55 protein-coding genes (1 of these 55 running past the window's edge) are annotated in these 56,162 nt (G+C 71.7%); 21 read left to right on the top strand and 34 right to left on the bottom strand.

The genetic code is table 11. From position 1 onward, the window contains the following. Positions 1–148: 148 nt before the first annotated feature. The 3 genes from JKV81_RS21735 to JKV81_RS21745 all read right to left on the bottom strand — a co-directional run bounded on the left by JKV81_RS21735 (position 149) and on the right by JKV81_RS21745 (position 3,779). Positions 149–1,408: an NAD(P)/FAD-dependent oxidoreductase gene (locus JKV81_RS21735; protein WP_202077333.1), complete on the bottom strand. Its 1,260-nt coding sequence runs from the start codon at positions 1,406–1,408 to the stop codon at positions 149–151. A gap of 118 nt (positions 1,409–1,526) precedes the next feature. Then, entirely contained in the window at positions 1,527–2,837 is a 1,311-nt protein-coding gene (locus tag JKV81_RS21740; RefSeq protein WP_202077337.1) for a deoxyguanosinetriphosphate triphosphohydrolase, read from the bottom strand. 36 nt (positions 2,838–2,873) lie between these two features. After that, positions 2,874–3,779 (bottom strand): sirohydrochlorin chelatase, encoded by a 906-nt coding sequence (locus JKV81_RS21745; RefSeq protein WP_202077340.1) that lies wholly within the window; start codon positions 3,777–3,779, stop codon positions 2,874–2,876. A 205-nt stretch (positions 3,780–3,984) separates the two neighbouring features. Here JKV81_RS21745 and JKV81_RS21750 point away from each other — a divergent pair, with 205 nt between their 5' ends. Continuing rightward, positions 3,985–4,692: a SanA/YdcF family protein gene (locus JKV81_RS21750; RefSeq protein WP_202077342.1), complete on the top strand. Its 708-nt coding sequence runs from the start codon at positions 3,985–3,987 to the stop codon at positions 4,690–4,692. Between the two features lie 9 nt (positions 4,693–4,701). On the opposite strand, the gene JKV81_RS21755 is transcribed toward JKV81_RS21750, so the two are convergent. From JKV81_RS21755 to JKV81_RS21765, 3 genes are read right to left on the bottom strand one after another with little or no spacing between them, the layout of a single operon-like run. Beyond that, positions 4,702–5,205: a gamma-glutamylcyclotransferase family protein gene (locus tag JKV81_RS21755; RefSeq protein WP_202077345.1), complete on the bottom strand. Its 504-nt coding sequence runs from the start codon at positions 5,203–5,205 to the stop codon at positions 4,702–4,704. Beyond that, the gene (gene cutA, locus JKV81_RS21760; protein ID WP_124276582.1) at positions 5,202–5,540 is read right to left on the bottom strand and encodes a divalent-cation tolerance protein CutA; all 339 of its coding nucleotides are present in this window, start codon (positions 5,538–5,540) and stop codon (positions 5,202–5,204) included. Before cutA ends, JKV81_RS21755 begins: the two co-directional genes overlap by 4 nt. Before the next feature lie 59 nt (positions 5,541–5,599). Next, positions 5,600–6,226, bottom strand: coding sequence for an NADPH-dependent FMN reductase (locus JKV81_RS21765; RefSeq protein ID WP_129262790.1), 627 nt, complete (start codon positions 6,224–6,226; stop codon positions 5,600–5,602). A 69-nt stretch (positions 6,227–6,295) separates the two neighbouring features. Here JKV81_RS21765 and JKV81_RS21770 point away from each other — a divergent pair, with 69 nt between their 5' ends. From JKV81_RS21770 to JKV81_RS21785, 4 genes are all read left to right on the top strand, one after another. Next, a complete protein-coding gene (locus JKV81_RS21770) occupies positions 6,296–7,096 on the top strand; it encodes an aminotransferase class IV (RefSeq protein ID WP_202077348.1) in 801 nt (266 codons plus the stop codon). A gap of 67 nt (positions 7,097–7,163) precedes the next feature. Continuing rightward, the gene (locus JKV81_RS21775; protein ID WP_129262801.1) at positions 7,164–7,643 is read left to right on the top strand and encodes a DUF5990 family protein; all 480 of its coding nucleotides are present in this window, start codon (positions 7,164–7,166) and stop codon (positions 7,641–7,643) included. Between the two features lie 389 nt (positions 7,644–8,032). Beyond that, positions 8,033–8,701, top strand: a complete 669-nt coding sequence (locus tag JKV81_RS21780) for a GVDTG sorting domain-containing protein (protein ID WP_202077350.1) — start codon at positions 8,033–8,035, stop codon at positions 8,699–8,701. Positions 8,702–8,724: 23 nt separating this feature from the next. Next, complete coding sequence (locus JKV81_RS21785; RefSeq protein ID WP_202077353.1) at positions 8,725–9,357, top strand: class F sortase; 633 nt, start codon at positions 8,725–8,727, stop codon at positions 9,355–9,357. Positions 9,358–9,405: 48 nt separating this feature from the next. Here the strand turns inward: JKV81_RS21785 and JKV81_RS21790 are convergent, their stop codons facing one another. Continuing rightward, a complete protein-coding gene (locus JKV81_RS21790) occupies positions 9,406–10,197 on the bottom strand; it encodes a sulfite exporter TauE/SafE family protein (protein ID WP_202077356.1) in 792 nt (263 codons plus the stop codon). Between the two features lie 148 nt (positions 10,198–10,345). Here JKV81_RS21790 and JKV81_RS21795 point away from each other — a divergent pair, with 148 nt between their 5' ends. The 4 genes from JKV81_RS21795 to JKV81_RS21810 all read left to right on the top strand — a co-directional run bounded on the left by JKV81_RS21795 (position 10,346) and on the right by JKV81_RS21810 (position 14,752). Further along, on the top strand, positions 10,346–10,525 hold the full coding sequence (locus tag JKV81_RS21795) for a hypothetical protein (RefSeq protein WP_202077357.1): 180 nt from the start codon (positions 10,346–10,348) through the stop codon (positions 10,523–10,525). After that, positions 10,525–13,113 carry a nitrite reductase large subunit NirB gene (gene nirB / locus JKV81_RS21800; RefSeq protein ID WP_202077359.1) on the top strand — a complete coding sequence of 863 codons (2,589 nt, stop codon included), beginning with the start codon at positions 10,525–10,527 and terminating at the stop codon, positions 13,111–13,113. The genes JKV81_RS21795 and nirB overlap by 1 nt, the downstream gene beginning before the upstream one ends. Continuing rightward, a complete protein-coding gene (gene nirD / locus JKV81_RS21805; RefSeq protein ID WP_124276573.1) occupies positions 13,110–13,469 on the top strand; it encodes a nitrite reductase small subunit NirD in 360 nt (119 codons plus the stop codon). The genes nirB and nirD overlap by 4 nt, the downstream gene beginning before the upstream one ends. A gap of 116 nt (positions 13,470–13,585) precedes the next feature. Next, complete coding sequence (locus tag JKV81_RS21810) at positions 13,586–14,752, top strand: alkaline phosphatase PhoX (protein ID WP_202077361.1); 1,167 nt, start codon at positions 13,586–13,588, stop codon at positions 14,750–14,752. Between the two features lie 99 nt (positions 14,753–14,851). Here the strand turns inward: JKV81_RS21810 and JKV81_RS21815 are convergent, their stop codons facing one another. The 5 genes from JKV81_RS21815 to JKV81_RS21835 form a co-directional block, all read right to left on the bottom strand. Continuing rightward, positions 14,852–15,268 carry a VOC family protein gene (locus JKV81_RS21815; RefSeq protein ID WP_129262815.1) on the bottom strand — a complete coding sequence of 139 codons (417 nt, stop codon included), beginning with the start codon at positions 15,266–15,268 and terminating at the stop codon, positions 14,852–14,854. 118 nt (positions 15,269–15,386) lie between these two features. Further along, positions 15,387–16,388: an ArsR/SmtB family transcription factor gene (locus tag JKV81_RS21820; RefSeq protein WP_129266934.1), complete on the bottom strand. Its 1,002-nt coding sequence runs from the start codon at positions 16,386–16,388 to the stop codon at positions 15,387–15,389. Between the two features lie 542 nt (positions 16,389–16,930). After that, on the bottom strand, positions 16,931–19,642 hold the full coding sequence (gene ppdK / locus JKV81_RS21825; protein WP_129262817.1) for a pyruvate, phosphate dikinase: 2,712 nt from the start codon (positions 19,640–19,642) through the stop codon (positions 16,931–16,933). 575 nt (positions 19,643–20,217) lie between these two features. Beyond that, complete coding sequence (dusB, locus tag JKV81_RS21830; RefSeq protein WP_129262819.1) at positions 20,218–21,366, bottom strand: tRNA dihydrouridine synthase DusB; 1,149 nt, start codon at positions 21,364–21,366, stop codon at positions 20,218–20,220. A 45-nt stretch (positions 21,367–21,411) separates the two neighbouring features. Next, complete coding sequence (locus JKV81_RS21835) at positions 21,412–22,422, bottom strand: helix-turn-helix transcriptional regulator (protein WP_236057378.1); 1,011 nt, start codon at positions 22,420–22,422, stop codon at positions 21,412–21,414. Positions 22,423–22,571: 149 nt separating this feature from the next. On the opposite strand from JKV81_RS21835, the gene JKV81_RS21840 reads away from it, so the two are divergent. Beyond that, positions 22,572–23,993 (top strand): MFS transporter, encoded by a 1,422-nt coding sequence (locus JKV81_RS21840; RefSeq protein ID WP_129262821.1) that lies wholly within the window; start codon positions 22,572–22,574, stop codon positions 23,991–23,993. Between the two features lie 91 nt (positions 23,994–24,084). Here JKV81_RS21840 and JKV81_RS21845 read toward each other — a convergent pair whose 3' ends face one another. From JKV81_RS21845 to JKV81_RS21855, 3 genes are all read right to left on the bottom strand, one after another. Beyond that, positions 24,085–24,291, bottom strand: a complete 207-nt coding sequence (locus tag JKV81_RS21845; RefSeq protein ID WP_124276566.1) for a DUF6243 family protein — start codon at positions 24,289–24,291, stop codon at positions 24,085–24,087. A 187-nt stretch (positions 24,292–24,478) separates the two neighbouring features. Next, complete coding sequence (locus tag JKV81_RS21850; RefSeq protein ID WP_124276565.1) at positions 24,479–24,682, bottom strand: hypothetical protein; 204 nt, start codon at positions 24,680–24,682, stop codon at positions 24,479–24,481. 94 nt (positions 24,683–24,776) lie between these two features. Beyond that, positions 24,777–26,159, bottom strand: coding sequence for a glycine--tRNA ligase (locus JKV81_RS21855; RefSeq protein ID WP_099172485.1), 1,383 nt, complete (start codon positions 26,157–26,159; stop codon positions 24,777–24,779). Positions 26,160–26,368: 209 nt separating this feature from the next. Here JKV81_RS21855 and JKV81_RS21860 point away from each other — a divergent pair, with 209 nt between their 5' ends. The 4 genes from JKV81_RS21860 to JKV81_RS21875 all read left to right on the top strand — a co-directional run bounded on the left by JKV81_RS21860 (position 26,369) and on the right by JKV81_RS21875 (position 29,602). Then, positions 26,369–27,349, top strand: a complete 981-nt coding sequence (locus JKV81_RS21860) for a metal ABC transporter substrate-binding protein (RefSeq protein ID WP_129262825.1) — start codon at positions 26,369–26,371, stop codon at positions 27,347–27,349. Between the two features lie 41 nt (positions 27,350–27,390). Next, the gene (locus tag JKV81_RS21865; RefSeq protein WP_099172487.1) at positions 27,391–28,167 is read left to right on the top strand and encodes a metal ABC transporter ATP-binding protein; all 777 of its coding nucleotides are present in this window, start codon (positions 27,391–27,393) and stop codon (positions 28,165–28,167) included. Beyond that, positions 28,167–29,066 carry a metal ABC transporter permease gene (locus JKV81_RS21870; protein ID WP_187282013.1) on the top strand — a complete coding sequence of 300 codons (900 nt, stop codon included), beginning with the start codon at positions 28,167–28,169 and terminating at the stop codon, positions 29,064–29,066. Before JKV81_RS21865 ends, JKV81_RS21870 begins: the two co-directional genes overlap by 1 nt. 65 nt (positions 29,067–29,131) lie before the next feature. Beyond that, positions 29,132–29,602 carry a Fur family transcriptional regulator gene (locus tag JKV81_RS21875; protein ID WP_129262827.1) on the top strand — a complete coding sequence of 157 codons (471 nt, stop codon included), beginning with the start codon at positions 29,132–29,134 and terminating at the stop codon, positions 29,600–29,602. Positions 29,603–29,666: 64 nt separating this feature from the next. Here JKV81_RS21875 and JKV81_RS21880 read toward each other — a convergent pair whose 3' ends face one another. From JKV81_RS21880 to leuA, 4 genes are all read right to left on the bottom strand, one after another. Next, positions 29,667–30,479 (bottom strand): isoprenyl transferase, encoded by an 813-nt coding sequence (locus JKV81_RS21880; RefSeq protein ID WP_129262829.1) that lies wholly within the window; start codon positions 30,477–30,479, stop codon positions 29,667–29,669. 22 nt (positions 30,480–30,501) lie between these two features. Then, entirely contained in the window at positions 30,502–31,248 is a 747-nt protein-coding gene (gene recO, locus JKV81_RS21885) for a DNA repair protein RecO (protein ID WP_014156371.1), read from the bottom strand. A 57-nt stretch (positions 31,249–31,305) separates the two neighbouring features. Further along, entirely contained in the window at positions 31,306–32,007 is a 702-nt protein-coding gene (locus JKV81_RS21890) for a TerB family tellurite resistance protein (protein WP_129262831.1), read from the bottom strand. Positions 32,008–32,209: 202 nt separating this feature from the next. Next, entirely contained in the window at positions 32,210–34,003 is a 1,794-nt protein-coding gene (leuA, locus tag JKV81_RS21895) for a 2-isopropylmalate synthase (RefSeq protein WP_124276561.1), read from the bottom strand. A 292-nt stretch (positions 34,004–34,295) separates the two neighbouring features. On the opposite strand from leuA, the gene JKV81_RS21900 reads away from it, so the two are divergent. Both JKV81_RS21900 and JKV81_RS21905 read left to right on the top strand, forming a co-directional pair. Then, entirely contained in the window at positions 34,296–35,372 is a 1,077-nt protein-coding gene (locus JKV81_RS21900) for a M4 family metallopeptidase (protein WP_129262833.1), read from the top strand. Between the two features lie 62 nt (positions 35,373–35,434). Next, on the top strand, positions 35,435–35,701 hold the full coding sequence (locus tag JKV81_RS21905; RefSeq protein WP_124276559.1) for a protealysin inhibitor emfourin: 267 nt from the start codon (positions 35,435–35,437) through the stop codon (positions 35,699–35,701). Positions 35,702–35,901: 200 nt separating this feature from the next. On the opposite strand, the gene era is transcribed toward JKV81_RS21905, so the two are convergent. From era to JKV81_RS21920, 3 genes are all read right to left on the bottom strand, one after another. Further along, on the bottom strand, positions 35,902–36,876 hold the full coding sequence (gene era / locus JKV81_RS21910) for a GTPase Era (protein WP_202077363.1): 975 nt from the start codon (positions 36,874–36,876) through the stop codon (positions 35,902–35,904). Between the two features lie 52 nt (positions 36,877–36,928). Then, the gene (locus tag JKV81_RS21915; protein ID WP_129262837.1) at positions 36,929–37,282 is read right to left on the bottom strand and encodes a cytidine deaminase-like protein; all 354 of its coding nucleotides are present in this window, start codon (positions 37,280–37,282) and stop codon (positions 36,929–36,931) included. A 74-nt stretch (positions 37,283–37,356) separates the two neighbouring features. After that, the gene (locus JKV81_RS21920) at positions 37,357–38,286 is read right to left on the bottom strand and encodes a helix-turn-helix transcriptional regulator (RefSeq protein WP_129262839.1); all 930 of its coding nucleotides are present in this window, start codon (positions 38,284–38,286) and stop codon (positions 37,357–37,359) included. A gap of 100 nt (positions 38,287–38,386) precedes the next feature. Here JKV81_RS21920 and JKV81_RS21925 point away from each other — a divergent pair, with 100 nt between their 5' ends. Then, a complete protein-coding gene (locus tag JKV81_RS21925; RefSeq protein WP_129262841.1) occupies positions 38,387–39,805 on the top strand; it encodes an MFS transporter in 1,419 nt (472 codons plus the stop codon). A 13-nt stretch (positions 39,806–39,818) separates the two neighbouring features. Here JKV81_RS21925 and JKV81_RS21930 read toward each other — a convergent pair whose 3' ends face one another. The 5 genes from JKV81_RS21930 to JKV81_RS21950 all read right to left on the bottom strand — a co-directional run bounded on the left by JKV81_RS21930 (position 39,819) and on the right by JKV81_RS21950 (position 44,244). After that, the gene (locus JKV81_RS21930) at positions 39,819–40,172 is read right to left on the bottom strand and encodes an MmcQ/YjbR family DNA-binding protein (RefSeq protein ID WP_099172497.1); all 354 of its coding nucleotides are present in this window, start codon (positions 40,170–40,172) and stop codon (positions 39,819–39,821) included. Further along, entirely contained in the window at positions 40,169–41,452 is a 1,284-nt protein-coding gene (locus tag JKV81_RS21935) for a hemolysin family protein (RefSeq protein WP_129262843.1), read from the bottom strand. Before JKV81_RS21935 ends, JKV81_RS21930 begins: the two co-directional genes overlap by 4 nt. Next, positions 41,449–41,946: an rRNA maturation RNase YbeY gene (gene ybeY, locus JKV81_RS21940; RefSeq protein WP_099172499.1), complete on the bottom strand. Its 498-nt coding sequence runs from the start codon at positions 41,944–41,946 to the stop codon at positions 41,449–41,451. Before ybeY ends, JKV81_RS21935 begins: the two co-directional genes overlap by 4 nt. Before the next feature lie 12 nt (positions 41,947–41,958). After that, positions 41,959–42,987 carry a PhoH family protein gene (locus JKV81_RS21945; protein ID WP_129262845.1) on the bottom strand — a complete coding sequence of 343 codons (1,029 nt, stop codon included), beginning with the start codon at positions 42,985–42,987 and terminating at the stop codon, positions 41,959–41,961. A 159-nt stretch (positions 42,988–43,146) separates the two neighbouring features. Beyond that, a complete protein-coding gene (locus JKV81_RS21950) occupies positions 43,147–44,244 on the bottom strand; it encodes a carbohydrate kinase family protein (protein WP_129262847.1) in 1,098 nt (365 codons plus the stop codon). A gap of 379 nt (positions 44,245–44,623) precedes the next feature. Here JKV81_RS21950 and JKV81_RS21955 point away from each other — a divergent pair, with 379 nt between their 5' ends. Continuing rightward, positions 44,624–45,982, top strand: a complete 1,359-nt coding sequence (locus tag JKV81_RS21955; protein ID WP_202077367.1) for an MFS transporter — start codon at positions 44,624–44,626, stop codon at positions 45,980–45,982. Here JKV81_RS21955 and JKV81_RS21960 read toward each other — a convergent pair. The 7 genes from JKV81_RS21960 to hrcA all read right to left on the bottom strand — a co-directional run bounded on the left by JKV81_RS21960 (position 45,946) and on the right by hrcA (position 52,420). Further along, positions 45,946–46,938 carry an adenosine deaminase gene (locus JKV81_RS21960; RefSeq protein WP_129262851.1) on the bottom strand — a complete coding sequence of 331 codons (993 nt, stop codon included), beginning with the start codon at positions 46,936–46,938 and terminating at the stop codon, positions 45,946–45,948. The two genes, JKV81_RS21955 and JKV81_RS21960, sit on opposite strands and share 37 nt — an antisense overlap. A gap of 10 nt (positions 46,939–46,948) precedes the next feature. Continuing rightward, the gene (locus JKV81_RS21965) at positions 46,949–47,857 is read right to left on the bottom strand and encodes a ribonuclease Z (protein ID WP_129262853.1); all 909 of its coding nucleotides are present in this window, start codon (positions 47,855–47,857) and stop codon (positions 46,949–46,951) included. A 15-nt stretch (positions 47,858–47,872) separates the two neighbouring features. Then, positions 47,873–48,232, bottom strand: coding sequence for a histidine triad nucleotide-binding protein (locus tag JKV81_RS21970; RefSeq protein ID WP_099172505.1), 360 nt, complete (start codon positions 48,230–48,232; stop codon positions 47,873–47,875). An 82-nt stretch (positions 48,233–48,314) separates the two neighbouring features. Next, the gene (locus JKV81_RS21975) at positions 48,315–49,058 is read right to left on the bottom strand and encodes a 16S rRNA (uracil(1498)-N(3))-methyltransferase (RefSeq protein ID WP_129262856.1); all 744 of its coding nucleotides are present in this window, start codon (positions 49,056–49,058) and stop codon (positions 48,315–48,317) included. Next, the gene (locus tag JKV81_RS21980; protein ID WP_129262858.1) at positions 49,055–50,128 is read right to left on the bottom strand and encodes a nitronate monooxygenase; all 1,074 of its coding nucleotides are present in this window, start codon (positions 50,126–50,128) and stop codon (positions 49,055–49,057) included. The genes JKV81_RS21975 and JKV81_RS21980 overlap by 4 nt, the downstream gene beginning before the upstream one ends. A gap of 135 nt (positions 50,129–50,263) precedes the next feature. Further along, the gene (dnaJ, locus tag JKV81_RS21985; RefSeq protein ID WP_099172508.1) at positions 50,264–51,403 is read right to left on the bottom strand and encodes a molecular chaperone DnaJ; all 1,140 of its coding nucleotides are present in this window, start codon (positions 51,401–51,403) and stop codon (positions 50,264–50,266) included. Beyond that, positions 51,404–52,420: a heat-inducible transcriptional repressor HrcA gene (gene hrcA, locus JKV81_RS21990; RefSeq protein ID WP_099172509.1), complete on the bottom strand. Its 1,017-nt coding sequence runs from the start codon at positions 52,418–52,420 to the stop codon at positions 51,404–51,406. It lies immediately after the preceding gene. Positions 52,421–52,585: 165 nt separating this feature from the next. On the opposite strand from hrcA, the gene JKV81_RS21995 reads away from it, so the two are divergent. The 3 genes from JKV81_RS21995 to JKV81_RS22005 form a co-directional block, all read left to right on the top strand. Beyond that, the gene (locus JKV81_RS21995) at positions 52,586–53,308 is read left to right on the top strand and encodes an MBL fold metallo-hydrolase (protein WP_202077369.1); all 723 of its coding nucleotides are present in this window, start codon (positions 52,586–52,588) and stop codon (positions 53,306–53,308) included. 25 nt (positions 53,309–53,333) lie between these two features. Further along, the gene (locus JKV81_RS22000) at positions 53,334–54,152 is read left to right on the top strand and encodes a DUF3097 domain-containing protein (RefSeq protein WP_202077371.1); all 819 of its coding nucleotides are present in this window, start codon (positions 53,334–53,336) and stop codon (positions 54,150–54,152) included. 120 nt (positions 54,153–54,272) lie between these two features. Beyond that, positions 54,273–56,162 carry the 5' portion of an ABC transporter substrate-binding protein gene (locus JKV81_RS22005; protein WP_202077373.1) on the top strand. 996 nt of this gene lie beyond the right edge of the window, so the window shows 1,890 of its 2,886 coding nt (coding positions 1–1,890); it begins with the start codon at positions 54,273–54,275; the stop codon falls past the right edge of the window.

Below are 56,162 nucleotides of genomic sequence, written 5' to 3' on the forward strand. Positions count from 1 at the left end.
CGACAACGCCGCGAGGTGCGGTGCCAGGGCACGCGAGCCCGGCCTGATCCAAACGAAAGGCCCTGCGGGTGGGGCCGGATGTCCGGGACCGGCCGGTGGCGGGGTGCACCCACCGGCGCCGGCCGGTCCCGGAGGTCCGGGCCGCCGCTCAGAGCAGGGAGTCCAGGGGCACCGAGGGGTCGCCCAGGGCGTCCGGGTCGACGGGCCGGGCGGCCCTGATCAGCTTCTGGATGCTCTCGGTGACGTCCCACACATTGACGTTCATCCCGGCGAGGACCCGGCGGTCCTTCAGCCAGAAGGCGATGAACTCGCGCTTGCCCGCGTCGCCCCGGATGACGACCTGGTCGTACGAACCGGGCGGCGCCCAGCCGGAGTACTCCAGGCCGAGGTCGTACTGGTCGGAGAAGAAGTACGGGATCCGGTCGTACGTCACGTCCTGGCCGAGCATCGCCTTGGCGGCGGCCGGGCCGCTGTTCAGGGCGTTCGCCCAGTGCTCCACGCGCAGCCGGCCGCCGAAGAGCGGGCGGTCCACGGACGCGATGTCCCCGGCGGCGTAGATGTGCGGGTCGGAGGTGCGCAGGGAGGCGTCGACGAGGACACCGCCGCCCTCGGCCCGGCCGGCCATGTCGAGCCCGGCGGCCTCGGCGAGCGAGGTGCGCGGGGCCGCGCCGATCGCGGCGAGCACGTCGTGGGCGGGGTGCTCCTCACCGTCGTCGGTACGGGCGGCGAGGACCAGGCCGTCCTGTCCGGTGATCTCGGTGAGGCGGGCGCCGAAGTGGAAACGGACGCCGTGCTCGGCGTGCAGCTCGGTGAAGATCTGGCCGACCTCGGGGCCGACGACGTGGTGCAGCGGGGTCGCCGAGGGGGCGACGACCGTGACCTCGGCGCCGTACCCACGGGCCGCCGCGGCGATCTCCAGGCCGATCCAGCCGGCTCCGGCGATCACCAGGTGGCCGTTGTCGCGGCCGAGTGCGGCGAGGACGTTGCGCAGGCGGTCGGAGTGGGCGAGGCGGCGCAGGTGGTGGACGCCGACGAGGTCGGTGCCCGGGATGTCGAGCCGGCGGGGTTCGGCGCCGGTGGCGAGCAGCAGCTTGTCGTAGTGGACGACCGTGTTGTCGCCGAGCTGCACGGACCGGCCGTCCCGGTCGATGGAGGTGACCACCTGGCCGAGGTGGAGCTCGATGTCGGCGCCCGCGTACCACGCCGTCCTGTGGACGAAGACGGAGTCCCGCTCGTCCTTGCCCAGCAGGTATCCCTTGGACAGCGGTGGCCGTTCGTACGGATGGTCGCGCTCGTCGCCGATGAGGATCACCCGGCCGCTGAAGCCCTCCGCCCGGAGTGTCTCGGCCGCCTTCGCTCCGGCGAGCCCTCCGCCGATGATGACGAACGTCCGATGTGCGTCGACCACTTGATGCCTCCTCGGTACTGTGCTGCGCGGCGCCGCCACCTGCGAGCGTCCCGCACGCAGCGTGATGGCGAAAGAGGGTGTGCCCCGATCAGGTCACCGCCAATGGCATGTGGCCCGGTCATGCTCCAGTCTGCCGGGCGCCGGTGAGACTTCCGTGAAGGGACCGCGCGGAGGCGTCCGTCAGTGCGGCGATCTGGTCGACGAGGACCCTCTTACGGGCCCGGTCGTCGGGGGCCGCCGTGTACAGGGCGTGGAACTGCGGCTCCAGTCCTTCGGGCGCGCGGGCGGTGAGCGCGGCGGCCAGCTCGGCGATGACGATCCGCTGGTTGGCGCGGATGGCCTCCTGCTCGGCACGCTGCATGACGTAACGGTCGGCGACGGCCTTGAGCACGGCGCACTCGTTGCGCACCTCGCGCGGGACGATCAGCTCGGCGCCGTACCTCCCGAGCCGGCCGGGGCCGTACGCGGCGTGGGTCGCGGACTCGGCGGCGAGGCAGAACCGGCCGATGAGCTGGCTCGTGGCGTCCTTGAGCCGGGCCTGGGCGACCGCGGTGCCGTCGTAGCCGTGCGGCCACCACTCCTCGGCGGTGAGGCGGTCGAGGGCGTCGGCGAGCTCCTGGGGGTCGGTGTCCGCCGGGACGTACCGTCCGATGGCGACGCCCCAGATCTCCGCACGCTCCTGCTCGGAGAAGAGGCAGCCGGGGTCGATGTGCCCGGCGTGCAGTCCGTCCTCGAAGTCGTGCACCGAGTAGGCGACGTCGTCGGACCAGTCCATCACCTGGGCCTCGAAGCATTTGCGGTCCTGCGGCGCGCCCTTGCGGGCCCACTCGAAGACCGGGAGGTCGTCCTCGTACACCCCGAACTTCGGCGATCCGGGGTCGGTGGGATGGGCCCCCCGCGCCCAGGGGTATTTGGTGGCGGCGTCCAGGGCGGCCCTGGTGAGGTTCAGCCCGACGCTGGCGAGCTCACCGCTGCGGGGGTCGCGGACGAAGCGCTTGGGTTCGAGGCGGGTGAGCAGCCGCAGCGACTGGGCGTTGCCCTCGAAGCCGCCGCAGTCGGAGGCGAAGTCGTTGAGCGCCTGTTCGCCGTTGTGGCCGAAGGGCGGGTGGCCCATGTCGTGGGAGAGGCAGGCCGCTTCCACGAGGTCGGGGTCGCAGCCGAGGGCGGCGCCGAGCTCCCGGCCGACCTGCGCGCACTCCAGGGAGTGGGTGAGCCGGGTGCGGGGGCTGGCGTCCCAGGCCCGGCTGCGGGTGCCGGGGGTGACGACCTGGGTCTTGCCGGCGAGCCGGCGCAGGGCGGCGGAGTGCAGCACCCGGGCGCGGTCGCGCTGGAACGCGGTGCGGCCGGGCCGTTTGTCGGGCTCGGTGTCCCAGCGCTCGGTGTCAGCGGCGCCGTAGGGCGTGTCCCGGGGGTCGTGCGTACCGTCCATGTCTCCGACAGTAGACGGACGCGCTGACAGCAGGGGTCAGGCGGTGGCCAGGAGGTGCGGGTGCGTCAGCGGGGCCTGGCCGGGCGCGGTGGTGGCCAGGGCCTGGTCGTAGCGGTGCAGCAGGAGGCGTGCCATCGCCGGGTGCGCGCCGAGCGGGGCGGCGGCGATGCCCGGGGCGGCGGCCGCCGAGACGGTGGCGAAGCGGCCGGGGGCGGTGAAGTACGAGGCGAGGGCCACCCGGTGGCGGCCCCGGGCGGCGAGTGCGCGCAGGGCGGCCGGCACATCGGGGGTGGCCGCCGAGGCGTACGCGGGCACGACGGGCACCCCGCCGAGGCGGTCGCTGAGCAGGGCGGCGGTGCGCCGCGCGTCGACGTCGGAACGGGGGTCGCGCGACCCGGCGGCGGCGAGCACGACGGCGGCGTTGCGGTCCGTGCCGTTCGCGTCCCGCCAGCCGGCCTCCAGGAGGCGCTCGTAGAGGGCCTCGACGAGCAGCGGGTGCGGTCCGAGCGGCGCGGCGACCCTGGTCCGGAGGTGGGTCGCGGCCGCCGCGGCGAGGGGCAGGTCGTGCCGGACGTGGTGGCCTCGGCCGAGGAGCAGCGGTACGAGCACGGCGTCGCCCGGCCCGACGGCGTCCAGGGTGTCCGGCAGCAGGGGCTCGTTCAGCTCGATGTGGCCGAGCCGGACGTCGAGGGCGGGCCGCAGCTCCCGTACCCGGTCCAGGAGCTCCAGGACGGTGTGCAGGGCCCGCGGGTCCCTGCTGCCGTGTGCGACGGCGACCAGGGTGGGGGCGGATCTCCGGGTGCGGTGCATGGGCCTGCGGGTTCCGTTCAGGGAGACGAGGCTGAGCTGGTTGCCGAGCTGTGAGGTGATGCGGGTCAGGAGTTGCGCCGTGCTGTCGAGGGGCAGGGGCTCACGGGCGTGTTCCGGTGCCGTCTCCGTCATGGACCGATCGTGCCGGGCGGACGTTGCCGGGCCGTTTCGCACCGGTCACGGGTGTTTGCCTCCGCCTCACAGGGCTCGGGCGCCGGGTGTCAGCGCCTGTTCACACCGGATGGGTCAGCGCGCGTTCAGGCCGGGCGCGAACCTTTCGGCCTCGTCGTTCGTCCCTGTCCGTGAGGGGATCCTGTACGAGCGCGGGGGGCGCCGCATGCGGCTGTGGAAACCGAGGGTGAGGGTGCTGCCGCGCACCCGGCGGGGGCAGCGGCGGCTGGTGCAGGCGCTGATGGTCGCCTGCGCCGTGGCGCTGGTGCCCGCGGCCTGGCTGCACACCACGGCCGACGCCCGGGTGCGGACGACGGCCGACGCCCCGGCGCGGGAGGTCGCCGTGGTGTTCGGGGCGGGGCTGTGGGAGGGCCGCCCCTCGCCGTATCTCGCGCACCGGCTGGACACCGCCGCCGAGCTGTACCGCACGGGCAAGGTCCGGGTCGTGCTGGTCACCGGGGACAACAGCCGCGTGGAGTACGACGAGCCGGACGCCATGCGCACGTACCTCACGGAGCGGGGAGTGCCGGACGGGCGGATCGTCAGCGACTACGCGGGTTTCGACACCTGGGACTCCTGTGTCCGGGCGAAGAGGATATTCGGGGTCGACCGGGCGGTCCTGGTGAGCCAGGGCTTCCACATACGCCGGGCCATCGCCCTGTGCCGCTCCGCCGGGATCGACGCTTACGGGGTGGGGGCCGACGACGTACACGATGTGACCTGGTACTACGGCGGCACACGGGAGGTGTTCGCGGCAGGCAAGGCGCTCCTGGACGCCGTGTTCGAGCCCGACCCGCACTTCCTCGGCCCGCGGGAGCCGGGGGTGGCGGAGGCGCTCGCGGCTGACCTCACGACGGCGGGCGGGGCGGGCTGAGGCCGGAGTTCAAGGGGTGCGCCGTGCCGGTGGAGGCCGCCGGCTGAGCCAGTCACCGCCCGGCACGAGGGTGCCGCCGGTGCGCAGGGAGCGGGCGACGGCGCCGGCGGCGAGGTAGACCCAGGCGCGGACGGGGCCGGGCTGTCCCGCGCCGGGCTCCTTTGCGCCGGGACCCCCCGGGCCGGGCTCGTGGGGGACGCCCGGTGCGGGCACGGCCTCGCGGGCCACCCGCTCGTACAGGTTGCGTGGGTGCCCCGGCCCCAGGAACTCCTCCAGGTCGTCCAGGAGCCCCAGCAGTTCGGCGTACGCCCCGGGGGCGGCGGTGACCAGGGCGCCGTGGACGGTGCCGTGGCCTTCGACCGCGTACGGATAGCCAGGGCCCTCGTAGAGGAGGGCGCCCGGCAGCACGGCCGGCTGTTCCCGGCATGTGCGGCCCCGGAGGAAGCGGTCGTGGTTGGGCTCTCCGGGGAGCAGCGTGCCGTACACGAAGAAGGGCAGCCCGGTGTCGCTCACAGTGCCGCGGTGGGAGCCGTCTCCGCGGACACCCAGGCGAGGTAGCGGTCGCTGCCGCGCACGACGGGCGTCGCGATGATCTCGGGCGTCTCGTAGTCGTGCGCGGCGAGGAGGTGGGCCTCCAGCGCGTCGTACCGCCCGGCCGTCGTCTTGAGCAGCACCTGCCATTCCTGACCGGTCTCGACGGCCCCCTGCCACCGGTAGACGGAGGTGACGGGGGCCGAGATCTGGGCACAGGCGGCGAGCCGCGCCTCCACCGCGCCCCGGGCCAGGGTGTGGGCCTTCTCCTCGCTGTCCGTCGTGGTCAGGACGGTCAGCCATGCGGGCTCGGTCATCCCGGGGTCTCTCCTCGTGCTCGGCGTCCGTGGCCCCTCGATTGTCGGGCCTCGCGGTGTCAGCCGCCGTACGGGTGCCGGGTCCTGGCCTCGCGCAGGGCGCGGCCCCACCAGACCAGCTGGTCGAGCATCTTCTTGGCCGCCCCGTCGACCTGGGCCGGGTCCTTGGGCACGCCCAGGTCGTCGAAGAGCGCCCCGGCGTTGTGGAAGGAGACGGTGTCGCGGATGGAGACGGCGTGCAGTTCGGCGAAGACCTGGCGCAGGTGCTCGACGGCCCGCAGACCGCCGGAGATCCCGCCGTACGACACGAACGCGACGGGCTTGGCCTGCCATTCGGCGAAGTGCCGGTCGATCAGGTTCTTCAGCGGTGCCGGGTAGGAGTGGTTGTACTCGGGGGTCAGGACGACGAAGGCGTCGGCGCGTGCCAGCCGGGGGGCCACGAGCGCGGCTCCGGTGGCGGGCGGCTCGGTCTCGGCGACATCGATCAGCTCGGTCTCGACGTCCGGGTGGCCGGCCGCCCGCCCGAGGAACCATGAGGCGACGACGGGGCCGAAGCGGCCTTCGCGGTTGCTGCCGAGGATGACGGCCACCTTCAGCGGGGCGCCGGAAGAGGCGCTGGACGCGGCGTCGGAAGGGGCTTCGGAGGGTGGGGAAACAGGTGTGTTGAGGTCTGTGTTGAGGTCCATACACCGCAGCCTCACACCTCAACCATGATTGAGGTCAAGCGCCGACTCGCGGCATCTACGCTGGACGCCATGACTCCTTCCGTACCGGACCTCCACGTCGAGTTCGACGGCCGCCCCGCCACCGCGGAGGATCTGCTGATCCCGGCCTTCGCCGGCTACGGCCACTTCACCGCGATGCAGGTCAGGGACCGCACGGTGCGCGGCCTCGATCTGCACCTGGAACGGCTGGACTCCGCGAACCGGGAACTGTTCGGGCTGCCCCTGGCCGGTGACCGCGTGCGCGAGCTGATCGGCCACGCGCTCGACGGCGCCGGGGCGTGGACCCGGGACGCGTCGGTCCGGGTCCACGGATACCTGCCGCAGGACAGCGCGGAGACGGTGGTGGCGGTGACGGTGCGGGCGCCGGTCGAGCCGGACGGTTCGCCCCGGAGCCTGATGTCGGTCCCGTACGCGCGGGCCGTGGCACACATCAAGCGCCCCGGCGAGTTCAGCCAGATCCACTACGGGCAGCAGGCCCGGCGGGCGGGCTTCGACGAGGCGCTGCTGACGTCGCCCGGCGGCATGGTGACCGAGGGCGCCATCACCAACATCGGCTTCTGGGACGGCACTTCGGTCGTCTGGCCGGACGCCCCCGCGCTGACCGGCATCACCATGGCGCTGCTGGAGAGCGGCCTCGCGCGGGCGGGCCGGCCCTCGGTACGGCGCGGGGTGAGGCTGGACGGCCTGGGTGCGTACCGGGCGGCGTTCGTCAGCAACTCGCAGGGCATCGCACCGGTCCACCGGATCGACGACACCGTCCTCGCCGTCGACGAGGACCTGATGAAGCTGCTCGGCGAGGTGTACGAGGACGCCCCGCGCGGCACCGTCTGATCCGGGCCCCATGGTCCCGCACCCCGGTGCGCCTCCCGGCCCCTCCGGGGTGCGGGACCATGGGGCCATGCAGATCCATATCGAAGCATCGGAACTCCCGGGCCGCACCTGCGGTCCCGACACCGACTTCGCCGGCTTCGACAACATCCACGTCGGCGTGCAGCGCAAGGACCGGCCCGGCGAACTGCTCGGCCTGCACCCCGGTGACGCGGCGCACGCCTCCTGGACCCTGGACTGCGCCGCCGCCCCCACCGCGGAGGGCGTCGAGGTGTCGGGGCCGTACGTCCAGAACCGGCTCGGAGGGCGCTTCGTCTACCTCTCCTGGGGCACCGTGGACGACTCCGGGACCTTCACCATGTTCCGCCGGGCCAAGCTGATGATGAGCGACATCGACCCGGAGGTCCTGGAGGCCGCCTCCCGCACGGGGCACCTCACCGCACGCCTGCGGCTGACCGACGACAAAGGGCAGCCTCGATGTGCCCGCGTACGCCCTCCGGACATCATCTGGTCCGCGACGGAGACCGGACCCGGCACACCTGAGGAGTGATCGCGAGGAGAGCAGGAGGGTCGGGAGGAGCGGGAGGGGTGGGAGTACGACACCGCCCCCACCGGTCCCTGGGGGGGATGGGCCGGTGAGGGCGGTTGCCGGGGGGCCGGCGGGGGGGCTGCCGTCCCGTGGGGGGTAAAGGTCGTGTGCCCGCCCGATGGAGACACATTCATGTGACCTGCGTCACATCCCATTCGATGCCGGGCTCACCCGATCGGCACCGGAGGGGGCGAGCGAATCCTGGCACCGCCGCGACCTGCACCGGCCGTGCGTACGGGCGCGCTCCCCGGGTCCGTACGGGTGAAAGCTGACCCTGCGTCAGCATGCGGCCGTGGGGCAGGGCCTCTTACCTCGGAGGCAGGACACATCCGTCTGCCCGGAGGATTCCCATGCGCAGCCCCGCCCGCCTCGTGACCGGTACCGCCGCCGCGGCCCTCACCGCCGCCGCGCTCGGCCTCGCCATCCCGTCCGCGCACGCGGACAGCCTCGGCAGACCTGAGCTCACCGCCACGGCGGAGTGCGGGGCCGACGGCACGGCGGGCGGTGACGCGGCGGCCTTCTGCGACAGTGCCGGCACGGCGGCCGGTGACCTCGGCACGGCCGACGAGCTGGAGACCGGTGATCCGGGACCGGCCGACGGCACGCAATCGCTCGGCGGCCTGGATCTCGCCGAGGACCCGGCAGCGGTGACGGAGCCCGCCTGGCCGGACTCGGAGGCGCCGGAGGACGAGGCCGGGGCAGACACCGGGGACGAGGCCGGAACGCTCCGTCAGCCCGGCACCGGCACCGGTACGGACCCCGGCGCCCGCCCCGAGCCCCCGGGCGGGACCGCCCCCGGCACGGACCCCGGATCCGCGAAACCGCCCGTCCCCCCGGGGCACCGGCCCACGGCCTCCCCCAGCCCCAGCCGGCCCTCCGGGCACGTCGGGACGGGTGTGGGCGGCAGTGCCGCCCCGGACACCGCACAACTCGCCGCCGGCGCCGGCCTCGTCGCCGCGGCAGCACTCAGCGGCGCCCTGCTCCTGCGCCGGCGCCGCACCGACGGCCCGCGTCACTGAGGACGGCCGGCAAAGGACAGGACGTGGACAGGACGGCACTGAGGGCCAGGGTCTGGCTGGTGGGCATCGCCGCCCTGTGCGGCGTGTGGCTGGTCCACAACGGGGCGGCCCCCCGGACCGCCGCCCCCCAGCCGTCCACCGCCGAGGCCTTCGCGGCGGGCTCCGAGCCCCGGCCGGGCACCCGGGTCGCCGAGCCCCTGCGCCCCTCCGCACCGGTCAGGATCCGCATCCCCGGCATCGGCGTGGACGCGCCCATGACGGGTCTCGGGCTGGGCGCGGACGGCAGCCTCGACGCGCCGCCCGCGGAGAAGCCCAACCTCGCCGGCTGGTACGAGGACGGCACACCGCCGGGCGCCAAGGGCACCGCGATAGTGGCGGGCCACGTCGACAACGCGGAGGGGCCGGCCGTCTTCTACTCCCTCGGTTCGCTGAAGAAGGGGGCCGAGGTCGAGATCGACCGCGGGGACCGCACGACCGCCGTCTTCACGGTCGACGCGGTCGAGGTGTACGAGAACGACGACTTCCCGGACAAGCGGGTCTACGGCGCCACCGCGCACGCCTCGCTGCGGCTGATCACCTGCGGGGGCGGTTTCACCCGCGAGACGGGCTACCAGGGCAACGTGGTGGCGTACGCCCACCTCGCCGAGGTGCGCTGACCGGGCGGCCCCGGCCTGAGCGGGACATCCCTGAGCCGCTCGCCCCGCTCAGGCCGTCCACTGGTCGAAGCCGAGCTTGGCCACCAGGGAGAACACCACGACCAGCAGCACCCCGCGGACGAAGTCGCTGCCCTTCCTGAGGGCCATCCGCGCCCCGAACATCCCGCCCGCCAGATTGAATACGGCCATCAGCGCGGCCAGCTGCCACAGGACGGTGCCCTGGTAGGCGAACATCGCCAGCGCCCCGCCGTTGGTGCAGACGTTCACGATCTTGGCGGTGGCGGAGGCGGTGACCAGGTCGAGGTGGAGCACGGCGGTCAGCGCCAGCACCAGGAAGGTGCCGGTGCCGGGCCCGAACAGCCCGTCGTAGAAGCCGATACCGCCACCGACCAGCACGATCGCGGTGACCGTACGGGCCCGGGTGACCTTCCGGTCCGTGCCGTCGCCGGCCGCCGCCGTCCCGAAGGACGGGCGCAGCATCACGAACGCGGCGACGGCCAGCAGCACCGCCATGATCACCGGGCGCAGGACGTCGCTGCTGATGCCCGCGGCGAAGAAGGCCCCGGTCATCGATCCCGCGAGCGCCATGAGCCCGATCCGTACGGCGGTGCCCACCTGAACCGGCGCCTTGCGCACATAGGTGACGGCGGCGCCCGAGGTGCCGACGATCGCGACGGCCTTGTTGGTCCCCAGGATGTGCGCGGCCGGGACGTGCGGGAGCCCGAGCAGCAGGGCGGGCAGGAGGAGCAGCCCGCCACCGCCCACCACGGCGTCGATCCAGCCGGCCGCGACGGCGGCCAGACAGAGCAGGACGAGGGTGGTCAGCGTGATCTCGGGCATGTCCGCGACCTTAGGCAAGCAATAGGTGCCCAGTCCAACCAGTTGCCCGGGCCCTCACAGAGGGCGCCCGCGCGTGCTGAGCGCAAGGTTCCTCCCGGGAAACAGGAGGGATCCGGTCGGGTAACACCCGCCGCGCACGCTCAAGGACATGAGGACACGGACGGAGAACGCGGCACGGGTGGTGGTGACCGGCGCCGGGACGGCGGGCGGGGTGCCGTCCGGCGGTCCTGCCGCCGTCGCCACCCTCGCCCGGACCCGGCAGGACGACGACGCCCTCCCCGCCGGTACGTCCCCGCTCCATCTGCTCACCAACGACGGAGGCTTCTGATGCCGGTGTCCACTCCCCCGACCGCCCCCACCGCAGGCGTGCCGACGATCGTGGTCGTCGGGCACGGCATGGTCGGACAGCGTTTCCTGGAAGCGCTCGCCGACCGCGGGCTGACCGCCGCCGCGGGCACCGCCAGGGTCGTCGTGCTCTGCGAGGAGCCCCGCCCCGCCTACGACCGGGTGCAGCTGACCTCGTACTTCTCCGGGAGGACGCCCGAGGACCTCTCGCTCGTCGAGCCGGACTTCATGGAGCGCCACGGCATCGAGCTGCGCGTCGGCGACCCGGCGGAGAGCGTCGACCGTGAGGCGCGCACCGTCACCGCGCGCTCCGGGGAGACCTTCACCTACGACACGCTGGTGCTGGCCACCGGCTCGTACCCGTTCGTCCCGCCCGTCCCCGGCAAGGACGCCGAGGGCTGCTTCGTCTACCGCACCATCGAGGACCTCCTCGCGATCGAGGAGTACGCGAGGACCGCGACGACCGGTGCGGTCGTCGGCGGCGGGCTCCTCGGCCTGGAGGCGGCGGGCGCGCTGAAGGGCCTCGGGCTCGACACGCACGTCGTGGAGTTCGCGCCCCGGCTGATGCCCGTCCAGGTCGACGAGGGCGGCGGCGCGGCGCTGCTGCGCACCATCGAGAACATGGGCCTCACCGTCCACACGGGTGTCGGCACCCAGGAGGTCACGGCGGGCGAGGACGGCCGGGTCGACGGCATGGCCCTGTCCGACGGTTCCTCGCTGGAGACCGATCTCGTGGTCTTCTCCGCCGGCGTACGCCCCCGGGACCAGCTGGCCCGCGACTGCGGTCTGGCGGTCGGCCCGCGCGGCGGCATCATCGTCGACGAGGAGTGCCGCACCTCCGACAGCGCCGTCTTCGCGATCGGCGAGTGCGCGCTGGCCTCGGACGGCCGGGTCTACGGGCTGGTGGCGCCGGGGTACGAGATGGCGCTGGCGGTCGCCGAGGTGATCGCGGGCAACGCGGCCTCCTTCACCGGCGCCGACCTCTCGACGAAGCTGAAGCTGCTCGGGGTGGACGTCGCCTCCTTCGGTGACGCGCACGGCGCGGCCGAGGGCTGCCTCGACGTCGTCTACGCGGACTCCCGCTCCGGCGTCTACAAGAAGCTGGTGATCGGCCGGGACGGCACCCTGCTCGGCGGGGTCCTGGTCGGTGACGCCGACCAGTACGGCACGCTGCGGCCGATGACCGGCACGGTGCTCCCCGTCGCCCCGGAGCAGCTGGTGCTGCCGGCCGGCGCGGGCGGCCCGGTCACCCTCGGTCCGTCCTCCCTGCCCGACGAGGCCGTGATCTGCTCCTGCCACAACGTCACCAAGGGCGCGATCTGCGAGCACACCACGCTCCCCGAGGTGAAGAAGTGCACCAAGGCCGGTACGGGCTGCGGGAGTTGCGTCAAGGTCATCGGCCAGCTGCTGCCGCAGCCCGAGGACCAGGGGCTGTGCGGCTGCTTCGCGTACACCCGCAGCGAGCTGTACGAGATCGTCCGCACCCTGGGGATCACCTCGTACGCGGAGCTGCTGGACTCGCACGGCCGTGAGGCGGCGCGCGGCGGCGACGGCTGCGAGGTCTGCAAGCCGACGGTCGGCTCGGTCATCGCCTCGCTGGCCCCGACGGTCGGCGCGAGCGGTTACGTCCTGGACGGCGAGCAGGCGGCCCTCCAGGACACCAACGACCACTTCCTGGCCAACCTCCAGCGCAACGGCTCGTACTCGATCGTGCCGCGCATCCCCGGCGGTGAGATCACCCCGGAGAAGCTGATCGTGATCGGCGAGGTGGCCCGGGACTTCGGTCTCTACACGAAGATCACCGGCGGTCAGCGCATCGACCTGTTCGGCGCCCGCGTCGACCAGCTGCCGCTGATCTGGACGCGCCTGGTGGACGCCGGCTTCGAGTCCGGTCACGCGTACGGGAAGTCGCTGCGCACGGTCAAGTCCTGTGTGGGGCAGACCTGGTGCCGCTACGGCGTGCAGGACTCGGTGAGGATGGCGATCGACCTGGAGCTGCGCTACCGGGGGCTGCGTTCGCCGCACAAGCTGAAGTCGGCGGTCTCGGGCTGCGCCCGGGAGTGCGCCGAGGCCCGCGGCAAGGACTTCGGGATCATCGCCACGGCGCAGGGCTGGAACCTCTACGTCGGCGGCAACGGCGGCGCCACCCCGCGCCACGCGGACCTGCTGGCGCAGGACCTCTCCGACGCCGAACTGGTCCGGCTCATCGACCGGTTCCTGATGTTCTACATCCGCACCGCGGACCGTCTGGAGCGCACCTCGACCTGGCTGGACCGGATCGAGGGCGGCCTGGACCACGTACGCGACGTGGTCGTCCACGACTCGCTGGGCCTCTGCGACGAGCTGGAGCGGCTGATGGCCGACCATGTCGCGGGCTACCGCGACGAGTGGGCCGAGACCATCAACGACCCGGAGCGGCTGCGGCGCTTCGTCACCTTCGTCAACGCCCCCGACGCACCCGACCCGTCCGTCAAGTTCGTCCCCGAGCGCGACCAGGTCAAGCCCGACCTCGACATCCTCGCGGGCCCGGTGCTCGCCGTCCGTACTCTCGAAGGGACCTCTTCCCGATGACGACCCAGACCGTGGAAACGGCACAGGACACCCGGACGATCCAGCTCGCGGACGGGGACGGCTGGCTCACCGTCTGCGACCGTGCGCTGCTGACCCCCGGGCGCGGTGTGGCGGCGCTCCTCCCGGACGGCCGGCAGGTCGCGCTCTTCGTGGACCGGGCGGGGCGGGCGTACGCGATCGACAACCGCGACCCGTTCACCGGGGCGTACGTCCTCTCCCGGGGCCTGGTCGGTTCCGCCGGGGGACGGCCGTTCGTCGCGTCGCCGCTGCTGAAGCAGCGCTTCGACCTGGAGACGGGCGCCTGCCTGGACGACGACGACGTCACCGTGCCGGTCTTCCGGGTCCGCGGGGACTGACTCCGGTCCGTTCACCGGCTGTTGCCGCTCCGTCAACCGCCCGCCTCTACTGTCCTGACGTTCGACCCGCCGGGCCGACCGGACCGGCGGGCCCTCACGTCACCCGTGGAGTGATCGTGGAACGTCGGACCTTCTTGCGCACAGCGGTGATCGGCAGCTCGGCGGCGGCCTTCGGCGGCACCCTGTGGCGGGGTGCCGCCCTCGCCGACCCGGCCCAGCCGGCCGCGGGCCCCTACGGTGCGCTGCAGGCGGCGAACAGCAACGGCATCCTGCTGCCGAGCGGCTTCACCAGCAGGATCATCGCCCGCTCCGGGCAGACCGTCCCGGGCACCTCGTACACCTGGCACAGCGCCCCGGACGGCGGTGCCACCTTCACCGACGGCGGCGGCTGGATCTACGTCTCCAACGCGGAGGTGTCGGCGAGCAGCGGCGGCGGGGCGAGCGCGGTGCGCTTCAACTCCTCGGGGACCGTCACCTCGGCGTACCGGATCCTGTCCGGCACGAACACCAACTGCGCGGGCGGGCGGACCCCGTGGAACACCTGGCTGTCCTGCGAGGAGGTCACCCGGGGCTTCGTGTACGAGACCGACCCGTGGGGGGTGAACGCCGCCGTGCAGCGCCCCGCGATGGGCCGGTTCAAGCACGAGGCGGCGGCCGCGGATCCCGACCACGGCTACGTCTATCTGACCGAGGACGAGACGGACGGCCGCTTCTACCGCTTCCGCCCCACCACCTGGGGCAATCTGTCGTCCGGCACGCTCCAGGTGCTGGTGGCGGGCACCGGCACCTCGGGCCCGGTGACCTGGACGACCGTCCCCGACCCGGACGGATCGCCCACCCAGACCCGCTACCAGGTCTCCGGCGCCAAGGTGTTCAACGGCGGCGAGGGCTGCTTCTACGCGGCGGGGACCTGCTGGTTCACCACCAAGGGCGACAACCGGGTGTGGGCGTACGACGCGAACGCCTCGTCCCTCTCGCTGGTCTACGACGACTCGCTCGTCACCGGCGGCGCCGCCCCGCTCACCGGCGTCGACAACGTCACCCGCGCCGCCTCCGGTGACCTGTACGTCGCGGAGGACGGCGGGAACATGGAGATCTGCCTGATCACTCCGGACGACACCGTCGCCCCGTTCCTGCGGATCAGCGGACAGTCCGGCTCGGAGATCACCGGTCCGGCGTTCTCCCCGGACGGCAGGCGGCTCTACTTCTCCTCGCAGCGCGGGACGAGCGGCAGCTCGTCCGGCGGCATCACCTACGAGGTCACGGGGCCCTTCCGCTCCTGACCCGCCCCCGCAGGTCAGCGGTCGCGGGGGCTTTTGCCCCTGACCACCCCGCACGGCAGTGGTCGCGGCGCCGGCTCCGCGACCACTGCCCGCCGGGTGTCAGGCCTGGCCCTCGACGGCAGCCGGGTCCATCCAGACGACCTCCCAGATGTGGCCGTCCGGGTCCTGGAACGAGCGGCCGTACATGAAGCCCTCGTCCATCGGGTCGTTGGCGGGCGAGCCGCCGTTGGCGAGCGCGGCGTCGGCCATCTCGTCGACCTTCTCGCGGCTCTCCGCGCTCAGGGCGATGAGGACCTCGGTCGTCGCCGAGGCGTCCGCGATCTCCTTCTTGGTGAAGTCCTTGAAGCGCGGCTCGCTGATCAGCATGGCGAAGATCGTGTCGCTGATGACCAGACAGGCCGTCGAGTCGTCGCTGAACTGCGGGTTGAAGCCGTAGCCGAGCTTCGCGAAGAAGTTCTTCGTCGTGCCGAGGTCCTTGACCGGCAGGTTCACGAAGATCATCTGGGGCTGGGTCATGATGGTTCCCACTCTTCCGTCCGGCACTCTGCGGTGCTCCCGCGCGCTCCGTACGAGCGCTTACAAGAGGTAGACCCGGGCGGCGCGGAGAACTCATCGCTCCGGCGGCAGCGGCTTCTCACGGCACGGCGAGCGGGGCTCCGCCCCTGAGCAGCGCGGCGCCCAGCGGGGTGAGGGTGTGCAGGACCGAGCTGCCGTGGCGCAGGGTGCGGACCAGGCCGGCCTCGCGGAGCACACAGGCGTGCTGGCTCGCCGAGGCCAGCGAGACCCCGGTCCTGCGGGCCAGTTCGCTCGTCGTACAGCCGTTGCCTATGGACCGCAGCACCGCCGAGCGGGTGTGGCCCACGAGCCGGCCGAGCCAGGGGCCGGGCTCGGCGGAGGCCGGGGCGCCGGGGTGGGTGACCGGGTAGACCAGGACCGGCGGCAGGCCGGGGTCGCGGTAGACGACGGGGGTGCCCCGGCAGAAGAACGACGGCTGGAGCAGCAGCCCCCGCCCGTCCAGGCGCAGCTCACGGTCGACGGGGTAGTCCGCCTCCAGGACGGGGGCCCGCCAGCGGATCATCGGCGGCAGGGTCGCCAGGAGTTCGTCCGCGCCGCCGTCCAGCAGGGCGCGGCCCCGGAGCGCCCGGTCGGCCTCGACGCTCGCCCGGATGTGCGGCCAGTACGGCTCGACCGCGGCGCGGTGGTAGGCGCGCAGGGTGGAGATGAGCCGGCCCAACGGCTCCGTACGTCCCTCGGCCAGCACCTCGGGCAGGGAACCCGGCGTGTGGCGCCGCCCGGCGGCGCCCTGTCCCGTCAGCAGCGCGAGCTCACCCCGGATGCGGTCCGTGGGGGTGTCGCGCAGCACCTCGATCCCGGCGTCCAGCCCGAGCGGCTCGGCGCCTTCCCCCGCGGGCGTCAGGAAGTCGGGGAAATAGCCGCGGGGCGGAACGACCGCGGACAGCAGACGCGCTTCACCATTCAGGCGCGTACGGGATTCCTTCCGCCATTTACCGAACACCGTGGAACCACGCCGGTCTCTCAACCGGTGAAAACTGAGAATGGTCTCCCACATCGCGTCCGGCCTCGTGGCCATCCGCACGCGCGAAAGGTCCACCCCGGACACATGGATACGCAGCACTGCCGAAACCCCCACCTGTTGCACCCGCAATTCCCCCCGCCGAAGCGTATGCACAGCGTCACAGGAGGTCACCACGGGGTTTCGGCCACAGTTGAAATGTCTCGCCCGAAACGCCGCCGACCGAAAGGCTGTACGACGTCGGGTACGCATCCGGCGTCACCGAAAGAGCGGGTGGGGGCCGTGGGGGGCTTCGCCTGTTCGGCGGCGGTGAACGACGGTGCGGCTCCGTACCCGGCAGGGGTAAGCGGGTGCGGTCCGGGGGTGGGGATCCCTGGACCGCACCCGGTCCGTACGTCCTGGATTTGCGCACCGAACGGTGAAAAGCGAACCACTTCGCCGACCGTGCACCGACTACGTGACGGACCGCATGACAGGCCAAAGCAGGACCGCTTTCAACGGTTCGCTTTTCAAATGGACGAAGCGGCGGCACCCCCGCACAGGGTGCCGCCGCTTCCGGGTAATCCGGCCCGCCGGAGGACCGATGAGGGTCTCTGTTGTCCGCCGGCGGTATCCGGAGTCGTGTCAGGCGCTTCCGCCGGGGCTCAGCGGCTGTCGCTGCCCCGCGATTCGGCGGCGGCGCGGCCCGCTTCCAGCCGGGCGACCGGAATGCGGAACGGGGAGCAGGAGACGTAGTCCAGGCCCACCTCGTGGAAGAAGTGCACCGACTCCGGGTCCCCGCCGTGCTCACCGCAGATGCCGAGCTTGAGGTCGGGCCGGGTGGCCCGGCCGGCCTCCACGGCGCTGCGTACGAGGGCGCCGACGCCGTCCTTGTCGATCGTCTCGAACGGCGACACCCCGAAGATGCCCTTCTCCAGGTACGCGGTGAAGAACGAGGCCTCCACGTCGTCGCGGGAGAAGCCCCACACCGTCTGGGTGAGGTCGTTCGTGCCGAAGGAGAAGAACTGCGCGGCCTCCGCGATCTGACCGGCGGTCAGCGCGGCGCGGGGCAGCTCGATCATCGTGCCGATGCTCAGCTTCAGCTGCGTACCGGTGGCCGCCTCGACCTCCGCGATGACCCCGTCGGCCTCCTCGCGGACGATCTCCAGCTCCTGGACCGTGCCGACGAGCGGAATCATGATCTCGGCGCGCGGGTCGCCCTTGGCGTTCTTGCGCTCCGCCGCCGCCTCCGCGATCGCCCGGACCTGCATGGCGAACAGGCCGGGGATGACCAGGCCGAGGCGCACCCCGCGCAGGCCGAGCATCGGGTTCTGCTCGTGCAGCTTGTGCACGGCCTGCAGCAGGCGCAGGTCGTTCTCGTTGGCGTCCTTACGGGACTCGGCGAGCGCGACGCGGACGGAGAGCTCCGTGATGTCGGGCAGGAACTCGTGCAGCGGCGGGTCGAGCAGCCGCACGGTGACGGGCAGCCCGTCCATCGACTCGAACAGCTCGATGAAGTCGGCCTTCTGGAGCGGCAGGAGCGCCGCCAGCGCGGCCTCGCGCTCGTCGTCGGTGTCCGCGAGGATCAGCTTCTCGACCATCTCGCGGCGCTCGCCGAGGAACATGTGCTCGGTGCGGCACAGGCCGATGCCCTGGGCGCCGAAGCGGCGGGCCCGCGAGGCGTCCTCGGCGTTGTCCGCGTTCGCCCGCACGCGCAGCCGGCGCACCCGGTCGGCGTACGCCATGATCCGGTGCACGGCGGCGACGAGCTCGTCGGCGTCGTCGGCGCCGGCGTGCATGCGGCCCTCGAAGTACTCGACGACCGGGGACGGTACGACGGGTACCTCGCCGAGGTACACCTTGCCGGTGGAGCCGTCGACGGAGACGAGGTCGCCCTCCTCCACCACGGTGTCCCCGACGGTGAGCCGGCGGCGCTTGGTGTCGACCTCGATCTCCTCGGCGCCGCAGACACAGGTCTTGCCCATGCCGCGGGCGACGACGGCGGCGTGCGAGGTCTTGCCGCCGCGCGAGGTCAGGATGCCCTCGGCCGCGATCATGCCGTCGAGGTCGTCGGGGTTGGTCTCCCGGCGGATCAGGATGACCTTCTCACCGGACCGCGACCACTTGACGGCGGTGTACGAGTCGAAGACGGCCTTGCCGACGGCCGCGCCCGGCGACGCGGCGATCCCGCGTCCCAGCAGCACGGTGCTGGCCGCGTCGTCGAAGCGGGGGAACATCAGCTGCGCGAGCTGGGCGCCGTTGACCCGCTGGAGCGCCTCGGCCTCGTCGATGAGGCCCTGGTCGACGAGCTGGGTGGCGATGCGGAAGGCTGCACCGGCGGTGCGCTTGCCGACCCGCGTCTGGAGCATCCAGAGCTGACCGCGCTCGATGGTGAACTCGATGTCGCAGAGATCCTTGTAGTGGGTCTCCAGCGTCTCCATGATCTTCATCAGCTGGTCGTACGACGTCTTGTCGATGGACTCCAGCTCGGCGAGCGGCACGGTGTTGCGGATGCCCGCGACGACGTCCTCGCCCTGTGCGTTCTGGAGGTAGTCGCCGTAGACGCCCTGGTGGCCGCTGGCCGGGTCACGGGTGAAGGCGACGCCCGTACCCGAGTCGGGGCCGAGGTTGCCGAAGACCATCGAACAGATGTTGACGGCCGTGCCGAGGTCGCCGGGGATGCGCTCCTGGCGGCGGTAGAGCTTGGCGCGGTCGGTGTTCCACGAGTCGAAGACCGCCTTTATGGCCAGGTCCATCTGCTCACGCGGGTCCTGCGGGAAGTCGCGGCCCGCGTCCCGGGTGACGATCTTCTTGAACTGCTTGACCAACTTCTTCAGGTCGGCCGCGTCGAGGTCCACGTCGACGGTGACGCCCTTGGCCTCCTTCGCGGCCTCCAGCGCCTCCTCGAAGAGGTCGCCGTCGACGCCGAGCACGGTCTTGCCGAACATCTGGATGAGGCGGCGGTACGAGTCCCAGGCGAAGCGCTCGTCACCGGCCTGCGCGGCGAGACCGACGACCGAGGCGTCGGAGAGGCCGATGTTCAGGACGGTGTCCATCATGCCGGGCATCGAGAACTTCGCGCCGGAGCGGACGGAGACCAGCAGCGGGTCGTCGGCCTGGCCGAGGTTCTTGCCCATCCGCTTCTCGAGCGCGTCGAGGTGCGCACTGACCTCGTCGCGAAGCTCGGCCGGCTCGTCACCGCTGTCGAGGTAGACCTTGCAGGCCTCGGTGGTGATGGTGAAGCCCGGAGGGACGGGCAGCCCGAGGTTGGTCATCTCGGCGAGGTTGGCGCCCTTGCCGCCGAGAAGATCTTTCAGATCCTTGTTGCCCTCGGTGAAGTCGTAGACGAACTTCTGGGGATCTTTGTGTTCCGACACGGGTCTCGACTCCTCGAGGACGCGGTGGCTGCCCTGACGGCGAGGAACATACCCAGATCGAAGGTGTCTGGGTACGGCCACTTGCGCGTCATGAGGGCTCAACCACCCGTCCGCCAGCAGATCGAAAGTAACGCGGGGGTACGCCGCACGGAGGAGATGCGTTCACCTCTTGAAGTCATCATGACGAAGAGTTCATGCACTTCGGCGCAATGCTGACACACAGTGATGGATGATTTGATCGATCAAAGTAAACCCGCCTGGCACCCAGTGCCGCCATTTGAGAAGTACAGCATCCAAAAGAGTGCTCATCTGAGCCAAGCACCCCTCAAGGGTGGCGAGAATCACGCCCGTATCCGCGCTCAGATGTCACCATCCGGACGTCTGTGCGTCGACGAGTGACCATCCCAGCGCCACCGCGCGCGGACCGAGAGTGACACCGTGCACGGGAAAGGAGAGCGGGCCCACACGCCTGCCGGGAAAGCGCGGGGGAACGCGCCGTATCCAGCAGAAAAGCCCGCTCATCTGAGCGGGCTCTTTGCTGGGGCACTCGGTGCCCCTCGGTGTGGTGGTGTCCCTCAGCCGCCCGAGGTGTCCAGCTCCGCCTCGGCACCCACGCCCGCACAGTCGTACGGGTCCTTGAGCCAGCCGTCCGGCAGCGCCACCCGGTTGTTGCCGGAGGTGCGCCCACGGGGGCCGTCGGCGCCGTCGGGCCAGGGCTGGTCCAGGTCGAGCTCCTGGAGCTGGCTGCCCAGCTCCTCCAGGGACGAGGTCACCGCGAGCCTGCGGCGCATGTCCGAGCCGACCGCGAAGCCCTTGAGGTACCAGGCCACGTGCTTACGGAAGTCGATCACCCCGCGGCTCTCGTCACCGATCCACTCCCCCAGCAGCGTCGCGTGGCGCAGCATGACGTCCGCGACCTGGCGCAGGGCGGGTGCCTGCCTCTCCCCCGTGCCCTCGAAGGCGCTGACGAGGTCACCGAAGAGCCAGGGGCGGCCCAGGCAGCCACGGCCCACCACGACGCCGTCGCAGCCCGTCTCACGCATCATCCGCAGCGCGTCGTCGGCGCTCCAGATGTCACCGTTGCCGAGGACGGGGATCTCGGGGACGTGCTCCTTGAGGCGCGCGATGGCGTCCCAGTCGGCCGTGCCGCCGTAGTGCTGGGCGGTGGTCCTGCCGTGCAGGGCGACGGCCGTGATGCCCTCCTCGACGGCGATGCGGCCCGCGTCGAGGTAGGTCATGTGGTCGTCGTCGATGCCCTTGCGCATCTTGATGGTGACCGGGAGGTCGCCCGCCTCGGCGACGGCCTCCCGGAGGATCGCGCGGAGGAGCGGCCGCTTGTACGGGAGTGCGGAGCCGCCGCCCTTGCGGGTGACCTTGGGGACGGGGCAGCCGAAGTTCAGGTCGATGTGGTCGGCGAGGTCCTCGTCGACGATCATGCGGACCGCCTTGCCGACGGTCACCGGGTCCACCCCGTACAGCTGGATCGATCGCGGGGTCTCGCTCGCGTCGAAGTGGATGAGCTGCATGGTCTTCTCGTTGCGCTCGACCAGCGCCCGCGTGGTGATCATCTCGCTGACGAACAGCCCCTTGCCGCCCGAGAACTCGCGGCACAGGGTGCGGAAGGGCGCGTTGGTGATGCCGGCCATGGGGGCGAGCACGACCGGCGGCTGCACGGTGTGCGGGCCGATCCGGAGCAGCGGGAGGGAGGGGGCGAGCGTGGTCATGGCCCCATTGTCCCGTACGCGGGCCACTGCCCGGAGGCCGCCCGCTCAGACCTCGGCGAGGGACCCGGTGCGGGACGTCTCACGGGACTCGGAGCGGGACGTCTCACGGGACCCGGTGCGGGACGTCTCATGGGACCCGGTGCGGGACGTCTCACGGGGCTCCCCGAGGGGCTCCTCGCTCCCCGCCGGCGGGGACTCCGCCAGGACCGACTCCATCAGCCGCTCAAGACCCCGCCGGGACTGCTCGTCCGAGGGGACGTACGTCACCAGGCGCGGGCCCGCCGACGGTCCCAGCCACAGATCGGTGTGGTCGAGCCTGAGCATCCCCACCCGGGAGTTACGGAAGATCTTGGTGCGGTTCGAGGGTCCGACGACCTCGTGCCGGGCCCAGATCTCGCCGAACTCGGGCGAGGCCGCCTCCAGCCGCCCCAGCAGCGCCTTCCAGGCGGGCTCGGCCAGGTGCTCCGCCATCGCCGCACGGAACTTCGCGGCCATCACCCGCCGCATCCCGGGCAGATCGACCACGGACTCGCGCCACTCCTCGTTGAGGTAGGCGAGCAGCATGCAATTGCGGTCCTCGGGGGCGACGGCGTCCAGGTCGCACAGCAGCCTGCCGTAGGTGCGGTTGTGGGCGAGGATGTCGTACCGGCTGTTCTGGATGCAGGCCGGGAACGGCTCCAGGCGCGTCAGCATCTCCTGGAAGGCCGGGGTGACCCCGGTGCAGTCGGAGCCCGGCGCGGGGTCGACGGCCCCGGCGAGGGCGAAGAGGTGGGTGCGCTCGCTGCGGTCGAGCAGCAGGGCGCGGGCCAGGGAGTCCAGGACCTGCGGGGAGACCTGGATGTCGCGTGCCTGCTCCAGCCACGTGTACCAGGTGACGCCGACGGCCGAGAGCTGGGCGACCTCCTCGCGGCGCAGCCCGGGGGTCCGCCTGCGGCGGCCGCGGGGCAGCCCCACCTGCTCGGGGGTGATCCGCTCACGACGGCTGCGGAGGAATCCGGCGAGCTCGTGCCGCCGGATGTCGGTCTCGGGTGCCTCGGTCGCCGCGGTCGTCGTCATGTTCCCAGCGTGCCGAATCTCCGGGCGTATTGCCAGGTGCTCCCTGTACCAGGATGAAGAGACTCTGGTACCAGGCTGAGGACGGGTCCATCGTCGATGTCGTGAGTGAATCCTCCGTACTGACGAACCCATCCGCCACCCGCCCCCGCGTGACACGGTACGACCACCCGGCGCCGGTCCTCGGCGGGCTCGGGCTGTTCACCGTGCTGCTCGGCGCGGCACTCCCGCTCATCGACTTCTTCATCGTCAACGTCGCCCTGCCCACCATCGACCACGACCTGGCCGCGGGCCCCGCCCTGCTGGAGCTGGTCGTCGCGGGGTACGGCCTCTCCTACGCCGTGCTGCTGGTCCTCGGCGGGCGCCTCGGTGACATGGCCGGACGGCGCAGGCTCTTCCTCATCGGGATGGCCGCCTTCGGCCTCACCTCGCTCGCCTGCGGCCTGGCCCCGGACGCCTGGACCCTCGTGGGGGCGCGGGTGGCGCAGGGCGCCGCGGCGGCCCTGATGCTGCCGCAGGTGCTCGCCACCATCCAGTCCGCCACCGCCGGACACCGCAGGGCCCGGGCCATGAGCCTGTACGGGGCGACCGCGGGCCTGTCCATGGTCGCCGGCCAGATCCTCGGCGGCGTCCTGGTCTCCGCCGCCCCGCTGTCCTCGGTGTTCGGGGAGAGCGCGGGCTGGCGCTCGGTGTTCCTGGTCAACGTCCCGGTGGCCCTGGTGGGGCTGATCCTGGCCGTGCGCTCGGTGCCGGAGAGCCGTTCGGACCGGCCCGCCCCCGTCGACGTACCGGGCACGCTGCTGCTGGCCGTATCCCTGGTGACGCTGCTGGCCCCGCTGACCGAGGGCCGGGCCGCCGGCTGGCCGCTGTGGACCTGGGTGTCCCTGGCCCTGTTCCCGTTCGCCGCGGTGGCCTTCTACCGGGTGGAGCGCAGGGCCGACGCGCAGGGCAGGACCCCGCTCGTCCCGCCGAGCCTGCTGCGGCTGGTCTCGCTGCGGCGCGGCCTGACGCTGGTGGTGCCGTTCTCGATCGGCTTCGGCGGCTTCATGTTCGTGATCGCGGTGGCCCTCCAGCAGGGCCTGGAGATGGGGCCCGCCGCGGCGGGGCTGTCCCTGGCGCCGATGGCCGCCGCCTTCTTCCTCGCCTCGCTGGCCGGCCCCCGGCTGGTACGGCGCTTCGGCAGCCGCGTCGTGACGGCCGGCGGCCTGATCCAGGGCGTGGGCGTCACGGTGCTGGCGCTGACCGTGTGGCGCGGCTGGCCGGACCTGGGACTGCTGGGCCTGCTGCCGGGCGTCGCGATCGCGGGCCTGGGGCAGGGGCTCCAACTGCCGGTGCTCTTCCGGATCGTCCTGTCCGACGTACCGGCCGAGCGGGCCGGGGTGGGCGGCGGTGTGATGACGACGACCCAGCAGGCCGCCCTGGCGCTCGGGGTCGCCACGCTCGGGACGCTGTTCCTCGCGCTGGTGCCGGGCCAGGGGATGCGGGACGCGCTGATCGTGACGCTGCTGGTGCAGCTGGCGGCCGTCGTCCTGACGACCCTGCTGAGCCTGCGGCTGCCCCGCACGGTGCGGTGAGGGGACGGACACGGGCCCGGATCGCCGAAGCGATCCGGGCCCGCGGTCGTACGCCGTACCGGAGGTGCACCGTACGGAAGGGGTGAGGAGGTCAGCTCCCGGCCGGCGCGTCCTCGGCCGGTGCGGCCCCGTCGGCGGCGGCGGCGCGCTCACGCATCTTGCGCACCAGCTCCTGCTTCTTGTCCTCGGCGGCCTTGCGGTCGTTGTTGCGCGCGGGGCCCGCGCCCTGCTGTTCGGCGCGGGACAGCTTCTTGCGCTGTCCGCCGACGCCGAGGAGGTTGTTGCGGCTCTTGGCCACGGGGTTCTCCCATTCGTGGTGAGGAAGTGAGGATGACGTGTCGTGATCGATCCGATGGGCGACGGGCCGGTCGGGCCCGTCGCGCGCTCACTCGTAGATCTGGAAGAACGAAGACATAGCCATGAAGGTACCCCGGCCCGAGGGGCACCTCATCCGATTTTTTTCCGGCCGGGCCCCGGCTCCGGACTCAGGCGGTCGGGTCCACCGTGGCCTGGTGGGCCTCGGTCAGATGCTCCTCGGCCTTGAGCCAGGGAAGGAACTGCGCGCCCTTGCGCCAGCCGCAGGTCTCGCACGTCAGCTGCCGCTGCATCCCCGACTTCCGTACGTGGACGACGTGTTCACGGCCGTGCTGGTCCCATCTGGTGACCTTGCTCGTGGTCATGGACGGCATGTGGGGCCTCCCTGTGGACGAGTGCGCCCAGTGTGCACGAAGCCCCCGGCTCCGTACGCCGGAACCGGGGGCTTCGTTATGAGGCCGAGTGCGTTCAGCAGCCCAGGAGGCGGGAGCCGAGGTAGCTCTGGATCTGGTCCAGGGAGACGCGCTCCTGCTTCATGGTGTCGCGCTCGCGCACGGTGACCGCGTTGTCGTCGAGGGTGTCGAAGTCGACGGTGACGCAGAACGGCGTGCCGATCTCGTCCTGGCGGCGGTAGCGGCGGCCGATGGCGCCCGCGTCGTCGAACTCGATGTTCCAGTTCTGCCGCAGGTCGGCGGCGAGGCCCTTGGCCTTCGGCGACAGCTGCGGGTTACGGGACAGCGGCAGGACGGCGACCTTGACCGGCGCGAGGCGCGGGTCGAGGCGCATCACGGCACGCTTCTCCATGACGCCCTTGGCGTTGGGGGCCTCGTCCTCGCTGTACGCGTCGAGGAGGAAGGCCAGCATCGCGCGGCCGACACCGGCCGCCGGCTCGATGACGTACGGCGTGTAGCGCTCGCTCTTCTCCTGGTCGAAGTAGGAGAGGTCCGTGCCGGACGCCTTGGAGTGCGCGGTGAGGTCGTAGTCCGTGCGGTTGGCGACGCCCTCCAGCTCGCCCCACTCGCTGCCGCCGAAGCGGAAGCGGTACTCGATGTCGGCGGTGCGCTTGGAGTAGTGGGAGAGCTTCTCCTGCGGGTGCTCGAACCAGCGCATGTTCTCCTCGCGCATGCCGAGGCCCGTGTACCAGTTCCAGCGCTGCTGCATCCAGTACTCCTGCCACTCCTCGTCCTCACCCGGCTTGACGAAGAACTCCATCTCCATCTGCTCGAACTCGCGGGTGCGGAAGATGAAGTTGCCCGGAGTGATCTCGTTCCGGAAGGACTTGCCCATCTGCGCGATGCCGAACGGGGGCTTCTTGCGCGAGGTCTGCTGCACCTGGCCGAAGTTGGTGAAGATGCCCTGGGCGGTCTCGGGGCGCAGGTAGGCGACCGAGCCGGAGTCCTGGGTCGGGCCGAGGTGGGTGGAGAGCAGGCCGGAGAACTGCTTGGGCTCGGTGAAGGTGCCCTTGTTACCGCAGTTGGGGCAGTTGAGGTCGGCGAGGCCGTTGACCGGGGGCTTGCCGTGCTTCTCCTCGTACGCCTCCTCCAGGTGGTCGGCGCGGTAGCGCTTGTGACAGGAGGTGCACTCGGTGAGCGGGTCGGAGAACGTGGCGACGTGGCCGGACGCGACCCAGACCTCGGGGGCCAGGATGACCGACGAGTCGAGACCGACCACGTCCTCGCGCGAGGTGACCATGTAGCGCCACCACTGGCGCTTGAGGTTCTCCTTCAGCTCGACGCCCAGGGGCCCGTAGTCCCAGGCGGCCTTCTGGCCACCGTAGATCTCACTGCAGGGATAGACGAAGCCACGGCGCTTGCTCAGGCTGACGATGGTGTCGATCTTGTCGGCGGCCACGGTGCTCTCTTCATTACGACGGCGGAACTGGACAGGTGGGCGGCGCGAACGCCTCGGTGAGGGATGACGTGCGGGCGAATACCCCAGATTACCGGCGGGCGCACCCCCCATATCAAATCGGTGGGGCGCATCGCGGTCACCGGGTCCGGATCCGGGCATCTCATCAGCCTTGTTGACAATCGTTTCCACTTTTGTTGAAAATGACTGTCATGAACGTACGTCGCCTCATACCCACAGCCGCCGTCGCCGGAGCAGTCGCGCTCGGCCTCACCGCGCTCTCCGCCTGCTCCTCCTCCGACGCGGCCGAGGGCGGGAGCGACGGCAAGCTGGACGTGGTGGCGTCCTTCTACCCGATGCAGTTCCTGGCGGAGGAGATCGGCGGGTCCCACGTCTCCGTCACCACCCTCACCAAGCCGGGCACCGAGCCTCACGACCTGGAGCTCTCCCCCCGGCAGATCGGCGGCCTCGGCGACGCCGACTACATCCTCTTCCTCAAGGGCGTCCAGCCCGCCGTGGACGACGCCGTCGCCCAGGCCGGCGTGAAGAACACCGTGGACGCGGCGAAGCTCACCACGCTGGAGAACCACGGCTCCGAGGTCGAGGGCCACGACCACGCCGAGGGCGAGGAGCACGAGGACGAGGAGCACGGGCACGAGGGCGAGGAGGCCGGCCTCGACCCGCACATCTGGCTGGACCCGGTGAAGTACGCCGAGGTCGCCGAGGGCGTGGGCAAGTCCCTGGAGAAGGCCGACCCCGACCACGCCGCCGACTACCGCAAGAACACCGAGAGCCTGGTCGCCGAGCTGAACACGCTGGACAAGGCCTACGAGACCGGGCTGAAGAACACCGCGACGAAGACCTTCATCACCACGCACTCCGCCTTCGGGTACCTCGCCGAGCGCTACGGCCTCACCCAGGAGGGCATCGCCGGCATCGACCCCGAGGCCGAGCCCAGCCCGGCCCGCATCGACGAGATCCACTCCGTCGCCGAGAAGAACGACGCGACCACCGTGTTCTTCGAGACGCTCGCCAGCGACAAGACCGCGAAGACGCTGGCGAAGGACCTCGGCCTGAAGACCGGCGTCCTGGACCCGCTGGAGGGAATCACGGACAAGTCCGCGGGCGCTGACTACATCGAGGTCATGCAGTCCAACCTCTCCGCGCTCCAGAAGGCCCTCGGCGCGAAGTGACCCCCGCAGCACCCGAACCCGCAGCAGCACCGGAGGCGATCATGCCCGAGCCCAGTACGCCAGAACCCGTGATCAGCATGCGCGGAGCCACGGCGACGCTCGGCGCGCGCCCGGTGCTGCGCGGTGTCGACCTCACCGTCCACCGCGGCGAGGTCGTGGCGCTGCTCGGCGCCAACGGATCCGGCAAGTCCACCGCCGTACGCTCCGTCATCGGCCAGGTGCCGCTCACCGGCGGGACGGTCGAGCTGTTCGGCACCCCGCTGCGCCGCTTCCGCCACTGGGCGCGCGTCGGCTACGTACCGCAGCGCACCACGGCGGCCGGCGGTGTCCCCGCCACGATCCGCGAGGTCGTCGCCTCCGGACGGCTGTCCCGTACGAAGCTCAGGCTGCCGGGGCGGGCGGACCGGGCGGCGGTGGACCGGGCCATCGAGCTCGTCGGCCTCTCCGACCGCGCCAAGGACTCCGTGAACGCCCTCTCCGGCGGTCAGCACCAGCGGGTGCTGATCGCCCGCGCGCTCGCCGCCGAGCCCGAGGTGCTGATCATGGACGAGCCGATGGCCGGCGTCGACCTGGCCAGCCAGGAGATCCTCGCCTCGACGCTGCGCGAGCAGGTCGCCGGCGGGGCGACGGTCCTGCTCGTCCTGCACGAGCTCGGCGCCCTGGAGCCCCTGATCGACCGGGCGATCGTCCTGCGCGACGGCTGCGTCATGCACGACGGGCCGCCCCCCGAGGCCGTCGGCCAGCACGCGCTGCCCGGCCACGACCACGTACACCCCCACGCGGCCTCCGAGCCCGTCCGGACGGGACTGCTGACCTGATCATGCTGGAATTCCTGAACCCCCCCTTCATGCAGCGGGCCCTGCTCGCGGCCGTCCTGGTCGGCATCACCGCGCCCGCCATCGGCATCTACCTGGTCCAGCGCCGCCAGGCCCTCATGGGCGACGGCATCGGGCACGTCGCGATGACCGGTGTCGGCCTCGGCTTCCTGCTCTCCACCAACCCGGTCTGGATGGCGACGCTCGTCGCCGTGGCCGGCTCGGTCGTGATGGAGCTGATCCGCTGGTACGGACGCACCCGCGGCGACATCGCCCTGGCCATGCTGTTCTACGGCGGCATGGCGGGCGGGGTGATGCTGATCAACCTCTCCGACACCGGCTCCAACGCCAACCTGACCTCGTTCCTCTTCGGCTCCCTGTCGACGGTCTCCGAGGAGGACGTCACCGCGATCCTCGTGCTGGCCGCCTTCGTGGTGCTGGTCACCGTCGGGCTGCGGCGGCAGCTGTTCGCGGTCAGCCAGGACGAGGAGTTCGCCCGGGTCACCGGCCTGCCGGTGCGCGCGCTCAACCTGCTGGTCGCGGTGACGGCCGCGGTCACCGTCACCGTGGCGATGCGGGTCGTCGGCTTGCTGCTGGTCAGCGCGCTGATGGTGGTGCCGGTCGCCGCCGCGCAGCAGATCTCGAAGTCCTTCAAGGTGACGTTCGTCCTGGCCGTCGTCATCGGCACGGCCGTCACCCTGGCCGGCACCGTGACCTCGTACTACCAGGACGTCCCGCCCGGCGCGACGATCGTGCTGCTGGCCATCGCCGCGTTCATCGTGCTCACGGCGCTCGCCACGCCGCTGGCCCGCAGGCGGGCCCGGGACCGCGGGAGCGAGGCGGACCGGTGCACCCTGGAGGTACCGGCGGCCCGCCCGGCCCCGGACGACGTCTCGGTGTGACCGTGCGGACGGGCCGGGCTGGCACAATGGCCCGACATACGTACGGGCGACACGAGGAGGCAGCTGTGGCGACGGCGCCGATCAGTGGCACGAACGCGGCTCCGGTACGCGGCCGGTCCACCCGGCAGCGGGCGGCGGTCGCGGCGGCGCTCGACGAGGTCGACGAGTTCCGCAGTGCCCAGGACCTGCACGACGTGCTCAAGCACCGGGGCGACTCGGTCGGACTGACCACGGTCTACCGCACGCTCCAGTCCCTCGCCGACGCGGGCGAGGTCGACGTGCTGCGCACCACGGACGGCGAGGCCGTCTACCGGCGCTGCTCGACCGGTGACCACCATCACCATCTGGTCTGCCGCGTCTGCGGCAAGGCCGTCGAGGTGGAGGGGCCCGCCGTGGAGCAGTGGGCGGAGACCATCGCCTCGCAGCACGGCTATGTGAACGTGGCCCACACGGTGGAGATCTTCGGGACCTGCTCGGACTGCGCGACCGCCAAGGAGCGCACGGGCACCAAGGACCCCGCCGGCTCCGAGGACTGAGCCCCGGGCGCGGGACGAACGCTTCGGAGGGGGCCCCGGTGACCGGGGCCCCCTCCGCGCGGTGTCAGCCCTTGCTGATCTCCTCGGCGCCGCCGAAGCGCCGGTCGCGCCGGGCGAACTCCAGGCAGGCGTTCCACAGGTCGCGGCGGTCGAAGTCCGGCCACAGGACGTCCTGGAAGACCATCTCGGCGTACGCGCTCTGCCAGATCAGGTAGTTGGACGTGCGCTGCTCGCCGCTGGGGCGCACGAAGAGGTCCACGTCCGGCATGTCCGGGTAGTAGATGTACTTCGCGAACGTCTTCTCGTTGACCTTGGAGGGGTCGAGCTTCCCCTCGGCGACGTCCTGGGCGATGCGCTGCGCGGCGTCGGCGATCTCGGCCCGGCCGCCGTAGTTGACGCAGAAGTACAGCGTCATCTTGTCATTGTTCTTGGTCTGCTCCTGGGCGACCTGGAGCTCCTGGACGACGGACTTCCACAGCTTGGGCATGCGGCCGACCCAGCGGATACGGATGCCGAGCTCGTCCATCTCGTCGCGGCGGCGGCGGATGACGTCCCGGTTGAAGTTCATGAGGAACTTCACCTCGTCCGGCGAGCGCTTCCAGTTCTCCGTGGAGAACGCGTACAGCGAGAGGTTCTTGACGCCCATCTCGATGCAGCCCTTGAGGACGTCCATGACGACGCCCTCACCGACCTTGTGGCCCTCGGTGCGCGGCAGCCCCCGCTCCTTGGCCCAGCGGCCGTTCCCGTCCATCACGACGGCGACGTGCTTGGGCACCAGCTCGCCGGGGATCTTCGGCGGGGTGGCGCCGGAGGGGTGCGGCTCGGGGGTCTTGTACTCACGCCGGTTACGGCCGCCGAGCATCCCGCGTACTGCCATGGGCTTCTCTCGTCTCCCTGTGTCACTTTTCCACGTACCGCAGCGAGCGCAGACCGCGCTCCAGATGCCAGTGCAGATAGGCGGACACGAGCCCGCTCCCCTCCCTGACATGACGCGCCTCGGACGCGTCCGCCGTCTCCCAGTCACCGGTGAGCAGTGCGCTCAGCAGTTCGACGGCCTCAGCCGAGGGTACGACGCTGCCGGGCACCCGGCAGTCGCCGCATATGACGCCGCCCGCCGCGACGGAGAAGAACCGGTTCGGACCGGGCATTCCGCACTTGGCGCAGTCGACGAAGCTGGGGGCGTAGCCGTTGACCGCCAGGGAGCGCAGCAGGAACGCGTCCAGGATGAGGTTCGGCGCGTGCTCGGCGCGGGCGAGGGTGCGCAGCCCGCCGACGAGCAGCAGGTACTGCTGGACCGCGGGCTCGCCCTCGTGGTCGGTGAACCGCTCGGCGGTCTCCAGCATCGCGGTGCCGGCGGTGTAGCGGGCGTAGTCGGAGACGATGCCGCCGCCGTACGGAGCGATCGTCTCGCTCTGCGTGCACAGCGGGAGGCCGCGGCCGATCAGCTCGCTGCCCCGGGCGAAGAACTGCACGTCCACATGGGAGAAGGGTTCGAGCCGCGCCCCGAACTTGGACTTGGTGCGGCGCACCCCGCGCGCGACGGCGCGCACCCGCCCGTGGCCGCGCGTCAGGATCGTGATGATCCGGTCGGCCTCGCCCAGCTTCTGCGTGCGCAGCACGACGCCGTCGTCCCGGAACAAGCTCATGCACCCCATTGTCGCCCACCGGGGCGCGTGGAGGGCCCGCCAGGGGCTCCGGGAGCCCTACGAAGGCGTACGCGCGGCCTCCAGCAGCTTCGCCGTGTCCGTGGGGCAGAGCTGGAGCGCGCTGCCCACCGTGGTCAGCACCTCGCGCTCCGCCTGGCTGTACGGGCCGTCGGCGAGCGCGATCCTGGCGCCCCGCAGCAGGATCGCCTCGCGGCCGGGCACGGCCAGGTGCGGGGCGAGCGGCTTCAGGACCTCGTGGAGCTCGATGGCGAGGGCGGCGCCGCAGGCGTCGGCCGCCGGGTCGGTGCCGTCGCCGGCCCCGGTGTCGGCGGCGAGCACCTCGACGATGGTGAAGAGCTGCTCCTGGGAGCAGTCGTCGAGCCCCGCGTCGCGGACCGTGGCCGCCGCCGTCTCCAGGACCGTACGGGAGGTGGTGCCGCCCGCGGCGAGGACGGCGAGCGTGACGGTGTGCACGGCCTCCCGCAGCATCGCCGAGAAGCGGGTGGTGGTGGGGTGGTCGAGGGCGTCGGGCGCGTAGTGCGTCCCGCAGGCGGCGCATTCGACGACGGGGCCGGCGCTCCCCCGGGACAGCAGCGGCAGCCCGAGGAGGGTGAGGCGGTGACGCCCGGTGAGGCGCCGGTAGTTGCGGTCGCCTCCGCAGCACGGGCAGAAGAACTCGCCGTCGCCGACGGCTTCCCAGACGGTACGGATGCCGTAGATGCGCAGTTTTATGGCGCGTTGTCCTTTGGCTGTCCGCACGTCGCACACCTCCGTAACGCCACGGCAACATTGCCGCGTAGGACGTGATGTTAGCCACATGCGTGATGTGGCGTCAGCATCCCGGAGGTCAAAACCCCGGGATATGGCCGAACCCCGCCCACCCTTGGCGGGTGAACGGGGCTCTCGGGCCGGGTGGTTCAGCGGCGTATCGGACGGATGTCCGGAATGCCGCGTGAGGGGGTCAGCGGGTCGCGCGGTTGACCGCGGAGACGACCGCCTTGAGCGAGGCGCGCGTGGTGTTGGCGTCGATACCGATGCCCCACAGCACCTTGCCGTCGATCGCGCACTCGATGTAGGAGGCGGCCTGCGCGCTCGCGCCCTCGCTCATCGTGTGCTCGGTGTAGTCCAGCAGACGGGCGTCGATGCCGATGGCCTGCAGCGCCTCGAAGAACGCGGAGATCGGGCCGTTGCCCGTGCCGGTCAGCACGGTGTCCGCGCCGTCGACGGTGGCCTCGACGGTGATCGTGTCCTGGCCGTCGGAACCGGTCGTCGTCTGGCCGGAACGGATCTGTACGCGCCCCCAGGCGTTCTCGGGGCTCGGCAGGTACTCGTCCCGGAAGGTCGACCAGATCTGCGTCGGCGTGACCTCGCCGCCCTCGGCGTCGGTCTTGGCCTGAATGATCCGGGAGAACTCGATCTGCATCCGGCGCGGCAGGTCCAGCTTGTGGTCGTTCTTCAGGACGTACGCGATCCCGCCCTTGCCGGACTGCGAGTTGACCCGGATGACCGCCTCGTAGGAGCGGCCGACGTCCTTCGGGTCGATCGGCAGGTACGGCACCGCCCACTCGATGTCGTCGACGGTCTTGCCCTGGGCCGCCGCGTCCCGCTCCATCGCGTCGAAGCCCTTCTTGATGGCGTCCTGGTGGGAGCCGGAGAAGGCGGTGTAGACCAGGTCGCCCGCGTAGGGGTGGCGCGGGTGGATCTCCATCTGGTTGCAGTACTCGCTGGTGCGGCGGATCTCGTCGATCTGCGAGAAGTCGATCTGCGGGTCGACGCCCTGCGAGAAGAGGTTCATGCCCAGGGTGACCAGGTCGACGTTGCCGGTGCGCTCGCCCTGGCCGAACAGGCAGCCCTCGATGCGGTCGGCGCCCGCCATGATCGCCAGCTCGGCGGCGGCGACGGCGGTGCCCCGGTCGTTGTGCGGGTGGACCGACAGGCAGACGTACTCGCGGCGGCTCAGGTTGCGCGACATCCACTCGAAGCGGTCCGCGTGGGTGGACGGCGTCGAGCGCTCCACGGTGGCGGGCAGGTTGAGGATGATCTCGCGGCCCTCCTCCGGCTGCCAGACGTCGCAGACGGCCTCGCAGACCTCCAGGGCGAAGTCCAGCTCGGTGTCGGTGAAGATCTCCGGGCTGTACTGGTAGCCGAAGATCGTCTCGTCGCCCAGGATCTTGTCGGCGTACTCCATGACCAGGCGGGTGCCGTCCACGGCGATCTGCTTGACCTCCTCCTTCGAGCCGCGGAAGACCACGCGGCGGAAGGTGGGTGCGGTGGCGTTGTACAGGTGGACGGTGGCGCGGCGCGCTCCGACCAGCGACTCGACGGTGCGCTCGATCAGTTCCTCGCGGGCCTGCGTCAGGACGGAGATCGTCACGTCCTCGGGGATCGCGCCCTCTTCGATGATGGAGCGTACGAACGCGAAGTCGGTCTCGCCGGAGGACGGGAAGCCGACCTCGATCTCCTTGTAGCCCATGCGTACGAGCAGGTCGAACATCTCGCGCTTACGGGCCGGCGACATGGGGTCGATCAGGGCCTGGTTGCCGTCGCGCAGATCGGTGGACAGCCAGCGGGGCGCCACCGTGATGCGGTTGTCCGGCCAGGTGCGGTCGGCGATGTCCACGGCCTCGTAGCCGCGGTACTTGTGGACCGGCATTCCGGAAGGCTTCTGCAGCTGACGCGCGTTGGTCACCGGGGTGGGGCCACCGACGGGGGTGTTCACGGCATCGGTGTGCGCGGGGGGATTCACTGCGGTCATGGCGTACGGCTCCTCTGAGGTCCAGCAGGGGCGGCCGACTGTGTCGCTGCAACAGCGAACTCCGCGGGGAGGGAGCCGGCCTACGACTACAGGCCCTCGCCGCGGCAGCTAAGAAGGAGCAGCCCGAAACGCATGATGCGGCAACACTAACCGAGGGGCGCCTGGTGCGTCGGTCCGTATCAGTATGCGGGATCGAGGTCCCGTGAGGACAGAACGGTGATGCATCACTCTATTTCGTCAATCACGATCGCAACCAGTGACAGCGTGGTGACGGAGTGCCACAGTCATTTGCATGCAGCTTCGACAGAACAGCGAGTTCCAGCCCGTCTTCTGCACCATCGTGCCGCCCCATGTCCTCGACAAGCTCTCCCGGTCGGACGACCCGCAGCTGGCCGATCCCGCCCGCCGCACCCTGGAGGCCGACGGGGCCAGGCGCCACCACCGGAGGGTGACCGCGGCGGCCTGGACCCCTCAGGCCGCCCGCACCTCCGACCCGGTCCCCACCAAGCCGCACCGCACCCTGTACGACTGCCGGCACGGGACGGACCTGCCGGGCGTCAAGGTCCGTGACGAGGGCGAGGAGGCGACCCAGGACGCCAGCGTCAACCGCGCGTACGCGGGACTGGGCGCCACCTTCGACCTGCTCCTCACGGAGTACGGCCGCAGCTCGATCGACGGCAAGGGGCTGCCGCTGATCGGCTCCGTGCACTACGACGAGAAGTACAACAACGCGTTCTTCGACGGCGAGCAGATGGTCTTCGGGGACGGCGACGGGGAGATCTTCCTCGACTTCACGGTCGCCATCGACGTGATCGCCCACGAGCTGGCGCACGGCCTCACCCAGTACACGGCCAACCTGGCCTACCAGGGCCAGTCGGGCGCGCTCAACGAGTCCGTGTCGGACGTCTTCGGCTCCCTGGTCAAGCAGTACTCGCTGGGCCAGAGCGCGGACCAGGGCGACTGGCTGATCGGCGCCGGGCTGCTCGCCCCCCGGGTCAGCGGCGTCGCGCTGCGCTCGATGAAGGCTCCGGGCACGGCGTACGACGACGATGTGCTCGGCAAGGACCCGCAGCCGGGGTCCATGGACGACTACGTCGACACGGACGACGACAACGGCGGGGTCCACATCAACTCCGGCATCCCCAACCGGGCCTTCTACCTGCTGGCCACGGCCCTCGGCGGCAACGCCTGGGAGCGGGCCGGGCGGATCTGGTTCGACGTGCTGACCGGCGGCGAGCTGGCCCAGGACGCGTCCTTCACCGACTTCGCCAAGCTCACCGTCGCGGCGGCGCAGCACCGGTTCGGGGAGGGCGACGAGGCCGAGGCGGTGCTCAAGGCCTGGTCGGAGGTGGGCGTGCCGACCCGCTGACCGGGTAGGTACACGCGGGACCGTCCGAGCGGGGTCAAGGTGTCAGGCAGGAGCCGTTACGCATGCGCATCCAGGTGAGCCGGACCGGCGGGTTCGCCGGCATCGCACGCCACGGCGAGATCGAGACCTCGGGGCGGCCCGACGCCGCCGACTGGGAGGCCCTGGCCGAGTCGGCGCTCGCCGCCGGCCGGGGCGGCCCGCCGGCGGGGGTGCCGGACGGCTTCCGCTACCGGATCACGGTGGGCGACCGGACGGTCGACTGCGCGGATCCCCGGCTGACCGAGGAGCAGCGGACGCTGATCTCCCGGATCCTCAAGGAAGGCGCGTAGGGCCCGCTCCCCGGCCGCTGTCCGGGCCCGGGATCCGGTGAGCCCGGGAGGCGGTGAGCCCGGGAGGCCGGCGTCAGAATCCCAGCTTGCGCAGCTGCTTCGGGACCCCTCCTCCACGCCGCACTCGCACCCCTCGGCCCAGGGGCCTCAGCGGCTTCGCACGGCTGCGTCGGCCTCCGGCCGTCGGTCCGGGGCCGGCGTCAGAACCCGAGCTTGCGCAGCTGCTTCGGGTCGCGCTGCCAGTCCTTGGCGACCTTCACGTGCAGGTCCAGGAAGACCGGGGTGCCCAGCAGCGCCTCGATGTGCTTGCGTGACTTGATGCCGACGTCCTTGAGCCGCTTCCCCTTCGGGCCGATGATGATGCCCTTCTGGCTGGGCCGCTCGATGTAGACGTTCGCGTGGATGTCCAGCAGCGGCTTGTCGGCCGGCCGGTCCTCGCGGGGCAGCATCTCCTCGACGACGACGGCGATGGAGTGCGGCAGCTCGTCCCGTACGCCCTCCAGCGCGGCCTCACGGATCAGTTCCGCGACCATGACCATCTCGGGCTCGTCGGTGAGGTCGCCCTCCGGGTAGAGCGGGGGGCTCTCGGGCAGCAGCGGGGCGATGAGGTCGGCGAGCAGGCTCACCTGCTGGTCCTTGACCGCCGAGACCGGGATGATCTCCGCCCACTCGAAGCCGAGCTCGTCGGCGAGCGCGGAGACGGCGAGCAGCTGCTCGGCGAGCGCCTTGGACTCGACCAGGTCGGTCTTGGTGATGATCGCGATCTTCGGGGTCTTCTTGATCCCGGCGAGTTCCTTGACGATGAACTTGTCGCCGGGGCCGAGCTTCTGGTCGGCGGGCAGGCAGAAGCCGATGACGTCGACCTCGGCCCAGGTGGTCCGCACGACGTCGTTCAGCCGCTCCCCGAGCAGCGTGCGCGGCTTGTGGAGGCCGGGCGTGTCCACCAGGATCAGCTGGGCGTCGTCGCGGTGCACGATGCCCCGGACCGTGTGCCGGGTGGTCTGGGGGCGGTTGGAGGTGATCGCCACCTTCTGACCGACCAGAGCGTTCGTGAGGGTGGACTTGCCCGCGTTGGGGCGGCCCACGAAGCAGGCGAAGCCGGCCCGGTGGGGGGCGGTGTTCTCAGCCTGCTGCGCAGCAGCTTCTGTGTTCGGTCGAGCGCTCATGGCGCCCATTCTCCCCGATCCCGGCGGCGCCGTTGCACAGCAGGGCGGGCGGCGCCCGGAATCAGCCCGCGCTCACCGTGGACCGGAGCGTTCCGTCGGGCCCCGCGAGCAGCACCGGAGTACCGGCCCCGCCCAGGTCACGGACGGCGGCCAGGTCGGCCTCGGCGAGCGTGGCGGCGTCGGAGACGACCGCCGCGGCCTCCAGGGATGTGGCCCCGCTGGCCACGGCCATCGCGACGGCGGTCTGCAGCGCGCTGAGCTTCAGCGACTCCAGGGCCACGGTGCCGGCGGCGTACGTACGTCCCGTCTCGTCCCGTACGGCGGCGCCCTCCGGCACCGCGTTACGGGCGCGGACGCTGCGGGCCAGGGTGACGATCTTGCGGTCCTCGGCGCCGAGGCCGGTGCTGTCGGTCATGTGCTGAGCATACGAAGAGCGCCCGCGCCCGCCCGACGACGGGGTCCGTTCACCCGCTCACGAGGGCACCCGGTTCAACCCGGGACCGGGACCGGGTACATCGAGCCGCGCCGGCCCTCGGGCGAGTCCAGCCACTGGAGCTTGGCCTCCGTGCCCGTGTCCGGCAGCGGCGTGTGGAGCACGATCACCAGGTCGGGGCGGGCGGGCACCCGCAGCTGGGTGGACTCCACGTACAGCGTGCCGACGAGCGGGTGCTGGAGCTCCTTGCTGATCTGGCCGCCCGGGGCCACGTCCCGGCGGTCCCAGAGGGCCGCGAACTCGGGGCTGAGCTCCCTCGCCTCGGCGACCACCGCCCGGAATCCCTCGTCGTCGGGGTTGTCCGAGCAGGCGGCCCGGAACTGCGCGACGACCTGGCCGGCGATGGTCTCCCAGTGCGTGGACCTGGCCCGGTACACCGGGTCGGTGAAGAAGGCGATCATGCAGTTCTGCACGATCCCCGGGCGCATCCCGAGCACCGCCGACGCCGCGTCGTTGTAGAGCACGGTGTTCCAGTAGCGGTCCATGATGTGGGCCGGGAAGGGCATCCAGGCGTCGATGAGCCTGTTGAGCCCCGCGCACATGTCACGGTGGGCCGGATCGACCTCCAGGGCGGGCGGGTTGAGTCCGGCCAGGACGTAGAGATGGCGGCGTTCGGCGCTGCTGAGCCGCAGGACGCGGGCCACGGCGTCCAGGACCTGCGGTGACACGGTGATGTCGCGTCCCTGCTCCAGCCACTGGTACCAGGAGACGCCCACGCCCGCGAGGACGGCGACCTCCTCGCGGCGCAGGCCCGGCGTGCGCCGGCGCGCCCCGCCGTCCGGGAGGCCCGCCTCGGCCGGAGTGACCCGGGCCCGGCGGCTCATCAGGAACTCCCGCAGCTCAGCGAGGCGGTGCGACTTGTCGTCGGCGCCGGCCCGGACCGTGGTGGTCCGGGCCGCGTCGGTGTTCTGGGCCGGTGAAGCCACGTACTCCCCCTGGTGTCCGTGTGCGTGCCTGCCTGGTGGTGCGGCCAACAGGATAAGTGCCCGCTCCCCAGGGTTGTTCCGGCGCGTCCAGGCTGTGGACATGGCGATCGAAACCCCAACTCCCACCCCTGTGCCCGCCGGTGTACCCGGCTCCGTCCCGGCCGCGCCGCCCACGCTCTCCGGGCGGGCCCGGCTGGTGCTCTTCGTGCTGTGCGCCGCCCAGTTCATGGTGGCGCTCGACTTCTCCGTACTGAATGTGGCCCTCCCGGTCCTCGGCGAGGACCTGGGTCTGAGCCGGTCCGGGCTCCAGTGGGCCGTCACCGCCTTCGCCCTGCCGTCCGGCGGCTTCCTGCTGCTCTTCGGCCGGATCGCCGATCTCTACGGCAGGCGCAGGCTGTTCCTCACCGGGCTCGTCGTCTTCGGGGCGTCCTCGATGCTGGCGACGCTGGCCTGGGACCCGGCGTCGTTCCTGGCCGGGCGGGCGCTGCAAGGGCTCGGGGCCGCCGTGATCGTGCCGACCGGGATGTCCCTGCTGACCACCACCTTCCCGGAGGGACCCCTGCGGGACCGGGCGCTGGGCATCAGCGGGACTCTGCTCTCGCTGGGCTTCACCGTCGGCATGGTGGCGGGCGGCGTCCTCACCGACACGCTGGGCTGGCGCTCGACGATGGGGCTGCTGACCGCCGCCGCGGTGCTCGTGTCCGTCCTGGCCCCGAAGCTGCTGGAGGAGTCGCGTACGCCGGAGCGGCCGAAGCTCGACGTGCCGGGCGCCGTCACCGTCACCACGGGTCTGCTCGCGCTGATCTACTCGCTGTCGACCGCCGCCGAGCGCGGCTTCGGCGGCGCGGACGTGATGGTCACCCTGGTCCTGGGAGTGGCCCTGCTGGCCGCCTTCGTGGTCGTCGAGTCCCGCTCGGCCGCCCCGCTGGTCTCCCTGCCGATGCTGCGGCGCCGTACGGTCGCGTTCGGCAACCTGGGCGGTCTGGCCACCTTCTCGATGATGAGCACCATCGTCTTCGTCCTGACCCTCTACCTCCAGGACCTGCTGCACCTGTCGGCCCTGGGGACGGGGCTCGTCTTCGGGGCCCAGGGCCTGGTCTCGGTGGCTGCCGGGGTGTACGCCGCGAGGCTCGTCGGCCGGATCGGTGCGCGCCGGACACTGGTCCTGTCACTGATCGGCCAGGGCGTCTTCATCGGGACGCTGCTCGGCCTGGGCGAGGACTCGGGCGTCTGGCTGGCCACCGTCGCCGTGTCCCTGGCGAGCGCCTGCCACCTGGGCGCCATCATCGCCTACGGGCTGACGGTGACCTCGGGTGTGCCGAACGAGGAGCAGGGCCTGGCGACCGGCCTGGTCACCACCACCCAGCAGGTGGGCCTCACCATCGGCATCCCGCTGCTGGGGGTGCTCTCCACCACGCAGGGCTCGCTGTACGACGGCGTACGCCTGGTGGTGGCGGCCGCTGCGGTGATCCTGGTCGCGACGGGCCTCGTGGTGGCGGCCGGCCTGCGGCGGACCTGACGGCGCGGGGCCCCTACGGCCGGTCCAGGCGCAGCCGTTCCGCCTTGGGGAGCCCGGCCACCACCAGGTCGTAGCTGTCCTCCACGAGCTCCCGGACCATCCGGTCCGGGAGCTCGGAGACCGTCACGGTGTTCCAGTGCCGCTTGTTCAGGTGCCAGCCGGGGACGACGGCCGGGTGCTCCTTGCGGAGCCGCAGCGCCTCGTCCGGATCGCACTTGAGGCTGACCTTCAGGGGCCGTGCGTCGAGCACGCTCAGCGCGAACATCTTTCCCAGGACCTTGAAGACCGAGGCGTCGGGCCCGAACGGGAACTCCTCCGCGCTCGCGTTGAACTCCAGACAGAACGCGCGCAGTTCCTGGGGGGTCATGACGGCTCCGTTCCCTCCGGCTCCACCAGCACGGTGACGATCTTGTTCCTGCGGCCCGCCGGGGACTCCGCGGTGAGGCGGAGCTTACGGCCGTCGGGGAGGTCGACGATCGAGGAGGCCCCGGAGATCGGGACCCGCCCGAGCGCCTTGGCCAGCAGACCGCCGACCGTCTCGACGTCCTCGTCGTCGTAGGCGTCGAGGCCGAACAGCTCCCCGAGGTCGCCGATGTCGAGCCGGGCGGTCACCCGGAAGCAGCCGTTCTCCAGCTCCTGGACGGGCGGGAGTTCGCGGTCGTACTCGTCGGTGATCTCGCCGACGATCTCCTCCAGGATGTCCTCGATGGTGACGATGCCGGCCGTGCCGCCGTACTCGTCGATGACGACGGCGACGTGGCTGCGGTCCTGCTGCATCTCGCGCAGCAGGTCACCGGCGTTCTTCGTGTCGGGGACGAACGCGGCGGGGCGCATCGCCGTGGAGACGAGGTCCGCCTCCGCGTCCCGGTTGATGTGCGTCTTGCGGACGAGGTCCTTGAGATAGACGATCCCGACGATGTCGTCCTCGTTCTCCCCGGTGACCGGGATCCGCGAGAAGCCGGAGCGCAGCGCGAGGGTCAGCGCCTGACGGACCGTCTTGTAGCGCTCGATGCAGACCAGGTCGGTGCGGGGCACCATCACCTCGCGTACGAGGGTGTCGCCGAGCTCGAAGACGGAGTGCACCATGCGGCGCTCCTCGTCCTCGATCAGCGACTCCTGCTCGGCGAGGTCGACCATGGCGCGCAGCTCCGCCTCGCTGGCGAAGGGGCCCTTGCGGAAGCCCTTGCCGGGGGTCAGCGCGTTACCGATGAGGATCAGCAGCTGCGGGACCGGGCCCATGATCCTGGCCAGCGGCAGCAGGACGTACGCCGCGGCCGTGGCCGTGTTCAGCGGGTGCTGGCGGCCGATGGTGCGCGGGGAGACCCCGATGGCGACGTAGCTGACGAGGACCATCACGCCCATGGCGACGGCCAGCGCCTGCCAGGTCTCCTGGAACTCGTTGAGGCAGGCGTACGTGACGAGCACCCCGGCCGACATCTCGCAGGCGACCCGGACGAGCAGGGCCACGTTGAGATAGCGGGTGGGGTCGGCGGCGACCTGTTCCAGCTTGGCGCTGCCGCGCCGCCCCGCGCGGACGGCCTCCGCCGCCCGGAAGCTGGACGTGCGCGCGATGCCGGCCTCGGCGCAGGCGGCGAGCCAGCCGACGACGAGCAGCAGCACCGCGCCGGAGATGAGGGGGACGCTCACGAGACGGTGGGGGCGGGGGACGGACCGGTCAGGCCGCGCTCACCGCGCCAGCCGTCGACGATCGCCGCCTGGAGGCCGAACATCTCGGCCTTCTCGTCCGGCTCCTCGTGGTCGTACCCGAGGAGGTGCAGCACTCCGTGGACGGTGAGGAGCTGGAGCTCCTCGTCCATCGAGTGCTGCGTCTCGGCGTCCTCGCCCTGCTTCTTCGCGACCTCGGGGCAGAGCACGATGTCGCCGAGGAGCCCCTGCGGGGGCTCCTCCTCGTCCTTGGCCGGGGGACGGAGCTCGTCCATCGGGAAGGACATGACGTCCGTCGGGCCGGGGAGGTCCATCCACTGGATGTGGAGCTGCTCCATGGCGGCGGTGTCCACCACGATCACCGAGAGTTCGGACAGCGGGTGGATCCGCATCCGGGCGAGGGCGTAGCGGGCGATGTCGAGGATCGCCTGCTCGTCGACCTCGGTTCCGGACTCGTTGTTGACGTCGATCGACATGGTGCGCTGCGACTACTTCCCGTTGCGGCCGGTGCGGCCCTCTGCGTTGTCGTACTTCTCGTACGCGTCGACGATACGGCCGACGAGCTTGTGCCGGACGACATCCTGGGAGGTGAGCCTGGAGAAGTGCACGTCCTGGACGTCCTCCAGGATCTCCTGGACCTGACGCAGCCCGCTCTTGGTGCCGGTCGGCAGGTCCACCTGGGTGACGTCACCGGTGACGACGATCTTCGAGTCGAAGCCGAGACGGGTGAGGAACATCTTCATCTGCTCGGCGCTGGTGTTCTGCGCCTCGTCGAGGATGATGAACGCGTCGTTCAGGGTGCGTCCGCGCATGTACGCCAGCGGCGCGACCTCGATGGTGCCCGCGGCCATGAGCCGGGGGATCGAGTCGGGGTCGAGCATGTCGTGCAGCGCGTCGTAGAGCGGGCGCAGATACGGGTCGATCTTGTCGAAGAGCGTGCCGGGCAGGAAGCCCAGCCGCTCCCCCGCCTCGACGGCGGGCCTGGTCAGGATGATCCGGCTGACCTGCTTGGACTGCAGGGCCTGGACCGCCTTGGCCATGGCGAGATAGGTCTTGCCCGTACCCGCGGGGCCGATCCCGAAGACGATCGTGTGCTTGTCGATCGCGTCGACGTACCGCTTCTGGTTCAGCGTCTTGGGGCGGATCGTGCGGCCACGGCTGGAGAGGATGTTCTGGGTGAGCACCTCGGCAGGGGTCTCGGCGCCTTCACCGTCGCCGTCGCCGTTGCCGCTCGCCCTGAGCATGGCGATCGAGCGTTCCACAGCGTCCTCCGTCATCGGCAGTCCGGTGCGGAGCACCAGCACCATCTCGTCGAACAGGCGCTGGATCAGGGCGACGTCCGCCGCGCTTCCAGTCGCGCTTATCTCGTTGCCCCGGACATGGATGTCGACGGCCGGGAACGCCGTTTCGATCACGCGCAGCAGCGAATCGCCCGACCCCAGGAGCATCACCATGGGGTGTGCGGCCGGAATGCGGATCTGGGCGCGCGCCTGCGGCTGTGTGGGTGACTGAGTCATGGGCCGGCCCTCGGGCCTGCGCATACCTCCCGTTGCAGGGCAGTCGCTGCTCGACCGCCTCTGGACTACCAGCGTACGACTCCCCACCGACAACACCGAGCGGTTTTACCCGGTGATCGTCGGCATCGGGATCATCCGCACCCGGAGTTCATCGGCCCTTCACTGCCGGAAGCCGATGGTCGGCACGGCCCGGCGCAGCGGCCACGCCCTGCTCGTGGCCGGCAGCAGCTCCTCCAGGAAGGCGTAGCGCTCCAGCGCCGCCGGGTCCTGGCCGGCGGCGGTGCGTACCTGCTGCCACCAGCCGGCGATCTCCGCCCATCCGGGTGCGGACAGCGATCCGCCGAACTCCTGCACGGACAGGGCGGCCGTCAGCCCGGCGAAGGCGAGGCGGTCGGCGAGCGGCCAGCCGGCCAGCGTCCCGGTGACGAAGCCGGCGACGAAGACGTCCCCGGCCCCGGTGGGGTCCAGGGCCTCCACCGCGATGGCGGGCACCTCGGCGGCCGCCCCGGTCTCCCGGTCCACCGCGTACGCGCCGTCCGCCCCCAGGGTCACCACGGCGAGGGGGACCCGTTCGGCCAGGGCGTGGGCGGCGGCGCGCGGGCAGTCGGTGCGGGTGTAGCGCATGGCCTCCTCGGCGTTGGGCAGGAACGCCAGGCAGTGCCCGAGGTCGGGCAGGGCGTCCAGGTCCCAGCGGCCGGTCTCGTCCCAGCCGACGTCGGCGAAGACCATCGCGCCGTTACGGGCGGCCCCGGCCACCCAGGGCTCGCTGCGGCCCGGGGTCAGTGAGGCGACGGCGGCGCGGGCGCGCGGCGGGCAGTCCGGGAAGGCGCGGCCGGGCGGCACGGAGCCGTCGGGGGCCTCGTGGCCGTGCGAGACCATCGTCCGCTCGCCCTCGTACGCCATGGAGACGGTGACGGGCGAGTGCCAGCCGGGGACTGTGCGCGACATGGACAGATCGATGCCCTCGCCCTGTTCGAGTGCGTCCCAGCAGTACTCGCCGTAGTGGTCGTCGCCGAACGCGGCGGCCAGCGAGGTGTGCAGGCCGAGCCGGGCGAGGGCGGTGGCCATGTTGGCGACGCCTCCGGGGCTGGAGCCCATCCCCCGGGCCCAGGACTCGGTCCCGCGCACCGGTGCGCTGTCCAGGCCGGTGAAGATGATGTCGAGGAAGACCGTGCCGGTCAGGAAGACGTCACAGGCCGGGTCCTGCGGGGCACGCAGCCCGAGCAGCGGGTCGATGCCTGGATCAGCTGTACTCACCGTGCGCTCCCGGCCGTGGCAGATCTGAACAGTGCGAACTGCGGCCAGTGTGCCGGATCCGCCGCCCCTTCCGGAGGGCCCGCGCCGCACCGCGCGGATCCACTCCCACCTGCATAAACATGCGCAGCTACCCGGCTCTGTGGCGCATAAACCTGAGTGTGACCCGGATCACATCGAGCCGACTTTCCGTCGGCTGGGCGCGCTTGATACAAATTGGCCCGCGAGCACCGATCCGGACGGTTGACGACGAGTGCCGCTTCTCCCGCGTTTTCTCGCTCCACCCTCCCCTGCCTTGCCCCGCTCCACCCTCCCCGCGTCACCTCTGCCTTACCCTCCCCTGCCTTCTTCTGCCGCCTCCGGCATGTCTTCAGGAACGCCCATGTCCTCGCGCCCTCGCGCCGCGTGGCCTCTGGTAGCCGTGTTCACCGCCGGTTACCTCGCCGCCTATCTGCTCCCCACCATCGTCGGCCGCCTCAGCACCTACCTGGGCCTGACCTCCGCCCAGGCGGGCCTGGTCGGCAGCGCCCTGCTGGTCAGCTCGGCCTCGGCCGGCTTCGCGCTGGCAGGACGCGTCGAGACATTCGGATCGCGGAGACCGGCGCGCGCGGGGCTGCTGCTCGCCGCCCTCGGCTACGGCTGCGCGGCGCTCACCACCTCGATGCCGCTGATCGTCGCCGGCGTCGTGGTCGGCGGCTTCGGCTCCGGCACGGCGACCGCCGTCGCCGCGTCCGGCATCGCCGCGCAGCGCGACCCGCACCGGACCTCGTCGCTCGGGCTGCTCAGCGTCTCGGCGACGGCGGGTGCCCTCTACCTGACCACCCCTCATCTGGGCGGCGGCCACCGGCTGCCGTTCGCCTCCATCGCGCTGGTCGCCCTGCTGGTCTGGCCCGCGACCTCCCGGCTGGGCGGTTCCGTCCCGGCCGGCGGGACGTCCCCGGTGCAGGGACGGCTGCCGCACCGGCGGTCGGGTCTGGTGCTGGCCGGCGGGATGCTCGTCTGGTCCATGGCGCAGAACGCCCTGTGGGGGGTGAGCAGCCGCATCGGTGCCGAGCAGGTCGGCCTCTCCGAGGTGGCCGTCGGCGCGGTGTTCGCCGCCGCGCTGGGAGCGGGACTGCTCGGCGTGATGGGCGCGGGCATGCTGGGCGCCCGGCTCGGCCGGGCGGTGCCGATCGGCCTCGGGACGATGATCATCGCGGGGAGCATCGTGCTCAGCTCCTCAGCCGAGGACCTGGGGTCGTTCGCGACCGGTGAGATCGCCTGGAACACCTTCTACCCGGTGGTCCTGTCGTATCTGATCGGGCTCGCGGCCTCACTGGACGTGCGCGGCCGCTGGGCGGTCCTCGCGGGCTCGGCGGCATCCGTCGGCACGGCCTGCGGCCCCCTCCTCGGCAGTGTGCTCTCCGAGCAGGCCGGCTACGCGGTGATGGGCCTGATCCTGGGGGCCGCCACGCTCCTGGTCGCGGCCCCCGTCACGGCGGTGGCGCTGCACACCGGCGGCCGGCCGCTGGTGCCCGGCTCCGTACGGCGCAGGGGTGGTGCGCCTGCCGCGCTGCTGGCCGCCACCACCAACAGCCTGTCCGGCGCGGTGCCCAAGCTGGGCGCGCCGGAGCAGGCGGTCGCGGAGCTCAGCCTGCCCGCGCTGCGGCGCAGGCGGCTGGGCCGGAGCGCGTTCCGTACGGCGGGACCGGCCGGCGGTGCCGGTCAGTCGAACGCGTACGCCTCGACCTCGGAGAGGTAGCGCGCCCTGCGCTCCTCGTCGTGGTCGAGGAAGGCCGCCTCGAAGGAGTTGCGGGCCAGGGTGCGCAGCTGCTCCTGGTCCAGGCCGAGCGCCTCGTGCACGGCGTGGAAGGTGTCTCCGACGTAACCGCCGAAGTAGGCGGGGTCGTCGGAGTTCACCGTGCAGAGCAGCCCCGCGTCCATCATGGAGCGCAGCGGGTGCTGCTCCAGTACGTCGATGGCGCGCAGCCGTACGTTGGAGAGCGGGCAGAGCGTCAGCGGGATCCGCTCGGAGACCAGCCGGTCCACCAGCTCCGCGTCCTCCATGCAGCGCAGCCCGTGGTCGATGCGTTCGACGCCGAGGACGTCCAGGGCCTCCCGGATGTACTCGGGCGGGCCCTCCTCACCGGCGTGGGCGACCTTGCGCAGGCCGAGGGCCGTGGCGGCCGCGTACACCTCGCGGAACTTCGCGGGCGGGTGTCCGACCTCCGCCGAGTCGAGACCCACGGCGCTGATGCGGTGCAGATACGGCTTCGCGGCCTCCAGGGTCTCCAGCGCGGACTCGGCGGACTTGTCGCGCAGGAAGCACATGATCAGCTGGGTGGAGATGCCGTGCGTCTCCTCGCTGCGGTCCAGCGCCCGGCCGAGCCCCTCGATCACGGTGCCGATCGGGACGCCGCGGTCGGTGTGGGCCTGCGGGTCGAAGAAGATCTCCGCGTGCCGGACGCCCTGGGCGGCGGCGCGGGCGAGGTAGGCGTCGGCCAGTTCGGCGAAGTCCTCCTCGGTGCGCAGGACCGCCATCAGGGCGTAGTAGAGGTCGAGGAAGCTCTGCAGGTCGTCGAAGAGGTAGGCGGTGCGCAGCTCTTCGGTGTCCGCGTAGGGCAGGTCCACGCCGTTGCGGGCGGCGAGGGCGAAGGCCAGCTCGGGTTCGAGGGTCCCCTCGATGTGGAGGTGGAGTTCGGCTTTGGGGAGGTGCACGGTGTTCTCGTTACGTGTGGCGGGTGGGTACCGGGACCCTGATCAGGTCCTGGGCGATGGTCAGTTCACCTTCGTAGCCGGCTGCCCTGGCCTGGCGTTCGAAGGCGTCGGGGTCGGTGTAGCGCTGGGAGAAGTGCGTCAGCACGAGGTGCCGTACGCCCGACTCCTTCGCCACCCGGGCCGCCTGTCCTGCGGTGAGGTGGCCGTGGTCGGCGGCGAGCTTTCCGTCCTCGTCGAGGAACGTCGACTCGATGACCAGCATGTCGCATCCCTCGGCGAGCGCGAACGCGCCGTCGCAGAGCCGGGTGTCCATGACGAACGCGAAGCGCTGTCCGCGGCGGGTCTCGGAGACTTCTTCCAGCGGGGTGCCGCGCAGGGCCCCCTCGCGCTGGATCCGTCCGACGTCGGGCCCGCCGATGCCGTGCTCGGCCAGCTTCGCGGGCAGCATGCGCAGCCGGTCGGGCTCGGTGAGGCGGTAGCCGTAGGACTCGACCGGGTGCGAGAGCCGGTGGCTGTCCAGGGTGTACGCGCCGGTGGTGGCGAGGACGCCGTCGGCGGCGACCGGGGCCTCGGTCAGCTCGACGGACTCGCGGTAGGCGGTCGCGTACCGGAGCCGGTCGAAGAAGCGCTGCCCGCTCGCCGGGAAGTGGACGGTGACGGGGTGCGGGACCTGGTCGAGGTTGATCCGCTGGATCACCCCCGCCAGACCGAGCGAGTGGTCGCCGTGGAAGTGCGTGACGCAGATCCGGTCGATGTCATGAGCGGCGACGCCCGCCCGCAGCATCTGACGCTGGGTCCCCTCGCCCGGGTCGAAGAGGATGCCCTCCCCGTCCCAGCGCAGCAGATAGCCGTTGTGGTTGCGGTGACGGGTCGGCACCTGGCTGGCGGTGCCGAGGATCACGAGCTCGCGTACGGACACGGGTTGAGGGCCCGCCTAGCCGGGGGGCCACTGCATCCCGCGCCCGCCCAGGACGTGGGCGTGCGCGTGGAAGACGGTCTGGCCCGCACCCGCACCGGTGTTGAGCACGATGCGGTAGCCGGTCTCCGTGAGCTTCTCGTCGGCGGCGACCAGGCCGGCCTCACGCAGCACGTCGGCGGCGGCCTGCGGGTCGCCCGCCGCGAGCGAGGCGGCGTCCGGGTAGTGCGCCTTGGGGATGACCAGGACGTGGCTGGGGGCCTGGGGGTTTATGTCGCGGAAGGCGACGGTCGTCGCGCTCTCGCGGACGATGGTCGCCGGGATGTCCCCGGTAACGATCTTGCAGAACAGGCAGTCGGTCTGCGGTTCTCCCGCCATGGCCCGGCCTCCTAGGTCGTTCGGTCCTCGTGATCAGTACACCGGCATGCTATCCGTCCGCCCCGGCCAGGACGGGCGGCTGTCAGCTCCAGCGGCCGGTGCGTCCCATCAGCAGGGCCGCCGCGGCCGTCCCCGCGGTCGAGGTGCGCAGCACGCTGGGGCCGAGCCGGTACGGCGGCGCCCCCGCCTCGGCGAAGGCGGCCAGCTCCTGCGGCGAGACGCCGCCCTCCGGGCCCACGACCAGCACGATCGTGCCCTGCGTGGGGAGTTCGGCGGTGGCGAGCGGCTCGCTGCCGGTGTCCCGGTCCTCGTGCAGGACGCCCGCGAAGTCGGCCCCGGCCAGCAGGGCAGCGACCTGCCTGGTCGTCATGGCGTCGGCCACCTCGGGGAACCGCACCCGGCGCGACTGCTTCCCCGCCTCGCGCGCGGTGCTGCGCCACTTGCCGAGGGACTTCAGGCCGCGGTCGCCCTTCCACTGCGTGATGCAGCGCGCGGCCTGCCAGGGCACGATCGCGTCGACGCCCGTCTCGGTCATCGTCTCCACGGCGAGCTCCCCCCGGTCGCCCTTGGGCAGCGCCTGGACGACGGTGATGTACGGGGTGGGCGCGGGCTCCTCGCGCACCGCCGTGAGCCCGACCACGAGCCGGTCCTTGCCCTCGGCGGCGCGTACGACGCCCTCCGCCCAGCCGCCCCGCCCGTCGGTCAGGACGACGTCCTCCCCCGGGTTCAGCCGCTTCACGGACACGGCGTGCCGCCCCTCGGGGCCGTCCAGGACGAACTCCGGGCCGCCGGGCAGCTGTTCGACGACGAAGACCGGTGCCGTCACTGGGCACTCCTCACACTCACGGCCGCACGCGCGGCTTCCATTTCTGCGGCGAGCAGGCCCACGAGCTCACCGGCGGGCAGCTCGCGTGCCATCCGGTGCCCCTGGCCCGCCCACAGGGCCATGCCCTGGGCGTCCCCGGCCTTGGCGGCGGCCCTGCGCAGCCCGCTGGTCAGCTGGTGCACCTGCGGGTAGGCGGCGGGGGCGTACGGGCCGTGCTCCCGGACGAAGCGGTTGACCAGGCCGCGCGCGGGGCGGCCCGAGAAGGCCCGGGTCAGGGCCGTGGTCACGAACAGCGGGTTGGTCAGGGCCTGTTTGTGCAGCGGGTGCGCCCCGGACTCCGGGCACGGCAGGAACGCCGTACCGAGCTGGGCGGCGTCGGCCCCGGCGGCCAGGACGGCGGTGATCTGGGATCCGCGCATCAGCCCGCCGGCGGCGATGACCGGCAGCTGGACGGACTCGCGGATCTCGGTGAGCAGCGGGAGCAGCCCGGTGGCGGCGAGGCCGCCCTGCGGGTCGTCGCGGTGCGTGGACTGGTGGCCGCCCGCCTCGGTGCCCTGGACGCAGAGCGCGTCGGCGCCCGCCCACCGGGCGTTCCGCGCCTCCTGGGGCGAGGTGACCGTGACCACGGTCGAGGTGCCGGCCGCGGCGAACGCAGCGAGCACCTCGCGGGTGGGGCAGCCGAAGGTGAAGGAGACCAGGGGGACCGGATCCTCCAGCAGGATCGCGACCTTCGCCTCGTAGCCGTCGTCGCCGCTGGCGTCGGGGTCGCCGAGCGGGGTCTCGTACCAGGCGGCCTCACCGGCGAGCTGGTGCCGGTAGATCTCGACGGCGCCGGGGTCGGCGACCTGCGGCTGCGGCATGAAGAGGTTGACGCCGAAGGGCCCGCCGGTCAGCCTCCGCAGCTGCTCGACCTCGTTGTACATCCCGTCGGCCGTCTTGTAGCCGGCGGCGAGGAAACCGAGCCCTCCGGCCTCCGTGACGGCGGCGGCCAGCTCCGGCCGGGAGGCGCCGCCCGCCATCGGGGCCTGCACGATCGGGTACCGGCAGAGATCGGTCAGCGCCAAGGACATGACCGCATCGTGCCATGTCCCGGGGATCGTGCCGAATCAGCCCTTTCGTACGGCGGACGGGCCGCCGTGCACACGGCACCGCCCGCCGGTACGGGACCGGCGGGCGGTGCGGTGACAGGGTGCGGCGGCCGGGGTTCAGCGGCCGTTGAAGGCGTCCTTCAGACGGGAGAAGAGCCCCTGCTGTCCCGGCTGGAACTGCCCGGTGGGCCGCTCCTCGCCGCGCAGCTTGGACAGCTCCCGCAGGAGGCGTTCCTGCTCGGGGTCCATCTTCGTCGGGGTCGTGACCTCGACGTGCACGATCAGGTCGCCGCGTCCGCCGCCGCGCAGGTGCGTGATGCCACGCCCGTGCAGCGGGACCGACTGGCCGGACTGGGTGCCCGGCCTGATGTCGATCTCCTCCAGCCCGTCGAGCGTCTCCAGCGGCACCTGGGTGCCGAGCGCCGCGGCGGTCATCGGGATGGTGACCGTGCAGTGCAGATCGTCGCCGCGCCGCTGGAACACGGCGTGCGAGAGCTCGTGGATCTCGACGTACAGGTCGCCGGCGGGGCCGCCGCCGGGGCCGACCTCGCCCTCGCCCGCGAGCTGGATCCGGGTGCCGTTGTCGACACCGGCGGGGATCTTCACGGTGAGGGTGCGCCGCGAGCGGATGCGGCCGTCACCGGCGCACTCGGGGCACGGGGTGGGCACGACCGTACCGAAGCCCTGGCACTGCGGGCAGGGCCGCGAGGTCATGACCTGGCCGAGGAAGGACCTGGTGACCTGGGAGACCTCGCCGCGGCCGCGGCACATGTCACAGGTCTGCGCGGAGGTGCCGGGTGCGGCGCCCTCGCCACTGCAGGTCGTACAGACGACCGCCGTGTCGACCTGGATGTCCTTGGTCGTGCCGAAGGCCGCCTCGGAGAGGTCGATCTCCAGCCGGATCATCGCGTCCTGGCCGCGCCGGGTGCGCGAACGGGGTCCGCGCTGCGACGCCGTCCCGAAGAACGCGTCCATGATGTCGCTGAAGTTGCCGAAGCCGCCGGCTCCGAAGCCTCCCGCGCCACCGCCGCCGCCCGACTGGGACAGCGGGTCGCCGCCGAGGTCGTAGACCTGCTTCTTCTGCGGGTCCGACAGCACCTCGTAAGCGGCGTTGATCTCCTTGAACCGCTCCTGGGTCTTCGGATCCGGGTTGACATCCGGGTGCAGCTCGCGGGCGAGCCGACGGAATGCCTTCTTGATCTCGTCCTGAGATGCGTCGCGGCGCACGCCGAGTACGGCGTAGTAGTCCGTGGCCACTTACGACTCCGCCAGGATCTGTCCGACGTAACGTGCCACTGCGCGTACCGCTCCCATCGTTCCGGGGTAGTCCATGCGGGTCGGTCCGACCACGCCGAGTTTGGCGACTGCCTCGTCGCCCGAACCGTAGCCGACCGCGACGACGGACGTGGAGTTGAGGCCCTCGTGGGCGTTCTCGTGCCCGATCCGTACGGTCATGCCTGAGTCCGTCGCCTCACCGAGCAGCTTCAGCAGCACGACCTGCTCCTCCAATGCCTCCAGCACCGGCCGGATCATCACAGGGAAGTCGTGCCCGAAGCGGGTGAGGTTGGAGGTGCCGCCGATGATCAGCCGCTCCTCCGTCTCTTCGACCAGAGTCTCGAGGAGGACGGAGAGCACCGTGGACACGGTTCCCCGGTCCTCGGTCTCGAAGGACTCCGGCAGGTCCTGCACCAGCTGCGGGACGTCCGCGAAGCGTCGTCCCACGACCCGGCTGTTGAGCCGGGCCCGGAGATCCGCCAGGGACGTGTCACCGAACGGTGCAGGGCAGTCGATCATACGCTGTTCGACCCGGCCCGTGTCCGTGATCAGGACGAGCATCAGCCGGGCCGGGGCCAGCGACAGCAGCTCCACGTGCCGGACCGTCGAACGGGTCAGCGAGGGGTACTGCACGACGGCGACCTGCCTGGTCAGCTGCGCGAGCAGCCGGACCGTGCGGCCCACGACGTCGTCGAGGTCGACCGCGCCGTCGAGGAAATTCTGGATGGCCCGGCGCTCCGGCGACGACAGGGGCTTGACGCCCGCGAGCTTGTCGACGAAGAGACGGTAGCCCTTGTCCGTCGGGATACGCCCCGCACTCGTGTGCGGCTGGGCGATGAAGCCCTCGTCCTCCAGCACCGCCATGTCGTTGCGCACGGTCGCCGGGGAGACCCCGAGGCTGTGCCGCTCCGTGAGCGCCTTGGAGCCGACGGGCTCCTCGGTGCCGACATAGTCCTGGACGATGGCGCGCAGCACTTCGAGTCTGCGTTCGCTGAGCACCGCGCACACCTCCAGCTGTGGTTCTTCGGCGTCTGCCTGGCACTCTGTGCGTTCGAGTGCCAGCAATCCCCCCGGTCAGTGTACGGGGGCGGGGTGGGCCCGGGGCAAGGGCGACCGGCCATGCCGTCGCGGGACCGCGCAGGTCGTTGCGGATAGCGTCGTCGTATGGACGCCTCTTGGGAAGAGTTCGGCTGGGAGCGGTTGGGCAACGGTACGGGACGGCGGAGGCTTCCCGTCTGGGACGCGACCGCCGCACTGGTCGCCGGGACGGACGGTGTGCTGCTCTACGACACCGGCGCGACACTGCGGGAGGGGGTCGGGCTGCGCACCCAGGCGGAGGCGCTGCTGGGCCGGAGGGTGACGCATATCGCACTGAGCCATCCGCACTTCGACCATGTGCTGGGCACCGCCGCCTTCTCCGGTGCGGAGGTCTACGGGGCGGTGGGCACGGCGGAACTCCTGGGAGGGGGCGCCGCCGAGCTGCGCGCCGACGCGCTGCGGCACGGGATGAGCGAGGCGGACGCCACGGCGTCCACGGACGCGCTGGTGGCCCCGCGGCACCAGGTCAGCGGCGAGTGGACGCTCGATCTCGGCGGCGGCTTCCAGGTGCTGCTGGCCAATGTGGGGCCCGGCCACAGCGGTCACGACCTCGCGGTGCTGGTGCCGGGCTCCCCCGTCGTGGTGCTCTGCGGGGACCTCGTCGAGGAGTCCGGCGAACCGCAGGCGGGCCCGGACGCGGTCCCCTCGCACTGGCCGGCGGCGCTGGACCGGCTGCTGGAGCTCGGCGGCGAGGACGCGCTGTACGTGCCGGGGCACGGGGCGGTGGTGGACGCCGCGTTCGTACGGGCGCAGCGTGATCAACTGGCCGCCCGCTTCGGCGTGTCGTGAAAGGGCCGCCGTTTATCGTCGTGCCATGCGCAGCTACCAGCCGGATCTGACCCCGCCGTGGAAGAAGTCCGCCCCCGCCCCCGAGGTCCCCGCCGAGCCCGATCTGGTCGCCGAGGAGGCCGTCACCGGTTTCTGCGGGGCGGTGATCCGGTGCGAGAAGACGGCCCAGGGGCCCACGGTCACGCTGGAGGACCGCTTCGGCAAGCACCGGGTCTTCCCGATGGAGCCGCGCGGCTTCCTGCTGGAGGGCAGGGTGGTCACGCTGGTGCGCCCGTCGGCCGGCGGCCCCGCCCGGCCCTCGCGTACGGCCTCCGGTTCGGTGGCGGTCCCCGGGGCGCGGGCCCGGGTGGCGCGGGCGGGACGGATCTACGTGGAGGGCCGGCACGACGCCGAGCTCGTCGAGCGGGTCTGGGGCGACGACCTGCGCATCGAGGGCGTGGTGGTGGAGTACCTGGAGGGCGTCGACGACCTTCCGGCGATCGTGCGGGAGTTCGCGCCCGGCCCGGACGCCCGGCTCGGCGTCCTGGTCGACCACCTGGTGCCCGGTTCCAAGGAGTCCCGGATCGCCGCCCAGGTCACCGACGCGCACGTGCTGGTGGTGGGACATCCGTACATCGACGTGTGGGAGGCCGTGAAGCCGTCCTCCGTGGGCATCCCCGGGTGGCCGGTGGTGCCGCGCGGCCAGGACTGGAAGACGGGCGTGTGCCGGGCGCTGGGCTGGCCGGAGAACACGGGCGCGGCCTGGCAGCACATCCTGTCCAAGGTCGGCACGTACAAGGACCTGGAGCCTCAACTCCTCGGCCGGGTCGAGGAATTGATCGACTTCGTCACCCTTCCCGCCTGATGTCCCCGGGCGGTTGAGGAGGATCCGGTACCGATCCCCGTGAACTCCTGCGGCGCACCCGCACCATCCGTTATTGAGAGATGACGGCAGGGCCGGACGCGGCGGAAGGCACGGGGGCGGATGACGCGCGAAGTATGGCGGGACAGTGCCACGAACGAGGCGGCCTCCGCTGTCTTCCACCTCATGCAGGAGCTGATCGACCAGTACCGGGTCAACCGCCCGGTGATGCCTCTGGTGGTGGCGCAGGCGGAGGACGCTTCGGCGGGCCCGGAGATCGACGACCGGGTCGAGCAGATCGTCCACCAGGTCCACCGGGCGAACCGGCTGCGCCGGGTCCCGGTGAAGCTGCTCGACGGCCAGGGCGCCTCCCCGTACGACGCGGCGCTCTCCATGGTCCGCACCCTCACCGAGCGGCCCTGGGAGACCCGGAGCACCTCGCAGTACAAGCCCTTCACCTTTCCCCGCTCCCGGCTGCTCGCCGCCATCGAGCAGGCCACCGCGACGGTCGTCGCCCAGCCGGACCGGGGTTCCGCCCGGGAGCGCGACGAGCGGATCCTGGAACAGCTGGGCAGCCTGCGCTGGCGGGCGAACCGGTCGGGGCGCAACACCTGGTGGGACTCGCTGCGCGCCTCGGTCCGCCCGGAGACCTTCCTGGGGGCCGTGTTCATCGCGGTGCTCAGCGTGCTGCTGGGCGAGATCGGCTGGGTGGTGACCACGCTGATCGCCACCGCGGCCCTGCTGGGGCTGGCCGTCGTACGGCTGATGACGAGGGCGGCGCCGCCGCTGCTGTGGCTGCGTCCGGCCAGCAGGTGGCTCGCCACCACGTCCTCGCTGGCGGCGTCGAGCACCGCGTATCCGTCCGACGGCTGGTCGCGTTTCTCCCCGAGCGGTTCGTGGCGGGTGATCCGGGCACGGGCCGCCGCCGTCGCGGAGCGGGTGGCGGACGCGGGGTCGGGCGACGAGCACGCCCGCCAGTTCCACCTGGAGCTGCGGGTCCAGGCGCTGCTGGAGGACCTGCTGGACAGCTACCGGGCGCACGCCCTGGACTGGCGGCGCGGCAAGCGCACCGTCCCGCCGGTGGTGTTCCTTCCGACGGCCACCCAGGACAACGGCGGCATCCTGCTGATCAACGCCATCAACAACGTGCGTTCGCGGCGCAGCGAGGTGGATCCGCTGCTGCTCCTGGCCTCCCTTCCGGCGGACCGGATCATGCGGCACACCCCGCCGCTGCCTCCGGAGCCGCCCGCGGACGGCCGCTCCGGCTCGGGGGCCCGCGCGCGGTACGAGTCCTGGGTCGAGGACCTGAGCGTCGGCCAGGCCCCGGCGGCGGCCGTGGCCCTGGCGTGGGTGCTGAGGCTCCCGCTCCCCACCGAGCAGCTGACCCACGAGCACGCCCATGTCCAGCTCGTCACCCACCGGGTCCGCCGGACCTGGGTCCGGTGGGTGATGTCGGGGAGGACCGTCACGCTCGTGCTGGTCGCCGCGCTGCTGGGGACCTTCCTGTGGAGCCAGCAGTGGAAGGAGACGTACTGCTACGGCCCGCTCGTGGGCCGCAGCACGGACGCGGTCCGGCTGGACGGCCCCGGCGGGGCCGAGGAGTGCATCGGGGTGGCGACCGCCTCCGAGGTGCGCTTCGCCGAGGGCAACACCCTGCAGCTGAACGGGGCGGGCGAGGGCGTCACCTTCGAGCGGATCGAGCAGGCGGTGCGGGAGCAGAACGCCGGCATCAAGCCGGGTGAGCCCCGGGTCACCGTCGTCTACGCGGGCCCGCTCACCGGGAGCGACTCGAACAAGGAGGACACCCGCAAGGGCCTGGAGGAGCTGACCGGCGTCTACCTCCACCAGCGGTTCGTCAACGACACGGCGAATCGTTCCGTCAAGCTCCGGGTCCTCACGGCCAACGGCGGCCAGGACATGCTGCGGCAGACGACGGCGGTGAGAAAGATCATCGAGGTCGCCCGGCGGGACCCCTCCGTCGTCGGCGTGGTGGGCCTGGGCCGCAACACCACG

The sequence above is a fragment of the Streptomyces silvae genome (genome assembly GCF_016745505.1).
GTDB lineage: Bacteria > Actinomycetota > Actinomycetes > Streptomycetales > Streptomycetaceae > Streptomyces > Streptomyces silvae.

Coding starts and splice junctions, on each gene's coding strand:
- JKV81_RS21740 (WP_202077337.1), bottom strand. CDS start 2,837: ATGGACGGTACGCACGACCCCCGGGACACGCCCTACGGCGCCGCTGAC.
- JKV81_RS21745 (WP_202077340.1), bottom strand. CDS start 3,779: ATGACGGAGACGGCACCGGAACACGCCCGTGAGCCCCTGCCCCTCGAC.
- JKV81_RS21750 (WP_202077342.1), top strand. CDS start 3,985: ATGCGGCTGTGGAAACCGAGGGTGAGGGTGCTGCCGCGCACCCGGCGG.
- cutA (WP_124276582.1), bottom strand. CDS start 5,540: ATGACCGAGCCCGCATGGCTGACCGTCCTGACCACGACGGACAGCGAG.
- JKV81_RS21765 (WP_129262790.1), bottom strand. CDS start 6,226: ATGGACCTCAACACAGACCTCAACACACCTGTTTCCCCACCCTCCGAA.
- JKV81_RS21770 (WP_202077348.1), top strand. CDS start 6,296: ATGACTCCTTCCGTACCGGACCTCCACGTCGAGTTCGACGGCCGCCCC.
- JKV81_RS21775 (WP_129262801.1), top strand. CDS start 7,164: ATGCAGATCCATATCGAAGCATCGGAACTCCCGGGCCGCACCTGCGGT.
- JKV81_RS21780 (WP_202077350.1), top strand. CDS start 8,033: ATGCGCAGCCCCGCCCGCCTCGTGACCGGTACCGCCGCCGCGGCCCTC.
- JKV81_RS21790 (WP_202077356.1), bottom strand. CDS start 10,197: ATGCCCGAGATCACGCTGACCACCCTCGTCCTGCTCTGTCTGGCCGCC.
- JKV81_RS21795 (WP_202077357.1), top strand. CDS start 10,346: ATGAGGACACGGACGGAGAACGCGGCACGGGTGGTGGTGACCGGCGCC.
- nirB (WP_202077359.1), top strand. CDS start 10,525: ATGCCGGTGTCCACTCCCCCGACCGCCCCCACCGCAGGCGTGCCGACG.
- nirD (WP_124276573.1), top strand. CDS start 13,110: ATGACGACCCAGACCGTGGAAACGGCACAGGACACCCGGACGATCCAG.
- JKV81_RS21815 (WP_129262815.1), bottom strand. CDS start 15,268: ATGACCCAGCCCCAGATGATCTTCGTGAACCTGCCGGTCAAGGACCTC.
- dusB (WP_129262819.1), bottom strand. CDS start 21,366: ATGACCACGCTCGCCCCCTCCCTCCCGCTGCTCCGGATCGGCCCGCAC.
- JKV81_RS21835 (WP_236057378.1), bottom strand. CDS start 22,422: ATGACGACGACCGCGGCGACCGAGGCACCCGAGACCGACATCCGGCGG.
- JKV81_RS21850 (WP_124276565.1), bottom strand. CDS start 24,682: ATGCCGTCCATGACCACGAGCAAGGTCACCAGATGGGACCAGCACGGC.
- JKV81_RS21860 (WP_129262825.1), top strand. CDS start 26,369: ATGAACGTACGTCGCCTCATACCCACAGCCGCCGTCGCCGGAGCAGTC.
- JKV81_RS21865 (WP_099172487.1), top strand. CDS start 27,391: ATGCCCGAGCCCAGTACGCCAGAACCCGTGATCAGCATGCGCGGAGCC.
- JKV81_RS21880 (WP_129262829.1), bottom strand. CDS start 30,479: ATGGCAGTACGCGGGATGCTCGGCGGCCGTAACCGGCGTGAGTACAAG.
- recO (WP_014156371.1), bottom strand. CDS start 31,248: ATGAGCTTGTTCCGGGACGACGGCGTCGTGCTGCGCACGCAGAAGCTG.
- leuA (WP_124276561.1), bottom strand. CDS start 34,003: ATGACCGCAGTGAATCCCCCCGCGCACACCGATGCCGTGAACACCCCC.
- JKV81_RS21900 (WP_129262833.1), top strand. CDS start 34,296: ATGCAGCTTCGACAGAACAGCGAGTTCCAGCCCGTCTTCTGCACCATC.
- JKV81_RS21905 (WP_124276559.1), top strand. CDS start 35,435: ATGCGCATCCAGGTGAGCCGGACCGGCGGGTTCGCCGGCATCGCACGC.
- era (WP_202077363.1), bottom strand. CDS start 36,876: ATGGGCGCCATGAGCGCTCGACCGAACACAGAAGCTGCTGCGCAGCAG.
- JKV81_RS21915 (WP_129262837.1), bottom strand. CDS start 37,282: ATGACCGACAGCACCGGCCTCGGCGCCGAGGACCGCAAGATCGTCACC.
- JKV81_RS21925 (WP_129262841.1), top strand. CDS start 38,387: ATGGCGATCGAAACCCCAACTCCCACCCCTGTGCCCGCCGGTGTACCC.
- JKV81_RS21930 (WP_099172497.1), bottom strand. CDS start 40,172: ATGACCCCCCAGGAACTGCGCGCGTTCTGTCTGGAGTTCAACGCGAGC.
- ybeY (WP_099172499.1), bottom strand. CDS start 41,946: ATGTCGATCGACGTCAACAACGAGTCCGGAACCGAGGTCGACGAGCAG.
- JKV81_RS21945 (WP_129262845.1), bottom strand. CDS start 42,987: ATGACTCAGTCACCCACACAGCCGCAGGCGCGCGCCCAGATCCGCATT.
- JKV81_RS21955 (WP_202077367.1), top strand. CDS start 44,624: ATGTCCTCGCGCCCTCGCGCCGCGTGGCCTCTGGTAGCCGTGTTCACC.
- JKV81_RS21970 (WP_099172505.1), bottom strand. CDS start 48,232: ATGGCGGGAGAACCGCAGACCGACTGCCTGTTCTGCAAGATCGTTACC.
- JKV81_RS21980 (WP_129262858.1), bottom strand. CDS start 50,128: ATGTCCTTGGCGCTGACCGATCTCTGCCGGTACCCGATCGTGCAGGCC.
- JKV81_RS21995 (WP_202077369.1), top strand. CDS start 52,586: ATGGACGCCTCTTGGGAAGAGTTCGGCTGGGAGCGGTTGGGCAACGGT.
- JKV81_RS22000 (WP_202077371.1), top strand. CDS start 53,334: ATGCGCAGCTACCAGCCGGATCTGACCCCGCCGTGGAAGAAGTCCGCC.